The sequence below is a fragment of the bacterium genome, from assembly GCA_031082185.1.
Taxonomy (GTDB): Bacteria; Sysuimicrobiota; Sysuimicrobiia; order Sysuimicrobiales; family Humicultoraceae; genus VGFA01.
In genome coordinates, this window is record JAVHLI010000002.1 from 113,718 (window position 1) to 171,388 (window position 57,671).

Below are 57,671 nucleotides of genomic sequence, written 5' to 3' on the forward strand. Positions count from 1 at the left end.
AGCAGGCGCTGCTCCTGAAGGACAGGCACGGGGCGAGCGTTTCGGTCCTGGCACTGGACTACGGCGATGCCGACCAGGTGCTCTTCGCGGCCCTGGCCCGGGGCGCCGACGATGCCGTCAAGCTCACGGGGGTACCCGGGGTGGGGCTGGGCAAGCGCGCGGCCGCGGCCACGTTCCGGGAGGCGCTGGGGGGCATGCAGGCGGACCTAATCCTCACCGGCGTTCAGGCCATCGACGACCTGGATGCCCACGTCGCAGGTATGCTGGGCGGGATGATGGGACTCCCCTACGTCGGGGTCACGCGGTCGGTGGAGCCCTCTGGCGAAGGTAAGATCCTCGTTCAGAAGGAGTACCCAGGAGGGGTCGCCGCCGAGATCGAGGTCACGTTGCCGGCGGTCATCGGGGTGCTGTCGGCCCCGCAGCCCCCACGCTACGTTCCGGTGGCGCGGATCCGGGAGGTCAAGAAGACCAGGGCGCTGGATGAGAGGGAGGCGGCCGCGGTAACGGTCCCGGCCTCGATCTCAGTCACCCGCCTGTTCAAGCCCGAACCCGCGGAGCACGCGCAGATACTTGATGGATCTCCGGAGGAGCTGGCACAGCAGATAGTCAAGATCCTCGAGGATCGGGGGCTAGCGCCATGAGTCCAGCCGGTCATGACGTTTGGGTCCACGTTGAGCACCTGAAGGGAAAGGTCGCTGGTCATACCTACGAGCTCCTTGGCAAGGGGCGCGAGATCGCCGACGCGCTGGCCGGCCGGCTGGTCGCCGTGCTCGTCGGCAGCGGGGTCCAGCCGCTCGCGGAGACCCTGGGGGCGGACGGCGTACTGTACGTCGACGATGCCGGCCTGGCCGAGTACACGCCCGGCTCGCACGCCGCGGTCGTGAGGGCCCTGGTCGAGAAAGAGGCGCCGCGTGCCGTCCTCTTCGGCGCCACGTCGATGGGAATGGACCTCGCCTCAGTGCTCGCGGGGGCGCTCGAGAGGCCCTTGATCGTCAACTGCGTCAACCTCCAGGTAAGGGACGGGCGCACAATCGCCACCTGCCAGATGTGCGGCGGTAAACTGCTCTGCGAGGCGGAGGCGAGCGGGCCTGTCGTTGTGACTGTGATGCCTGGCTCGTTCCCCGCAGAGGCGGGCATTGCCAAAAGCCCTCCCCCGGTTGAGGTAGTACCAATGCCGACCACGCTCGAGACCGTTGGGATGAGGGCGGTCAGGCTTCTCGAGCCGGAGCCGGGCGATGTGGATATAACGAAGTCGGCCGTACTGGTGGCAGTTGGGCGCGGGATACAGAGGCAGGACAACATCCCGCTGGCGGAGGAGCTGGCCGGAGCGCTGGGCGGGACGGTGTGCGCCTCGCGCCCCGTGGTGGATCAAGGATGGCTTCCCCTGGGCCGGCAGGTCGGGAAGTCCGGCATGATCGTCAAGCCGAAGCTCTACCTGGCATTGGGAATCAGCGGCGCCCCGGAGCACACGGAGGGGATGAAGGACTCTGATCTGATCATCGCCGTCAACTCCGACTCCAAGGCGCCCATCTTCGACGTCGCGGACTACGGGATCGTCATCGACATGTACGATCTCCTACCCGCCCTCACGCAGGCGCTCCAGGCACGCAAGGCGTGAGGTAGAACCCATGGAGCCGATGCGCGAGCTGAACTGGAACATTGCCCAGCACAAGCTGATCTATGCGGTCTTCCTGCCGTTCCTGATCGTCTTCCTGTGGGGAGTGTTCGTGACCGTACGCCGCTGGCTACAAGGCCGGCCCGATCCTCGGTGGGATCGGCTCTGGGAGCGCTTAGTCGGGGTGGTGGCTCAGGCGGGGGTACAGTTCAGGATACTGAGGGAGACCTACGCCGGAGTGCTCCACGCTACCCTGTCGTGGGGGTTCTTCGTGATGCTGGCGGCGACAGGCTTCGTGATGCTCCAGGAGTACCTGGGCCTGCCGACGCTGCAGGGCCCATTCTACCTGTACTTCATGTCCCTCGTGGTGGATCTGTTCGGCATCCTGGCGCTGGTGGGCACCGGCATGGCGCTCCTCCGGAGGTGGGTGCTAAAACCCAAGCGCCTGGTGGAGCCCCGGGGGAGCGACGGCTACTCCGTCCTACTGGTCCTGATCTTCGTGATCCTGGCGAGCGGCTTCGTGGTGGAGGGTCTGCGGATCGTGGCCACACGCGACCCGTGGGGAGCTTGGTCTCCGGGCGGGTGGCTGTTCGCCCAAGCGTTCCTGGGCATGCCGCAGGAGGGGCTCGAGCGGCTCCACCGCATCTCCTGGTGGGGACACGCGGTGGTCGCCTTCGCGTTCATCGCCTACCTGCCATTCTCCCGGGCGATGCACATCTTCACCGCTCCCCTGAGCATCTTCTTCCGGTCTCTCGAACCGTTGGGTAGGCTTCCGGCGGGCGGGGGCCCTGGCGCCGAGGGCCCGGGGGCTTCCTTGCTCCGGCAACTCGCGTGGAAGCACCTGCTCGACCTCGACGCGTGCACCGAGTGCGGACGCTGCCAGGAGGCCTGTCCGGCATGGCACGCCGGCACCCCCCTCTCCCCGAAGGGGTTGATTCTCGACCTCCGGGACCACATGCGGGCGCTGCCGGCCAAGAACGGCGCCCAAAGGATCGCCGGGGAGGTCATCGGCGACGAGACCATCTGGGCGTGCTACACGTGCGGCGCCTGTCACGAGGCCTGCCCGGTGTACATAGAGCCGATCCCGAAGATCGTGGAGATGCGCCGGTTCCTGGTCGGCCAGGGAAGCGTGGACCCCAACCTGCAGGAGGCGCTGACGGCGTCGTCCCGATACGGCAACTCTCTCGGTCAATCACCGAAGATACGCGCCAAGTGGACGCAGGGGCTGGGCTTCAACATCAAGGACGTGCGCAAGGAGCCGGCGGAGATCCTCTGGTTCGTCGGGGACTACGCCTCGTACGATCCGGGCGCCCGGGAGGTCACGAGGTCGTTCGCCCGCCTGCTGCAGCGCGCCGGGGTGGACTTCGGGATCATGTATGATGGAGAGAGCGGCAGCGGCAATGACATGCGCCGTGTCGGAGAGGAAGGCCTCTTCGAGGAGCTCACGGAGAAGAACGTCAACGCCATGCGGAAGTGTGAGTTCAAGGAGATCGTGACGACCGATCCCCACACCTACAACACGCTGAGGAATGAGTACCCCTTGTTCGGGATGCAGTGGCCGGTTATTCACTACACCGAGCTCCTCGACCGCCTGATCCAGTCGGGCCGCCTCCAACCGTCCAGGAAGATGGACCGGCGGGTCACCTATCACGACCCGTGCTACCTGGGGAGGTTCAACGGCGTCTACGACCACCCGCGCAGGGTGCTGCGCGCGCTGGGCGCAAACATCGTGGAGATGCCGCGAAACCGGGGCAACTCGTTTTGCTGCGGGGCAGGGGGCGGTCGGATCTGGATGAAGGAGACGGAGGGGATCAGGGAGAGGCCGGCCGAGAGCCGCATCCGGGAAGCCTCCGCGCTGGACGGCGTTGGAACGCTGGTAGTGGCCTGCCCCAAGGAGATCACCATGTTCCGTGACGCACAGAAGACAACAGGACACGAGGAAGGGTTCGTAGTCAAGGATCTCGCCGAACTGGTCGAGGAAGCAACAACCCCGGAGGTGTCTGGTCATGCGTGAGGCCCTTTCCGCAAACGGCGGGCCGCGAGTCGGTGTCTACATCTGCCACTGCGGCAAGAATATCGCCGGGTTGGTTGACGTTCAACGCCTGACCGAGTACGCGGCCACCCTGCCCGGCGTCGCCGTGGCGCGAGACTACAAGTATATGTGCTCCGATCCCGGTCAGGTGCTCATCCAGAAGGACATAGCGGAGCACAAGCTGGATCGGATCGTCGTCGCGGCCTGCTCACCGCTGCTCCACGAGCGCACATTCCGGAGCGCCACCGAGGCAGGGGGGCTGAACCCCTTCTACTTCCAGATGGTGAGCATCCGGGAGCACGCCTCCTGGGTGCACACCGACAAGGAAGAGGCAACGCGCAAGGCTCAGGACTTGGTCCGCGCAGCGGTTCATCGGGTCATCTACCACGAGTCGCTGGAGCGGCGGCGGGTCCCGATAAACCCGGCAGTACTGGTGGTGGGAGGCGGGATCGCCGGCATCCATGCCGCGCTCACGATTGCCAACGGCGGCAAGCGCGTCTACCTGGTGGAGCGCGAGCCCACCATCGGCGGGCACATGGCCAAGTTCGACAAGACCTTCCCCACGCTCGACTGCGCGGCGTGCATCCTGACCCCCAAGATGACCGCGGTCCGAGCCCACCCCAACATTACGCTGTGGACGTACTCCGAGGTCTCACAGGTTGACGGGTACGTGGGAAACTACAAGGTCAAGGTCAAGCGCCGGCCGCGCTACATCAACGAGGAGTTGTGCCTGGGTTGCCTGGAGTGCATCCCGGCCTGCATCTACAAGGAAGCCAAAGTCCCGGACGAGTTCAACCTTGGGCTGAGCAAGCGCCGCCCGATCTACATCCCCTTCCCCCAGGCGGTCCCCCAGGTCGTCGTCATCGACCCGGAAACCTGCATCGAGTTCAAGTCGGGCAAGTGCAAGAAGACCTGCGTGGAAGCCTGCGGCGAGCGCAATGCCATAGACTTCCGCCAGACCGAGCGAATCGAAGAGATCGAGGTCGGCGCCATCGTCCTGGCAACCGGGTTCAAGACGTTCGATGCCGGCCGGGTACCCTACTACGGCTACGGCGTGTATCCGAACGTCTACTCGGCCCTGGAGATCGAGCGTCTGGTGAACGCCTCCGGTCCAACCGGCGGCGAGGTCGTCCTGCGCGACGGCCGCAAGCCGGAGCGGGTAGCGATTATCCACTGCGTCGGCTCGCGCGACGAGAACTACAACGTCTACTGCTCCCGCGTGTGCTGCATGTACTCAATCAAGCTGGCCCACCTGATCAAGGAGCGGACCGAGGCCGAGGTCTACAACTTCTACATTGACGTCCGCACCCCAGGGAAGGGCTTCGAGGAGTTCTACACCAAGACGCTGGCCGAGGGCGTGCACTTCGTCCGCGGCAAGGTGGGCCAGGTGTCCGACTGGGCAACCACGCCGGAGGAGCAGGGCAAGCTGGTAATCCAGGTGGAGGACACGCTGGCCGGCATGATCCGGCGCATTCCCGTGGACATGGTTGTGCTCAGTCCTGGGCTGGATCCGCAGCCGGACGCGCAGGAGGTGCGCAGGATGTTCAACATCTCCTGCTCGAACGAGGGCTGGTTCCTGGAGAGGCACCCGAAGCTGGCGCCGGTAAACACGTTCACCGACGGCATCTTCCTGGCCGGCGCCTGCCAGGGGCCAAAGGACATCCCGGACTCCGTGGCCCAGGCCGGCGCAGCGGCGGCCGAGGCGTTTGCGCTCATTGACGCCGGCTATTTCGAACTGGAGCCCACGACCGCGTACCTGCTCGCGGAAGAGTGCTCCGGGTGCAAGACGTGCATCCCCCTGTGCCCCTACAACGCCATTGCTTTCGATGCGGCTACCGCCAAGGCACAGATCAATGAGGCGCTGTGCAAGGGGTGCGGGGTCTGCGTGGCCGCCTGCCCATCGGGGTCCATCCAGCAGCACCTCTTTGACGACAGGCAGATATACGCCGAGATCCTGGGAGTGCTCGCGGGGGCGACGACGGCTTCCTGAGAACGATCTGATCCGCCAGTGAGGTGGGGAGTCTGATGGAAGAGCAGAGAGTCGGGAAGGCAAATGGGCAGGAGCCAACGATCGTGGCGTTCTTCTGCACGTGGTGCACCTACACCGCGGCGGACCTGGCCGGCACCTCGCGTATGAAGTACGCTCCCAACGTCCGCATCATCCGCGTGATGTGCTCGGGTCGGGTGGACCCGCAGTTCGTGGTCGAGGCGTTCGCGCAGGGCGCCGACGGGGTCCTCATCGGCGGCTGCCATCCTGGGGACTGCCACTACGTGGAGGGCAACTACAAGACGCTGCGCCGAATAGCGCTGTTGAAGCGTGTCCTCCGCGAAATGGGAATTGAGGACGAGCGTCTCCGGCTGGAATGGATCTCTGCCTCGGAAGGCGACAAAGTGGCCCGCGTGATCAACGACATGGTGGAGGCCGTGCGCCGGCTGGGCAGGCTCGATCTGCCCGGGAAGCGGAAGGGCTGGGACGCAGAGCTCTTGCACCATGACGGGCCCACCGAGGCCCTCGCGGCCGCCGCCGCATCCGACGGGAGGTGAACGAGATGTCAAACCCCACAAAGCCGCAGGTCGCCTTCTACTGGTGCGCATCTTGCGGAGGTTGCGAGGAGGCGGTCGTTGATCTGGCCGATGGCGTCCTGGCCGTCGTGGATGCCGTGGACATCATCTTCTGGCCGGTTGCCCTGGATTTCAAGCGCAGCGACGTGGAGGCGCGGCCGGACGGATCCATTGCGGTCGCGTTCGTCAACGGCGCCGTCCGCACCTCGGAGCAGGAGGAGATGGCGCACCTGATGCGGCGCAAAGCACAGGTCCTGATCGCCTTTGGCGCGTGCTCCCACCTGGGAGGAATCCCAGGGCTCGCCAACCTCTGGGACCGCAAGACCATCTTCCGCGGTAGCTACAGCGATCCGCCCTCGGTGGTCAACCCGGAAGGCACCCTGCCCCAGGAATCCTGGCAGGAAGACGGCCGCATGACCACGCTCCCGGCATTCCGCGACACCGTGCGGACCCTGGATCAGGTCGTGGAAGTTGACTACTACATCCCGGGCTGCCCTCCCACCCCGAAGCTTCTGATGGACGCGGTTCAGGCGATCCTTACCGGCGCCCTTCCACCGCGGGGAAGCGTGCTGGCTCCTGATATCGCGCTGTGCGACCAGTGCCATCTGAAGGCCACCAAGCCGGACCGGCTGCTCCTGACCAGCTTCAAGCGCCCTCACCAGGTGCTGATTGATCCCGAAACCTGCCTGCTGGCGCAGGGGCTGTTGTGCCTGGGGCCGGCCACGCGCGCCGGATGTGAGGCCCTGTGTCCTAGCGGTAACATGCCCTGCAGCGGGTGTTTTGGACCGACGTCGCGCGTGCACGACGTCGGCGCCAAGCTGATCTCCGCCGTGGGCTCGGCATTCGACGCCAGCAGCCCGGATGCCATCGAGGCAGTTCTCTCCACGATTCCCGATCCGGTGGGCACGTTCTACCGGTACTCGCTCCCGGCCTCACGCCTGCGGCGCAAGGTGTCGCAGGCCGCCCCGGCCGAGGCGGCACAGTAGAAGGCCGAGAAGGACTCGACACGTAAGACGCGATGTCCAGTGACCTGAGGGGGATCATCGGAAGGTACCTGCCCGGGTTCATCTCCGGCCGCAGGAACGGTGGAACGGTACCTGTAGCCACCAAGCTTATCGTCAGCTACCTGCTGATCATCGGGGTCACGATAGCCGTCTTCGCCTTCGTGGGGACCCACCTCATCGGCAGGATCATCATGTCTGAAGCCCAGGCGAGCGTGCGCAACAACCTCAACGCGGCACGCGAGATCCTGCACGGCAGGCTGGACCATGTCAACGACGTGGTCCGGCTCACAGCAGAAAGGTTCTTCCTAAGGGACGCGCTGCCGTCGGGGAGGACGGACCCGATCGCCAAGGAGCTTGGAAGAATCCGAGAAGGTGAGCGGTTGGACGTGCTCACGGTCACCGACCGGTCCGGCAATGTGCTCCTGCGCACCAGCAACCCTCAACTTGTCGGCGACAACGTAAGCCATGACGAGCTGGTGGCGGCCGTCCTGCACAGCAGGAAGCCCGCCGCGGGTATCTCACTGGTTCCTTCGGCCGCCCTGCGCAGGGAGTCGCCGTCCCTGGCCGAGCAGGCCCACTTCAAGATCATCGAGACGCCCAGGGCCGCGCCCAGGGAGGCCGCGGAGGAGACCGCGGGCATGATGCTCAAGGCGGCGGCCCCGATCCTGGACTCCCACGGCAACCTGCTCGGGGTGCTGTACGGCGGGGTTCTGCTGAACCGGAACTTCGAGATCGTGGACAAGATCAAGCAGACCGTGTTCCAGGACGTAGAGTACAAGGGACACGACATCGGAACCTCAACGATCTTCTTGAACGACGTGCGGATCTCAACGAACGTAAGGACCGCCGACGGCACGAGGGCAGTGGGAACGCGGATCGCGGAAGACGTCTACGACCAAGTTGTCGTGTCGGGTAACCCCTGGATCGGCCGTGCATACGTGGTCAACAACTGGTACATCACCGCCTACGAACCGATGAAGAGCCTCAACCACAAGATAATCGGGATACTGTACGTGGGGGTTCTGGAACGTAAGTACGTGGACCTTAGGAAACAGGCCGTGTCCGTGCTCCTGGCGCTGACGCTCACGGGCGCGCTGCTGTCCATGGGCGTGTCCTACTTCATCTCACGTAGGGTTTCCGCGTCCGTGCGGCAACTGGTCTCCGCCTCGAGGGAAGTGGCCCACGGCAACCTGGACGCAACCGTGGAGATCCGAACCAACGACGAGCTGCAGGATCTGGCCGACAGCTTCAACACCATGGCGTCCGCCTTGAAGCAGAGGGACGCCCAGTTGAAGGACTACACGCGAAAGAGGATCATGGAGTCTGAGAGACTCGCGATCACCGGACAGCTCGCCGCCGGCGTGGCCCACGAGCTGAACAACCCCCTCCAGGGAATCGTCGCCTTCACCCACCTGCTCCTGGAGAAGGCCCCGCCCGAAGGGCAACTGCGCGAAACCCTCGGTAAAGTCGTGGACCAGGCAGGCCGCTGCAGGGACATCGTACGGGGACTGCTGGACTATGCCCGGCCGGTGAAGCCTCACAAACGGCCTTCGGACGTCAATTCCCTCCTGCAGCAGTGCGTCTCGCTGGTCGAGAACCAGGCGCAGTTCCACAACATCCAGGTCGTCAAGGAGCTCCAGGAGGGACTGCCGCTGGCCGTCGTGGACCCCTCTCAGATCCAGCAGGTATTCATGAACGTGATAATCAATGCCGCCGAGGCGATGGGCGGCGTGGGGCGGCTGGCCCTGTCCACACGGACCGATCCAGACGGGGGGCACCTCGAGGTTACGATCACCGATACCGGGAACGGCATCCGCCCGGAGGACTTGGAGAGGATATTCGACCCCTTCTTCACCACCAAGGACCAGGGGCACGGCACCGGGCTGGGGCTGTCAATCAGCTTCGGAATCGTCAAGGAGCACGGCGGCACGATCTTGGTGGAGAGCGAGGTAGGAAAGGGAACGTCGTTCATGGTGAGGCTGCCCGTCAAGACTGTTGGGGAAGCGTAACAGATGAAGATCGAACCCCGGATACTCATCATAGACGACGAGGAGATCGTGCTGGATTCGTGCAGCCAGATCCTCGAGGGCAGCGGGTATACCACGAGGACGGCAACAGACGGCTGGGTTGGTCTGAAGCAGGTGGCGGAGTTCCAGCCGGACCTCGTGTATGTGGACCTCAAGATGCCCGGCATCTCGGGGTTCGAGGTGCTGGAAAGGATCCGCGCCCTTGACCCCTCAATCGTGGCAATCGTGATCACCGGGTATGCCACGTTGGCCTCCGCCGTGGAAGCCATGCAGAAAGGGGCCTATGACTTCCTCCCCAAGCCCTTCACCCCCGACGAGTTCCGCCTGATTACGAAGAGGGGCATCGAGAAGCGAGAGCTGGTCCTCGAGACGATCGCGCTTAGGCGCGAGAAGGAACTGCTGCAGCAGAACTTCGCGGCCATCATCTCTCACGAGCTCAAGGCCCCGCTCAGCGCCGTTCAGCAGAACCTGATCCGGCTGGTGCAGGAGCTGTCGGACCAGGTCAACGAAGCCCAGATGGCCCGCCTGGAGCGGATGAAATCCAGGATCAACGACCTCCTAACCATGATCCACACCTGGCTCAGGGCGATCTCCAGCGACATCGGGAGCATCAAGGAGGGCTTCGTTCCAACTTCCGTTGCCACCGCGATCTCCAGGGCGGTCGAGAACGTCTACCCCTACGCCGTGCGGAAGGACATCGACATAGACGTCTCCATAGGGGAGCCGCTAGACCTCGTGCACGGAGACGAAGGCACACTGGTTGAAGCGCTGGTCAACCTGATCGGCAACGCGATAAGGTACTCGCGATCAGAGAGCAGGGTGCACGTGAGCGCCGAGCAGCAGACGGATCACATACTGGTCGCGGTCCGAGACTGGGGCATCGGCATAGCCGAAGACGAGCTGCCTTACATCTTCGGGAACTTCTACAGGGGCCGGGCCGGCGCGGGAGACGAGGCCGGAGCAGGACTGGGTCTCGCCATCACCAGACGCATCGTCGAGGCCCACGGAGGGACGATCACGGTAACCAGCAGGCTGGGTGAAGGTAGCACATTTGTGATTGCCTTACCGGCACAGGGTTCTGGTACGGGAACGCATCCTACTCCGGAAGCCGGCGGACCGGAGAATCCGCAAGGGGGACGTGTGACATGAGCCAAGAAAAGCGACTGCTGATCATAGACGATGATCCCGACTTCGTGGAGGGGATCAAGTCCATACTGGAGTCCGCGGGCTACCAGGTCGATGCCGCTTATAACCCAAGAACCGGCCTCGAGGCGCTGAAAGCCAAGCCGTACGACCTGTTGCTGCTGGACATCATGATGGGACGGGGCGCAGAAGGGATCATGGTGGCACGCAAGATAAGAAAGGACCCCCTCCTCAACGAGATCCCGGTGCTGATAATCACGGGGCTGCGGGAACAGATCGCCTTTCTCTTCCCGGGCCAGCCCGTACACCCCCACCTCCTTCCGGTGGACGAGTTGGTGGAGAAACCGGTGGAGCCCGCGCTTCTACTGGACAAGGTTAGCACCCTGCTCGAACGCGCAGCAAAGCGCAAGTCAGAGAAGTAGTATAGTAGGAATAGGGAGATAATCCGATGCCAGCAAAACCCTCTTTTTCAAGAGAGATAGTCAACCTGCTGTACAACGCGGAAACGAATCCGGTGGAGAGCTGCATCCAGTGCGGCACCTGCTCCTCGACTTGTCCGGCGGTCGAATTCATGGACCACTCGCCGCGCAACATCATCGCACTGATCCGGGCAGATCTCAGAAAGCCCGTGCTGTCGAGTAACGCTTTCTGGTGCTGTGCCTCCTGCTACCAGTGCACCGTGAGATGCCCGGCGGGCATTGACATTGCGGGCATGATGTACGGTCTCAAGCGCTACTCCATGTGGAGAAGCCACTTCAAGAAAGGTTCGGTCGGGGCGGACTTCTCCAGGCGGTTCGCAAGGATGATCTTGAAGAACGGCAAGTCCTGGGAGCCTGCTCTGGCTACGCCGTACCTCTTCCACTACGGCCTGAGAGCTTTCCTGTACGACGCCCGCAACGGCCTGGCCCTCTTCATGAAGGGGCGCCTACCCCTCTTCCCCAAGAAACTCAAGAGGTCGGCCAGGTTCAAGAGGATCCTCAACCGGATCATCCCGATGGGGAGGGTGGCATGAAGGCCTACAGCTACTACCCTGGTTGCTCCCTCGAGAAGATGGCTGCATCCTACCACGTCTCCACCATGGAGGTTGCGCAGAAATTGGGGGTGGAGTTCAAGGAGCTGGAGGACTGGAACTGCTGCGGCGCCACCGCGTATTTCCACGTTGACGAGCTCCTCGCGCACACGCTGTCCGCTCGCAACCTGGCCATTGCCGAACGGGCGGGCCTGGACCTTGTGGCGCCCTGCAGCGGCTGCTACAAGAACATGTACTTCACCAACGCGCACCTCAAGGAAGACCCTGATCTGGCGGAGCACATCAACTACGCCCTGGAGGAAGACGACCTGCAGTTCTCGGGGAGCATCCAGGTGCGGCACCTGATGGAGGTCTTCGCGAAAGACGTGGGGCTAGACGAGATCCGGAAGCAGGTCTCCAACCCGTTGAACGGCCTTCGCGTTGCGCCCTACTATGGCTGCCAGGTGGTCAGGCCGCAGAAGGACCGGGAGGACGTCGAACATCCCCAGTTCTTCGAGGACCTGCTCTCCGCCGTAGGGGCAACCCCAATCGACTACCCGCTCAAACTGCGGTGCTGCGGCGGTTCCCTGATCGTGACCAACCGCAGGGCGGCGCTGACCATGGTCCGCGACCTACTCCAGAATGCCGTGGATCGCGGCGCCGAGGTGATCGCAACCGCCTGCCCGCTGTGCCAGCTCAACCTGGAGTGCTACCAGCGGCACGTGAATAGCGAGTTCGGCACGAATCTCTCCTTGCCGATCCTCTACTTCACGCAGTTGCTCGGGCTCGCGATGGGAATACCCGCGAAGCGGCTGGGTATAGGCTCGGAGTTGGTAACGCCTGCATTTGCGCTTGCGCGATAGATACCGCGAGAAAGGATCCGGTGAGGTACGATGACAAAGAAGATCTCAGAGGCCGCACAGCAGGCATGGGAAGCGGGCAAAGAGCGTGCAGACCAGGCCTACAGCCAGCGACGGCGGGTGGTGATTGATCCAATCACGCGCCTGGAAGGGCACGGCAAGATAGATATCTTCCTGGACGACGCGGGAGAGGTCGAGCGCGCCTACTTCCAGGTGCCTGAACTGCGCGGGTTTGAGACCTTCAGCCGGGGGCGCCCAGCCGAGGACATGCCGCAGATCACCTCCCGCATCTGCGGGGTCTGCCCGCTCGCCCACCATATGGCATCGGTCAAGGCGCTGGACGACCTCTACAAGGTGGAGCCCCCGCCCGCGGCCAAGAAGATCCGCGAACTGGACTACTCGCTCTTCATGGTCGAGGACCACGCGCTGCACTTCTACTTCCTGGGAGGCCCGGACTTCGTCGTAGGGCCTACCGCCCCCAAGGAGCAACGCAACGTCCTGGGGGTCATTGCCGCCGTCGGGATCGAGGTCGGCAAGCGGGTTATCGCGATGCGCCGCGAGCTCCGCGACCTGGAGACCTACCTCGGCGGAAAGACGATCCACCCCGTAATGGGGCTGCCCGGTGGTGTCGCCAAGGGCATCGCCCCCGGTGATCTTCCGCGCTTCCGGGAGGTAGCGGCCCGCGCGGTGGAGTTCGCGAAGTTCACGCTCGACGTCTTCCGCAAGGTGGTGCTGGCGAACCCCGACTACGTCCGCCTCATTACCTCCGACGCCTACACCCACCGGACCTACTACATGGGCATGGTGGACGCCAACAACAAGGTTAACTTCTACGACGGCATGATCCGCGTGGTGGATCCGTCCGGGGTGGAGTACGCCAAGTTCAAGTCCGGGGACTACCTGAACTACATCGCGGAGCGCGTGGAGCCGTGGAGTTACGTCAAGTTCTGCTACCTGAAGCCGGTCGGGTGGAAGGGCTTCGTTGACGGCCCGGAAAGCGGCGTCTACGCCGTGGCGCCGCTGGCGCGCCTGAACGCGTCGGACGGCATGGCAACGCCCCTGGCGCAGCAGGCCTACGAGGAGTTCTTCGCCACGCTGGGCGGCAAGCCGGTGCACCACACCCTGGCCAACCACTGGGCCCGGGTGATCGAGCTGCTCTACGCCGCCGAGCGCCTGGTGGAACTGACCGATGACCCAGAGATCACGAGCACCGCGCTGCGCGTGCTGCCCACCAAGCAGCCCTCGGTCGGCGTGGGCGTCGTGGAAGCCCCCCGGGGCACGCTGATTCACCACTACGAGACCGATGAGCAAGGGCTCATCACCCGGGCCAACCTCATAGTCGCCACCCAGAACAACGCGGCGCGTATCGCCATGTCCGTTGATAGTGCCGCCAAGGGCGTCATCCACAAGGGCCAAGTGGACGACGGCCTGCTCAACATGGTAGAGATGGCCTTCCGGGCCTACGATCCCTGCCACGGGTGCGCCACGCACTCGCTGCCGGGGGAAATGCCCCTGGTCGCCTCGGTCTACGACAGCGCGGGAGAGCTAGTGCGTCAGATCAGGCGATGAGCGGCAAGGACATTCTTGTCCTTGGCATCGGGAACGATCTGTTGGGTGACGACGCGATAGGCCTGCTGGTTGCAGAAGCTTTGCGTGAAGACGGCCTGTCGGTCCGGACGGGCGTGCGCTCGGGCCTGGCCCTGCTGGACGAGGTCGTCGGCGCCCGCCGCGTTTTGTTGATAGACAGCCAGACCACCGGGGGGCGGCCGGGAACGATATCCGAGTTCTCTCTGGAGCCCTCGGTGGTCCGCAGCCCGTCAGCGCACTACGTGGGATACGGCGAGGCCCTTGCCATAGGCGTCGCCGTGGGGCTGGAGATGCCGGAAGAGATCCGCGTGGTGGCGGTGGAGCGCACACCCGAAGTCTATCTTGGCGCGGACCTCTCCGAACCGGTGCGCGCTGCCTTGCCCGCCCTCGTGGAGCGGGCCAGGAACGTCATCCAGGAGTGGCTTTGCTGAAGGCCTTCTTCCCCTGCGCGTACAGGTCTCCCCCGAAGGCGTCGTTGACGACGATAACGGGAAAGTCGACCACCTCGAACCGAAAGAGGGCTTCTGGACCGAGGTCCTCGTAGGCTACAACATCAGCGCGGGTGAAGCACCGCGCCAGAAGCGCTCCCGCGCCGCCGGTCGCCGCCATGTAGACGGCTCGATGCCGCCGCATGGCTTCCAGCACGGGCTGGGACCGGTAGCCCTTGCCGATCATCCCCTTCAGTCCCTGGGCCAGGAGCGTGGGAGCGTAGGTGTCCATGCGGGTGCTGGTGGTCGGTCCGGCCGAGCCGATCACCTGGCCGGGCTTCGCCGGTGCCGGACCAACGTAGTAGACCAGCTGGCCGCGCAGATCAGCGGGCAGCGTTTCGCCACGCTCAAGTGCCTCCACCAGGCGCTTGTGCGCAGCGTCCCTTGCCCCGTAGATCACGCCACTGATTAGGACGAGATCCCCCGCGCGCAGTCCTTCCACGGTCGCATCGGACCAGGGCGTCGTCAGGCGTTTCGGGTTCATGGGCTCCATCTCCGGTATCTCAGAGTTCGGCGCGGGCCACACGCGCCGCGTGACACTGCAGGTTGACCGCCACCGGTAGGCTCACAATGTGGCAAGGGTGGACCTCAATGCGTACGTCCAGTGCGGTGGTCTCGCCACCGTACCCCATGGGACCCACGCCCAGCGCGTTGATGGCCGCCAGGAGATCCTCTTCCATGCGGGCGTAGAAGGGATCGGGGTGGCGCTCGCCAGCATGCCGGATCAGCGCCCGCTTGGCCAGGAATCCGACGGTATCGAAAGTCCCGCCGATCCCTACCCCAACAACGACGGGCGGGCAGGGGTTGGGGCCGGCCCGTTCCACGGTCTCAATCACGAAGGCCCGCACGCCCCCCTCGCCGTCGGCAGGGGTCAGCATGGTCATCCGGCTCATATTCTCGGCGCCGCCGCCCTTGGGCAGAAGGGTCATGCGCACGCGATCGCCCGGGACGAGCTCGACGTGCACAACGGCAGGCGTGTTGTCGCCGGTGTTCCGGCGCCGGAGCGGATCCGACACCATCGACTTCCGCAGATACCCCTCCGTGTACCCCCGGCGCACGCCCTCGTCCACGGCATCACACAACCCTCCGCCGGTGATGCGGACTTCTTCGCCCATCTCCACGAACAGGAAGGCCGTCCCGGTGTCCTGGCATATGGGCACGGTCTCGGCCACGGCTATCCGGTTGTTCTCCAAGATTTCGTCGAGCACACGTTGGCCGAGCGCCGAGGGTTCCCGTTCCCGGGCGGAGCGAATCAGACCGAGCACGTCCTCTCCCAGGTGGACGTTGGCATCAATACACATTCGCCTCGCGGTCTCTGCGACATCCTGGTAAGCGATTGTCCGCATGTCCCCCTCCGTCTCCTCAACGTGGCTGCCTAGCCGTCCGTCTCCACCAACCCCTTGCGGATGGCGTACATGATGAGCGCCGCGGGGCGGTGCAGGTCAAGCTTCTCCATGATGTGCCCGCGGTGCGCCTGCACCGTTTTGACGCTGATGTTCAGCAACTTGGCGATCTCGGGGTTGGTGTACCCCTCGGCGATGAGCTTGAGCACCTCGCGCTCGCGGTTGGTGAGGTCGCGGTAGGTCGTCTGCTCCTCGCCGGTGCGGACGCGCCGTAGGTAGTCCGACACCAGACCCTTTGCCATCGCCGGCGTCAGATAGGTCTCCTGACGCATCGCCGCCTCGATCGCGGTGAGCATCTCCGATGGATGCGCCTTCTTGAGCACGTAGCCGGCCGCGCCCGCCCGCAGCATCTGGAAGAGGTACTCCTCGTTGTCGTGAATCGTCAGCGCCACCACCTGCACCTCAGCCATCTCTTCCCGAATGTGCCTGGTGGCCTCCACCCCTGTCATCCGCGGCATGGCGATGTCCATCAGCACAACGTCCGGCCGAAGCCGGCGCGCCTCCTCGATCGCCGCGAACCCGTCCCCGGCTTCACCTATCACCTCTATCTCAGGGACGTCCTGCAGCAACGACTTGATGCCCTCGCGCACCAGCGCGTGGTCGTCCACGATCAGCACCCGTACCCGCTCAGCCATCACGTCTCGCCCTCCCGTATCCGTGCGGTCAGCTCCACGCGGGTCCCGTGCTGCGGAGCGGAGTCGATGCGCAGCTCGCCTCCGATCAGTGCGGCCCGCTCCTGCATGCCCAGGATGCCCATCCGCCGGTCATCTGGGCGGCCGACGGTGCCGGCCAAGTCAAACCCCACACCGTCATCTTCGACGACCAGGTTGAGTATCCCGCCCTTCAACGTCAACCGCACCACCGCCGAGCGCGCCCGCGCGTGGCGCGCAACGTTGGCGATCGCCTCCTGGGCTACGCGGAACACGGTGGTCTCCACCGCGGCGTTCAGGCGGCGGTGGCCGAATCCCGAGGCGTCGAATGCCAGCTTCACGCCCACGGTTTCCAACAGGTCCCGGGCGTGGGCCCTGACCGCCGAGACCAGACCCAGGTCGTCCAGGGCGGTCGGGCGCAGGTCGTAGATGAGCTTCCGAACTTCCTCAAGGGTGGCCTCGGTTGAGGCGTAGAGCGCGTCTAGACGCTGCCGCACCGCGGCTGGGTCCCGTAGACTCTCGGTCGCGGTGATGCCCATCAACAGACCGGTCAGCGACTGGCTCACCTCGTCGTGGAGCTCGCGCGCTATCCTGCGACGCTCGTCCTCGTGGGCGGTGATCAACTTGCTCAGCAGTTCTCCCCTGTGCGCTTCCTTTGCGCGCACCTCTTCGAAGAGCCGCACGTTCTCCATGGCAATAGCGAGCTGATTGGACAGGGTGGCCATCAGGTTGGCATCTGCTTCAACGAACGGCCACGCCGAGTGGCGCGCGACCACCAGGACCCCAAGTGCGCTGCCCTTTATCAGCAGCGGGACGGCCAGAACATCCCCTTGCTCAGCGCCGGGCTGCTGCAACGTACGGCGCAGCGCCACGGCGCCTCCTGCCGCTCCCCCCCGGAGAGCACCTGATGCGGCAAGAAGCCCTCGCCGGACCTGCAGGCCAGCCGAAGGCGGCCTTCCTCGTGCAGGTACACCGCGGCCAGGTCGGCCCGCAGCACATCCCTAAGACCCCGTGTCATATCGCCCATGGCCGCTGAGAGGTCCGAGGCTCCGGTCAAGGCGCGCCCACAGATCCCCAGGCTTGCCAGCCGTTCGGTTAGATCGCCGATCTGCATGTTCAAGGCCGCGGTGTAGTGGTCTATGCGCTCCGCCATCTCGTTCACCGACCCGGCAAGCACTCCAAGCTCGTCCCGCCCCCGCACCGCAACGCGGGCGCTGTACTGCCCGCCCGCCACCTGCCGCACCGCGGTGACCATCGCTGCCAGGGGGTCCAGCACGAGCCTGCCCAGAAGCAGGCTCAGGGTGCCCAGTGCCAGCAGGAAGGTGAAGGCCACCAGAGCGGCCAGCAGTTGAGCACTGCGTCGCAGCTGGCTGGCAATGGGCACCGTCCACAGAGAGACGCTGATCACACCCAGGACCGGCGGGTCGGCGGCGTGGCAGGCGTGGCACGCCTGTTTGTTGAAGACCGGCGTTAGCACAACCAGCTCGCCCGCGCCCTGGTCCTCTACGGTAAGGTGTGTATGTCCGCCGGCCGCCCTCTGAAACGCGTCGGCCTCCCGCGCAGGCACCCCGGTCCGCACTCCCGACGAGGCCCACACGCGGCCTTCGCGCGAGTAGATGGTCACGTCGCGGATCATCTCCTCGCGCTTGATGAGGCGTATGATCTCGCGCATCTCCTCCTGATTGTTGCGCACCATCGTGATCTCTAGGCTGTTGAGGATGGTCGTCTTGAGCGTGTGCGCCATCACCTCGAACTGCTGGATTGAGGCGCGGCGCTGGAAGGCGTAGAGGGCATAGACCGAGATCCCGCCCACCACCACAAGAATGGCGACCGTCCACAGGGAGATCTTCAGGTGTAGCCGCATGCGTTTGGCCTACTCAGGCGGCGGATGCGACCCCCCGGCAGCGCCCGAACGCTCGGCCCGCAGCCGTTCGAGGCGCACCGCCGCGAACTTGTACTCCGGCGTCTTGGCGCCGGCGTCCAGCCCGTCTGCATGGGTGAGCAGGTTGGCCGCGGCCTCGCGGAAATGGAACGGCACATAGATCATTCCCGGAGGCACAACATCCCCCACGCGGGCCTGGACGCGGATGCTGCCGCGCCTGCTGCTTATCAGGCACGCCTGGCCGTCGCGCACGCCGGCGCGCGCGGCATCGTCAGGGTGAATCTCAGCATAGGCCCTCGGCTCGCGCCAGTCCAAGGGCGCGGCCCTCCGCGTCATGGGCCCGCCGTTGTAGTGATACAGGATTCGACCGGTAGAGAGCGCCAGCGGGTAGGCGTCATCGGTGGGCTCGAACGGGGGCATCGGGGAGGTCGCGTGGAACCGCCCCCTGCCCCGCGAGAACTGCCCGGCGTGCAGGAACAGCGTCCCGGGGTGCTCGAGGGACGGGCACGGCCACTGCAGCCCCACGGTTTCCAACCGCTCGTGGGTGATGCCGCCGAAGATCGAGCATAGCGCGGCGACCTCGCGCATGACCTCGGCCGCCGAACCGTATGCCCAGCGCAGGGGGCGGCGGAGCCGCCGGCCCAGACGGCGGCCAACCTCGCATAGGATCGCCCAGTCGGGCCGTGCCTCACCCGGCGGAGGGGTGAAGGGGCGTACCAGTTGCACCCGCCTTTCGGTGTTGGTGAAGGTACCGCTCTTCTCCGCAAACGAGGCCGCTGGCAGCACCACGTGGGCCAGTTGGGCGGTCTCGGTCAGGAAGATCTCCTGGACCACCAGGAACTCAAGCGAGCGCATCGCCCGTTCCATCAGGGTGGCGTCGGGGTTGGTCATCATTAGGTTCTCGCCCATGATGTACATCGCCCGGATCCGCCCATCGGCGGCGCCCCGAATCATCTCGATGAAGGTCAGTCCGGGTGCCTCGGGCATGGTCAGCTCTCGGCCGGCCTTGGACTGGCGCTGCGCCCAGGCCCGCGCAAACTTGGCGCGCACCGCGGGGTCTGCGACCTGCTGGTAGCCGGGGTAGACATTGGGCAGCGAGCCCATGTCGCACCCTCCCTGCACGTTCACCTGCCCGCGCAGCGGGTTGACCCCGGTAGAGAGACGGCCGATCTGCCCGGTCACCATGGCCAGGTTGGCCAGCGTCTTGACCAGTTCGGTACCGTTGGAGCGCTCCGTGATTCCCATCCCGTAGAGAATGGTAGACGCACCGCGCGGCGGCGCGTTCTCGCCGCCCTCCGCAGCTGTCCGGCGCAGCCCCAGCGCGTAGAGCCGGGCCGCCTCGACGATCTGCTCGGCAGGCACGCCGCACGCCGCCGCCGCGACCTCCGGGGTCCAGGCCTCAAGGTGAACGGCGAGCGCCTCGAACCCCTCGGTGCGCTCGGCAACAAACTCCCTGTCGAGCCACCCGCGGGTCACGATCGCGTTCAGCATCCCCAGGTAGAGCGCGTGGTCGGTACCCTGCGTCGGCCGCAGGTGCAGCGTAGCGTGCCGGGTCAGGCTGATCTTCCTGGGATCAATCACGATCAGCGTCGCCCCGCGCCTCGTCGCCCTGACCACCTCGTAGGAGATGACCGGGTGCGCCTCGCCGGTGTTGGATCCGATAACCAGGATGCAGTCGGTGTCCCTGATCTCTCGGATGCTGTTGGTCATTGCTCCACTTCCGAAGGCGGCGGCCAGACCGGCCACCGAAGGAGCGTGTCAGACCCTGGCGCAGAGGTCCACGTTGTTGGTGCCTATCACCCCCCTCACCAGCTTCTGGAAGACGTAGTTGTCCTCGTTGGTGCACAGTGCCGAACCGATCCCGGCAAAGGCGTCAGGACCCGATTCCCCCACCACCGCGGCCAGGCGGTCGGCAACCAGGTCGAGGGCGATCTCCCAATCCACCTCGACATGCGTTTCCCCAGCCGTGGGCGGGCGGCCCAGCGGGGAGCGGCCCAGCGCCGCGGGCGGAGGCGTGTCAATCAGCCCCAGCGAGTAGGCCAGGTCGCGCCGGATCAGCGGCCGGCGGAGCCGGTCGGGGTGGCCCACGAACCCCAGGCCGAACCGACCCTTGGTGCAGAGGAACTCGCCGTTGGCGGGCGCACCGTAGCCGGACACCGACACGATCTCGCCACCCCGGGTGGCCACCTCGATCCCGCAGCCGGTGCCGCAGTATGGGCAGACCGTGCGGGTACGGGTGAGATCCCACTCACGCCCCTTGCCGATGCGATCCACCGGCACGAGCGCCGCGGTCGGGCAGACCTGGACGCAGTTGCCGCAGAAGGTGCACGGCGTCTCCACGAGCGGGGCATCAAACGGCGTGGCCACGAGCGCTTCAAACCCGCGCTGCGCCACCTCGATGGCGCTGGCGCCCACGACCTCTTCGCAGACGCGCACGCAACGCGTGCACAGGATGCAGTACTGGTGGTCCCGCACGAGAAACGCGTTCTCATCCTGGTACAGCTTACGCGCGATCTCCTTCTCGTGGCTGCTCTCTGAAATACCGAACTCATAGGCATAGCGCTGCAGGTCGCAGGCACCCGCCTTTTCGCAAATGACGCAATTTAGGGGATGGTCGGACAGCAGCAGATCTAGCACCTCGCGCCGCTGCATCGTAAGGCGATCGCTGTGCGTGGTAACCACCATGCCGTCTGCAACGGATAGCCCGCAGCTCGGCATGGACGCGGCATACCCTTCGACCTCCACCAAGCACAGCCGGCAGCCCCCCCAGGCGGTGAGTTCGGGATGATCGCAGAGGCGCGGGACGTCGAAGCCGGCCCCCAGAATTGCCTCTAACACTGTGGCCCCTTCCCTAGCCTCTACACTCTTCCCATTTATGGTCAGGATCGCCATCGCCATCACCTCAAGGCCTCGCACGCCCCGGCCGGACAGTGCCGGTCCTGAACGTGGGCATCATATTCGTCTCGGAAGTACCGAAGCGTTGTCATGACCGGGTTCGGTGCGGTCAGGCCCAGGCCGCACAGCGAAGAGGTACGCACGGTTGTGGCGACCTGCTCGAGCCGATCAACGTCGCCGGAGCGGGCCTCGCCCATTGTGATCCGGGTGAGAATCCCCAGCATCTTGCGGGTCCCGATCCGGCAGGGTATGCACTTGCCGCACGACTCGTCCTGCGTGAAGCTCAGGAAGTAGCGCGCCAGGTCCACCATGCAGGTGGTGTCATCTGCGACCACAAGCCCGCCCGAGCCCATGATGGCGCCGGTCGCCCCCAGGTCCTCGTAGTCCACCGGGGTGTCCAGCAGGGACGCCGGCAGGCACCCTCCGGAGGGGCCTCCGATCTGTACGGCCTTGATCCGGCGTCCGGGGCGCGCTCCACCCCCGATGTTCTCCACCACGTGCCGCAACGAGGTTCCCAACGGCACCTCGACCAGGCCGGTGTTCTGGATGGCGCCGGTCAGGGCGAAGACCTTGGTCCCTCCGCTGCGGGTCGTACCGAGACCGGCATACCAATCAGGGCCCCGCATCACGATCAGCGGAACGGTTGCAAGCGTTTCAACGTTGTTGATACAGGTGGGGTGCCCCCAGAGCCCTCGCTCGCTCGGGTACGGAGGCCGCATGTACGGCACCGCCCGCTCGCCCTGGATGGAACGGATCAGCGCGGTCTCCTCGCCGGATACGAAGGCACCGGCCCCTTCGCGCACGTGGATCTGGTACGCAAACCGGGTCCCCAACACCGACGGACCCAGCAGACCCCAGGAGGTCGCCTCCTCTACTGCCTTCTTGAGTCGCCCCACGGCCAGCGGGTACTCGTGTCGCACATAGATGTACCCTTCCGAAGCTCCCACGGCGTACCCTGCCAGGAGCATCCCCTCGATAACCGCGTGGGGATCGCCTTCCATGATGCTCCGATCCATGAAGGCGCCGGGGTCGCCCTCATCGCCGTTGCAGATGATGAACTTCCGGGCCCCGCTCTGGGTGCGGGTGAGCATCCACTTCCTGCCTGTTAGAAAACCGGCGCCGCCGCGCCCCCGCAGGCGCGACTCGGAAACCGCGCCGATTACCCCCTCCGGGCTCATCTCGAAAAGCGCACGGTCCAGGGCGGAATACCCGCCCCGCGCCAGGTAGGTCCTTATGTCCTCGGGATCCACGACGCCGCAGTTGCGCAGCGTTATCCGCTGCTGGTGGTGATAGAAGGGGATCTGGTGCTCCAAGAGATGGCTCTGGCCGGTGAGGGGATCGTGGTACAGCAGATCCTCGGATGGCTCCCCCCCGGTATCCAGCCGCTGGATCAGATCGGAAACGCCCTGAGGGCGAACCCCGGTAAGCAAGAACCCATGGGGTTCCACCCGTACGAGCGGACCCCGGGCACAGAAGCCGTGGCACCCGGTGATGCTCACGGGTGAGGAGGTCGTCTTGCCCAGAGCTTCGGCAACCTGAAGACTGCCGTTGGAGACGCAACCGGTCCCGGCGCATACCTGGAACCGCCGCGGCACCGCGGCCACCATCTCGGCAAACTGCCGTTCAGCCTGCAGAACGGCCCCTTCCCCGCGCAGTGGCAATGTTACGGTTGGGCCTCGACCTCCGGGCTCGTTCATTGCGATGCCTCCGCGTCTGGAGCCCTGTACCTGTCCAGAACCCCTCTGATGCGCTCCGGGCTTACCGTCCCGTGCACATCATGGTTGACCACAATCGCAGGCGCCAGGCTGCAGCATCCGATGCACGCGACGGTCTGAAGGCTGAACATCCCGTCAGGAGTGCTCTCATCTTCCGAGATCCTCAGGTCTTCCTTGATAGCCTTGATTATCGCCGACGAGCCGGCCACGTGACACGCCGTTCCGCGGCACACGTGGACCGAGTAGCGCGCCGGGGGGGTGAAACGAAACTGATTGTAGAACGTGGCCACCCCGTAGATACGCGCGAGCGGAACGCCCATCTCGCGGGCCGCGTACCGCATCGCGCGCTCCGGTAGATAGCCGTACCGCTCCTGAAGCGCCTGCAGCGCCGACACAACGGTGTCACGGCGCCCTCGATAGGGCTCCAGGAGGCACAGCAGCTCGGGCGGCGGCGGTTCGGCCAGGGGATCGCCAAGGTAGACTGTCTTGCGCGGCCGGGCCGTGGTGCCTGACACGGCAGAGGTCATTATCAAACCCTCCCCGCGGCTCGAAATGCGTTGCGCATGAGCAGCATGTTGGTGACCGATCCGACACCACCCGGTACGGGTGTAATGGCGCCCGCGACCTCCTGGACCTCGTCGAAGGCAACGTCGCCCACCGTCTTCTTCTTGGGACGGCCGCGGTCGTCCAGCACGGGCTGACCCGCGCCGTCCACAACCGGCTTCATGTTGATGCCCACGTCCACGACGATGGCGCCCGGTTTGACCATCGCAGCGGTTATGAACTCGGCCTTACCCATGGCGACGATCAGGATGTCGGCCCTGCGCGTGTGCGCGGGCAGGGTACCGGCCTTGGAAGTGAAGGAGTGCACGGTGGTGACCGTCGCGTTTCGCTCCAGCGCAAGGAAGTACGCTGGCTTGCCCACGATGTTGCTGCGTCCTACTATGACCAGCTCCTTGCCCTCGAAAGCCGTCTTCGGATCCAGCCCCTTGCGGGCGTAAAACCGCTCCAGCAGGACATAGCAGGCCCATGGGGTGGCGGGGTAGACCAAGGGCTGCCCCAGGGACAGGCGGCCGGCGTTGATCGCGTGCAGGCAATCAATGTCCTTGGCAGGGTCCATCGCATCGAGCACGGGCGCCTCAGGTATACCTTTGGGGAATGGCCGCAGCGGGAGGATACCGTGCACCGTTGGGTCCTGGTTGAGCGCGTGCATACCACCCAGAACGTCAGACGGCGTGGCCTCTGCCGGTAGCGAGACGTCCCTGTAGGCCAGCCCTATCTCTGCCGCGGTGCGCTCTACCTGGCGCCGGTACATCTTCGCGCCGTAGTCATCTCCGACCAGAAGCGTGGCCAGGCCCGGATTGCGCCCCCCCGCCTGCATCCGGGCGATCTCGACCTTGAGTTCGGACTTGATCTCCTCGGCGATAGCGTTGCCGTCAATGATCTCTGCCATCGGCGCTCACCCAAGCCTCTCGTAGGTGATCTTCAACACCTCGTCGCGCACCGCCCGTATGCCTTCCAGGCTGGCTTGGATCCCTGCCCACAGCGGACCGGTGAACGAGGGATCACCGATCGGCCCCAGGTTGATCTTGACGTTGAGGGCGGCGCTCTGCGCCCCTGAGTCGGCCAGCAGCGCCGCGATGGCGGCGTCGGTGATAAGCTGCACGTTGCCCTTCTCGGTCACGACTTTGCTCCAGCGGGCCACCTCTTCGCACAGGCGGATCACCCCGGCCGGAACCGCGGAGGCCTCGCGCAGGGCCTGCCGGATTGCCGCCTTGCGGGCAGCCTTCTGCTCATCGGTCTCGCGGGGCATCTTGTAGGCCTCCATCACCCGTCGGAACGACTCGGCGTCCTGATCAATGGCCGCCAAGAACTCCCCTCGCAGCGCGTCGGCCCGATCCCTGGCCTGCTCCATCTCCGCCTGGACCGCCGCGTACTTCTCCCTGCCTACGGTCAGGTTGGCCACCATGCTGATCAGCGCGGCGCCGGTGGCCGCGGTCAGCGCGGCCGCAGCCCCGCCTCCCGGCTCCGGGGCGGCCGAGGCCAGCTTGGCCAGAAACTCATCGATTGGCATGTCCGGGTACATGTCTACCTCCCTGTGATCAGATCTCGGCACCGCTGCCGGTGAGTCCCCTCATCTGGAGCAGCGGGCGCGGATCGGTCATCAGACCCTCAAGACCCGCAGCACGCTCCTGGAGGCCAAATGCAATTGCCATCAGTTGAGTGAAGTAGAAGGCCGGCATGGGTGGCAGACCGGCGGCGCGCGCCGCCTCTTCCTGCCGGGCGTCAAGGTTATTGTGACAGAGAGGGCAGGCTACCGCCAACGCCTCTGCGCCGGCGGCCTGAGCGTCCCGCAAGATGCGCCCCGTCAGTTCGATAACCAGTTCAGGGCGCACGACCGCGTGTCCCGCCCCGCAGCACTCGGTCTTGTACGACCAGGGGACCGGAACCCCGCCCAACGCCCGGATCAGATGATCCATCTCCATCGGATACTCGGGGCGCGCTGCGCCGGTGACCGCGGGCGGTCGCGTGAGCAGGCAGCCGTAATAGCAGGCCACCCGCATGCCCCGCAGCGGACGCTGGACCCTGGCACGGACCGACTCCACCCCGCCTTCCAGGAAGGTGTGCAGCAGGTGCTGCACGCGCAGCGCCTGCGGAGCCTGGTCCGCGGCCTCCACCTGGGCATGACGCAGCCGGGAGAAGCAGGCGGCGCAGGGCGCGGTTACGGCGGCGTGCCCTGCCCGGGCGGCAAGGCTCAGGTTGGCCAGCGGTAGCTCCAGGGCTAGCTCGGCAGAAGTCTGGTGCCCCGCGGTGGCCCCGCAGCACCGCCACCCGCTGATCTCTCGCAGCTTCACCCCGAGCTTGGCGGCCACCGCGCGCGTGGAGGTGTCGTACTCCCTCGCGCTGCCGTGCAGCGCGCACCCGGGGTAGTATGCGATCTCGCCCGTTTCCGCCTGTTTGTCCGAGGGGCGACCGGGTAGGTCGGGCACCAGTCGAAGCTTGCCCGCCTTGAGCATGCGGAGCGCGAACTTCATCTGGCGGAGCGGCTGGCGCATCCGGAGATTGACCTCTGCTCCCACGCCCGCTTCAAACAGCCGCCCGAACAGGCGGATGCTGCGAACCGCTGCCTGCGTGAAGATCAGCGCCTCGGGCACGCGCGCGGGAATGCGCCGTCGCGCGGCGACGATCCGCAGCGCATCCATAACGCGGGCCACGTCAATCCCCTGGGGGCAGCGCGCTGTGCACGACTGGCAGGAAGCGCACAGCCAGAAGGTGTTGCTCCGCAGCAGCCGTTCGTCAACCCCAAGCTGCAGCGCGCGCATCGCGGCGTGCGGCGCCAGGTCCATCTCCGCGGCCAGCGGGCATCCGCTCGTGCACACCTTACACTGGAAGCAGAGTGGGATATCCTGGCCGCTCTCCTGCCGGACCTCGTGGGCAAGCGTAGAACGGGTCATGGAACGGGTTGCGGTTGGCATCGTCACAGATCTGCTCCGGTCCGCGCCCGCTTAATCGGCGTCGGGCCCAGCGCGGTTATGCGCTCGGTCATCTCTCGGGCTATCTCGGCAAACCGCGGGCCCTCGGCCGAGGAGAGATTGAACATCTCCAGGCGCTGCCCACCGATGCCAACCGCGTCGAGGCGCTCCTTGAGGTACCGCACCCGTGCCTTGGCGTGGTAGTTGCCTACCTGGTAGTGGCACTGCCCTTCTAGGCACCCTGCCACGAACACCCCGTCGGCCCCGGCCTCAAAGGCGCGCAGGATGTAGATGGGGTCAATTCCGCCGGTGCACGGCAGCAGAACCACCTTCACATTGGGGGGATAGGCCAGACGCATTACGCCCGCCAGGTCGGCGGCGGCGTAGGCGCAGTAGAAGCAGCAGAAGGCCACGACCTCCACCCCGGCCGGGGCGGCCTCGGCCTCCGTTGGGGCCTGGGCAACGTCAGTTGACACGAACGACCTCCATCTCGCCCAGCAGCGCGGTAATCTTGGCGAGCATCTGGTCTCGCGAGTAATGCCCCAGGCTGAGCGCGCTACCCGGACATACCGTCACGCACAGGCCGCAGCCCTGGCAGCGGGTGGGTTCAATGACGGCGATGCCGTCGGCATCAAACGATATTGCGTCGTAGGCGCACACCCGGAGGCAGGTGAGGCAGGTTGTGCAGCGGTCGCGGTCTACCGCGGTCACAACGCCGCCGACCTCCAGGCTGTCGCGCCACAACAGGGTACTGGCCCGGGCGGCCGCGGCCAGGGCCTGGGCGATCGCCTCGTCCAGCGGCTTGGGGTAGTGAGCGCCTCCGCAGAGGAACAGCCCCTCGCTGGCGAACTCCGCCGGCCGCAGCTTCACATGGGCCTCCAGGAAGAAGCCGTCCGCGGACGCCGGCACCTTGAATATCGTGGTTAGGTCGGACGCGCCGTCCGAAGGCACTTGAGCCGGCGCCACCACCAGCAGGCCGGCGTCCAGGGTTATCTCCTCGCCGAGCGCCTGGTCTCGCACGGTGACGGTTGTGGCCTCGGGAGTGCGCGTGATCTGCGGGGGCTCCTCGGCCGAGTGGCGGAAGACCACGACCCCGGCCTCCCGCGCCTGGGTGAACAGCTCCTCGGAAAACCCGTAGGTCCGGATCTCGCGGGCGATGATCGTGACAGGAACCTCGGGGTTCGCCCGCTTGAACGCCAGTGCGGCGGCAAGGGACTGGGCGCAGCAGGTGCGGCTGCAGTAGAAGGGCATGCGGTCCCAGGGGCCGGCGCACAACAGCATGACCACCGATGCCGGAGTCTCCGGAGGCGACCCGCCACCGATCATGAGGCGCGCCTCAAACTCCGAGAGCGTCACCACGCGTGCGTCCTCACCGGCCCCGTAGACCGCGGGCTTCCACTCCTGCAGGCCGGTGGCGATGACGGTCACCCCGTGCCCGAAGCTGTGATCTCCATCCGGGCCTGCCACGGTGGTTTCGAAGTTGCCGACCGTGCCGTGGGATGAGACAACCCTGCATCCGGTCAGAACCCTCACGCGCGGATGGCCGGTCACCCGCTCGACCAGTTCCCGCAGCGAATCAGCGGCCGGCACGCCGCCCCAGGTAAGGAGCGGTGCGCGCAGGCGGCCGCCCAGCTCCTGCGACCGCTCCACCAGCACCACCGGGAATCCCTGCTCGGCCAGGTTGAGACTGGCGGTCAGACCTGCCACACCACCGCCGATCACCAGCGCCTCATCTCGCATCGGCACCAGCACCTTGTGCAGCGGGGCCAGGCGGCCGGCCCGGGCGACCGCACCTGTAATCAGCGCGCGCGCCTTCTCCGTGGCGCCGGAGGGATCGTCGCGGTGCACCCAGCTGCACTGGTCGCGGATGTTGGCCATCTCGAACAGGTAGGGGTTGAGCCCGGCCTCGCGCAGCGTCTCTCGGAAAATGGGCTCGTGCGTACGCGGGGTGCAGCTCGCCACCACCACCCGGTTGAGGTGCTCCTCGATTACTGCCTCCTTGATGCGGATCAGGGTGTCGGCCGAGCAGGTATAGAGCGACGTCTCGGCCAGGACCACGCCCGGCAGCGTCCTGGCGTGGGCGGCCAGGCCGACCACGTCCACCACGCCGGCGATGTTCGACCCGCAGTGGCATACGAAGACGCCGACCCGCGGCTCCGGATCCAGCAACATCTCGGGAGGATAGACCTTGGGAACGATCTGGGTCCCCCGGGCCGATCCGATGACGGCCATCGCAGCGGCGGCCGCGCCGCTGCCGTCCACAACGGAGTCCGGGATGTCCCTGGGCCCGCGGAATCCGCCGGCCACGAACACACCGCTCCGGCTGGTCTCCATCGGCGCGGAGGGCACCGTGGCGGCGAATCCGTGCTCGTTGAGCGCTACTCCCGCGGCACGGGCCAGCGCGTCGGCGCCCTTGGGCGGGGTCAAACCCACCGCCAGCACGACCAGGTCGGCCTGTTCTTCGCGCACAACCCCGTTCTCCTCTACCCTGAAGACCAGCGACCGGGTGTGCGGATCCTCACGAATGGACGCCACGCGCGTGCGCACGTAGCGGACGCCGTTACGCTTGGCCCGTTCGAGGTAGGCGTCGAAACCCTTGCCGAAGGCGCGCATGTCCGCGTAGTAGATCGTGCACTCTGCCTCGGGAAGGTGCTCTCGGGCCAGGATCGCCTCCTTGGTGGCGTACATGCAGCACACCGAGGAGCAGTAACGGTTTTGCTGGTCGCGCGATCCCACGCACTGCAGGAAGGCGATCCTGCGGGGTTCCGCGCCGTCAGAGGGTCGGGTGACGTGGCCCTGCGTCGGTCCCGACGCGGAGAGGAGCCGCTCGAACTGCGGCCCGGTCAGGACATTCGGGAAACGGCCCACGCCGTAGGCATCTGCGTGCGCTGCGTCGAACGGCTCGATACCAGGCGCCAGTACCACGGCACCGATGCGCAGCGTCTCCACGCGTTCGGTTTCGGCATGGTTGATCGCCTCGCGGCGGCACGCCTGCACGCACGCCAGGCACTCGGCGCACACGCCGCAGGCCAGGCAGCGCGCTGCTTCCTGGCGCGCCTCCTCCTCGGTCAACCCTTCGTCCACCTCGACGCATGAGGCGCGCCGCACCCCCGGAGGGAGCTCGTGGACGCCGGAGCGAGGCTGCAACCGTATCTGCCCACGCAGCAACCGATCCTCGACCTCGTCCAGGGTGAGCTTGGCCACCGTAGTCTGAGGGTCGGCTTCCAGGGCCGTCCCGCGCAGGTAGGCGTGGATACCGCGCGCCGCCCGCGCTCCGGCTGCGATCGCGTCCACCACGAACGCGGTGCCGGTGACCAGGTCCCCGCCCGCGAACAGACCGGGGTAGCCCGCGGACTGGGAGTCCGCTTCCACCTGCAACGATCCCCACGGCGTGATGGCGATGCCGGGCAGGCCGGAGGTGAGCTCGGTCTGTGGCGCCAGGCCGATCGCGAAGATGACCGTGTCCGCCTCCAGCACATGCTCGCTGCCCTCGGCGAGGTCGAGGTGCAGGCGCCGCGCCTCGTCAAAGCGCATGGAACGTACCTTGCGGCACTCCATGCCCGCCGCGCGGCCGTCCTGTTCCAGCACTCGGACGAAAGACGTGGACGGGTGGACGCGAATGCCTTCTTCCTCGGCCGCGGCGATCTCCCAAGCATGGGCCGGCATCGCCTCGCGCGCCTCGGGGCAGGCCACGTGCACCTCGGCGCCCAGCCGCACGCACGTCCTGGCAACGTCGAAGCCCACGTTGCCTCCTCCCAGAACAAGCACCCGCCGGCCCAGTGAAACGGGCTGGCCCAGGCGGGCGTTCTGCAGTACGTCGGTGCTGACCAGCACGCCCGGCAGGTCTGCCCCGGGGATGGGAAGCTTCCGGGCCCGGTGGGCGCCGGTGGCCAGGAAGATGGCGTTGAACCCTTCGGCAAACAGGTCGCGCACGTGCTCCAGGCGGCTGTTGCACCGGATATCAACGCCCAGCCCGGCTATGTCGGCGATCTCCCGCTCGATGATCGGCGTGGGCAGGCGGTGCTCCGGGATTCCAACCCGCATCATCCCGCCGGCTGCGGGCAGGGCCTCGAACACGGTCACCCGATATCCTTTTACGGCAAGATCGCGGGCAGCGGTGAGACCGGCAGGACCTGAGCCTACAACGGCCACGCGCTCGGGGTGCACCGGTTCGACCTGGGCCTCGGGCTCGCGCGGCCGGGCATACGCCCAATCGGCGACGAATCGCTTCAGCGCCGCGAGGTTCACGGCTCCGTCCACCTGGCTGCGGGAGCAGGCGTCCTCGCACCGGTGGTTGCAGACGCGGCCGCAGATCCCAGGGAAGGGGTTCTCCATCCGGATTACCCGGAATGCCTCTTCATAGCGCCCCTGAGCCACCAGCGCCACGTACCCCTGCGCCCGCTGATGAATGGGGCAGGCGTCGCGGCAGGGTGCGGAACCCCGCTTGTCAATCGCGTAGGCGCCCGGGACGGCTTGGGCGTAGGAGCGGTAGATCGCGGTACGCGGGGCCAGTCCGGCGTTGAACTCGCTGGGCACGCCTATCGGACACGCCGTGGCGCAGTCGCCGCACGCCGTGCAGCGAAGCGGGTCCACGAAGCGCGGGCGATGCCGGATGGTCGCGCGGAGATCGCCTGCGCTTCCCTCCAGACCCTCCATCTCTGAGAGGGTGTGGAGCTCGATGTTGGGATGAAGCCTGACGCCGGAAAGCTTGGGCGACAGGATGCACATCGCGCAGTCGTTCGTGGGGAAAGTCTTGTCGAGCGTGGCCATGCGGCCGCCGATGGCCGGACCGCGCTCCACCAGGTGCACCTTGATGCCGGCGTCGGCCAGATCCAGCGCGGCCTGGATCCCGGCGATCCCGCCGCCGACCACCATCGCCGCGCCCACAACGGCGTCGGGGCCCTCCGTGGCGACCTCGGCCTCGCCGCCGCGCTCCTCAGGCACGGGTGGGGAGATGCGCACCAGGCTGTCCAGCAACTCGATCTGGTCCGCCAGCCGCTGGCGGCACCGTTCAAGAATGTGCCGCTGATCCTCGGTCAGGTCGCCGGCCGTTCCTGCCAGCATGGCCTCCAGGTAGCTGGTCACCCTGGCAGCGGGAGAGCGCAGATCATGGGTGGCCACTGCCTGCATCTGTGTGAGGCGGGTGCGGATGTTCGCCATACGGTACTCTACGAGATCCACCAGCCCGGCCATGATGGGATAGCCGATCTCCCAGTCCAGAGACATCAACCTGCGCAGTACAGAACCGCTGAAGGCGACCAAGACGGTGGGCTCCACGCACACCGCGGACATCGTCAACACGAACGGCGGCACCAGAGCGGACCAGCCAAGGCTCTCGCCTGCTCCCAGCACGGACACGACCACCGACCTGGGCAGTTCCTCTCCCTGCTCAGGGGCCCGCATCTCCAGAGCCACCCTGCCCTGATGGATAACACAGAAGTCGCGCGCCTCCCCACCCTCGGAGAAGACGCGCTCACCGGCCTGAAAGGAGACAACGGTCCCCAGCGAGGCCACCAGGTCGCGGGCCGACGGCCCAAGCCCTCCGAACAGGGCGCACCGGTCCAGAGCATCGCGTTGGATCATCTCAGGCCGCATCCCCCTACCCCACCGGCGGCCTATCAGCAGTTGAAACCAGACCGGTCAAGGCCTTGGGCAGCGTAAAGGCAAACACCGTACCGCACGCCTCTCCCGGCGGGGGGCTCTCCACCCAGATCTGACCCTGGTGGGCCTCGACGATCTTCTTGACGAGGGACAGGCCCAGTCCCAGCCCCTTAGATTGGGCCTTCTGCCCCCGGTAGAACTCGTCGAAGATCCGGGGGAGTTCGGATGCAGGAATCCCGATCCCGGTGTCGCGCACCCGCACCTGAATGTGGCGCCCCTGATCGCAAACAAGCACGACGACCTCTCCGCCGGCGGGTGTGAACTTGACCGAGTTGTCCAGAAGGTTGGTGAAGACCTCCTGGATTCTAATCGGCGCCAGGTGGAGCAGAGACAGGTCTGAGGGCATCTCCACACGCACACGCACGCCCTTCTCCTGCGCAGCGCCACTCACGTTCTCCAAGGCCTTCTCGATCACGACCTGCACGGACGTCGGGGTGATCTCCGCGGAGAAGTCGCCAGTCTCGATCCGGGAGACCCTGAGCAGGCCGTTGATGAGTTCAATCAGCTCCTGCACACGGATGCTGCACCGGCCGAGCATCTCCCGCTGCTTGTCCGGGACATCACCCGCGTAGCCGCACAGAATCACTTGTAGATAGCTCTCCACGGCCGCCAGGGGTGCCTTCAGCTCGTGGGACACCAGCGCGATCACGAAGCTCAACTTGGACCTGGCCTCCATCAGGCGGTTCCCCACGAGCTGTGCCAGCCCGCGCAGCAGCAGGGTCCCGGCCCGAGGGTCATCCGCGATCAGGCGCTCCAGCGCCTCGCGCTCGAACGCCACGACCGTCGTGGCTTGAATCGCCACGGCCGACATGGTGCGGGTATGGGGAGGCACAATCGCGGACCAGCCAAAACAGTCAGGGGGACTCAGCACCGCGGCAAAGGTGCGCCGCTCGCCGGCTTCGGTCCTGCCGATCTGAAGGTCCATCTCAAGGGCTACGCGCCCCTCCTTGATGACGCACAGGTGCGTGGCACCCTCCCCTTCCTGGAAGATCCGCTGTCCAGGCGCGTAGGACCGCTCCTCGCCCAGCGCGGCCAGACGGCGCAGCAGCGCCGCGGGTAGATCCCTGAACAGGAACGCGCGTTCCAGTGCTTCCAGGTTGACCATGCTACACCACTCCCTGAGCTGCCAGGCCGCCGGCCTCCAACACCCGCGGAAGGAGGTGATCCCATCCCATGGCCATCAGGTGGATACCCTGGCACAGCGGCCGGAGCTGCCGGGTCAGCTCCGCGGCAACGCCCACGCTAGCTCCCTGGCGATCCTTGGCGGTTTCCATAACCTCGATCAGGCGGTCGGGAACGTGCACGCCCGGAACGTTCCGGTTCATAAACCGGGCCATGCCGGCGGACTTAAGCATGATGATCCCGGCAAAGACCGGCTTGCCCATGGGACCGGCCGCTTCCATGAAGCGGGCGAACGCGTCCGGGTCGAAGATGGCCTGAGTCTGGAAGAACTCGGCGCCGGCCTGCGCCTTCTTCTCCATCTTGAGCAGCTGGGGCTCCACCGGATCCGCGCCGGGGCTGACGACCGCGCCCAGGAAGAAGTTGGGCGCACCGTCCAGCTTCTTGCCCGCCATGTCCTGACCCGCCACCAGCCCGGCCGCAGCCCGCAGCAGGGAAACCGAGTCCAGGTCAAAAACAGGCTTGGCCTGCGGGTGATCACCCAGCTTAACGTGGTCACCGGTCAGGCAGAGAACGTTCTCAATACCCAGCGCCGCCGCGCTTAAAAGATCTGACTGCAGGGCGATCCGGTTCCGGTCGCGGCAGGTGACCTGGAAGATGGGCTCGAGGCCCCGCTCTTTGAGCAGGTAGCAGAGCGCCAGGGATCCCAGGCGCATCACCGAGCTCTGCTGGTCGGTAACGTTGAACGCCTGCACACGCCCCCGCAGGTGCTCGGCCTCTGCGATGGCTCCTGCCACATTTGTGCCCTTGGGCGGGGAGGCCTCGGCCGTCACCACGAACTGGCCTTGAGCCAGGGCCGCTCGCAGGGTCATGGTGTCCCCGTCCCTCCTTCCGCCCGGCCGTGACGCGAGAGCAGCCGTTCCACCCGGGCGAGAAGCACGCCTGGAGGAGCCGGCTTGTCAAGGTAATCCTCTGCCTCCAGGCCGAACCCGGCGCTGACCGGAAGGTCGGTGTCCCCACGCCGATCGGCGAACGACGTAAGCATCAGAACCGGAACCGCGGCCAGCGCCGGATCCCGCTTGATCTCCTCGCAGACCGTAAAACCGTCTTTGAACGGCATGATCACATCCAGGATGATCAGGTCGGGCGGATCCTGGCGTGCCAGGCGCAGCCCTTCCACACCGTCGAGGGCCGCGGTCACTTTGTAGGCACTGCTCTCCAGCACCGTACGGGTAGCCTCCACAAGATCGGCATCGTCGTCAATCAACAGGATGTGTTTGGGGTCTCCGGCCAAGGCCCTACACCTCTCCCGGGTTGCCGGCCCGCTTGCCGCGCCGCTCCAGCACCTTGCCGACGCGGTGCAGCAGTTCCACCGGCTTCACCGGCTTCTCGACATAGTCGTCCACGTCCATGGCCAGCCCGGTTTCCAGCTCGTACCTCCGCCGGCTGGCTTCTTCACCGACTGCCGTGAAGATAACTATCGGAATGGACGCCCAGCGGGGCTTCTCCTTCAGCGCCCGCACCACGCCGTATCCGTCCAGCCTGGGCATCAGCATGTCCAGGATTATCAGGTCGGGCACTTCCCGGCGGACCCTCTCGAGCCCCTCCTCGCCGTCGGGCGCTGTCTCCACTTGATAGCCCGCGGCCTCCAGTACCATCCGGACAACCACCGTGATGTCCGGGTCGTCATCCACCACCAAGATCCGATGTTGCATTCAGCCCAGCCCCCCTTCCCACGCCTCCGGGGATGTCGTCATATCAGCGGCCGCGGCAGGAGCCCGGCCCGCTCCGTCAGGATCGGGACGACGTCCTCCCACCCCACCGCCATAATGTGCACGCCCCGAACGCCCGGTATCTCGCGCGCGGCGTCGATTAGTTCCACGGCGATGGCCATCCCTTCGGCCTTGGGATCCGCGGCGTCCTCCATCCGAGCGATGATGGCATCGGGCACAGTTATACCCGATACGTAGTCCCGCATGTAGCGGGCCGTGCCGACCGACTTCAAGGGTACGATTCCGGCCATGATGGCGGTCTGCTCGTGGAGCCCCCGCGCCCTCACCTGGGCCATCCAGCGTCCGAAGATTTCGAGGTCGAAGACGGCCTGTGTCTGGATGAAATTGGCGCCTGCGCGCACCTTCTTCGCCAGGCGGACGACCCGATACGGCAGCGGGTCGGCGAATGGGTTGGCCGCGGCCCCGATGAACATCGGGATGTCTCCGGTGAACTCGTCGCCGCCCTGGAACCTGCGCGTGTCCCGCATGCCGGCCAGCACCTGGATGAGCTGGATGGAGTCGAGATCGAAAACGTTCTTGGCGCCTGGGTGGTTGCCGAACTGCTGGTGGTCTCCGCTCAAACACAGGAAGTTGCGCACGCCCGCACCCGCGGCGCCCAGGACGTCCGACTGCAGGGCCAGACGGTTCCGGTCGCGGCACGTCATCTGCATCACCGGGTCCAAACCCATCCGGCGCAGGTGGATCGCGCACGCCAGGCTGGACATGCGCACGATGGCGGTCTGATTGTCGGTCAGGTTCACGGCGTCGCAACAGTGCCTGAGGATCTCTGCCTTGCGCTCCACCACGCCCAGGTTGGTGCCTTTGGGCGGACCCAACTCGGCGGTCACGGCGAACCGCCCGGCAGACAGCACCGCTTCCAAATTGCTGCCGGCGGGCATGGTTCCTACACCTCCTCCTCGACCATCTCGCGCAGGTCGGGCCGCACGATCCGGCGCGGTCCGCCCGAGTGGCTCGCCTTCCAATCCCGGACCGGAATGATCTCCTCCAGTTGCTCCACGCGGCCCTGCTGCATCAGGCGATCGTAGATCAACACCCAGGCACAGGGGTTCTCCGGGGAAATCTCGCAGTGCCCGTCCTGGGGGCCCCCGCAGGGGCCGTTCAGGAGGCTCTTGGCGCACCGGGCCACCGGACAGATCCCGCCCGTCCGGTGCAATAGGCAGTCGCCGCAGGCCATGCAGCGCTCTTCCCAGATCCCCGGAGCCTCGGTGAGCCCCATAAAGGTGGTGTTGAGCCCTGGGAGCACCACCACTCCCGGGTAGCGTTCCCCGATTCCCTGCACGCCCACGCCGCACCCCAGCGACAGCACCGCCTCGGCCCGGCCTACAGCTTCGCCGACCTGGTCCAGGAACTCCCACTCGCACTGCCGTTGAACCACGGCTTCCTCGATTTCGATCTCCTGCCCCAGCGCCGACCGCAGCGAGGTGGCGAGGAGCCCTACTTCCTTCTCTCCGCCCGCAAAGCAGACGGTGGTGCACGTCCCGCAGCCGAGCACCAACAGGCGGCGGAACCCGCGCGCCATCTGGCGGATATCCTCCAAGGGTTTCTGCTGTGCAACGATCACGGCTGAACCACCATCCTCATCGGGCCAGCGCCTCCATCATCGGTCGGACTGCCACCAGGTGTTTCCCGAACCCCAGGCGGCGCGGGCTGGCTCCCAGCGCCAGCGCGGTCAGCTGAGTGAAGAACACCACGGGTAGCAGCCTATCGAATCCCGCCCGCTCGGCCGCGGCACCCTGGAGCAGGTCCAGGTTGAGCTGGCACAGCGGACACGCGGTGGCGATGCAGTCGGCGCCAGCGCGATGCGCCTGCACCAGGATCCGTTGAACGAGGTCCCCTGCCAGTTCGGGGGCGGTGGCGGCCAGGCTGGCACCGCAGCACCAGGTCTTTCCCTGCCAGTCGGCCACTTCGGCGCCGCAGGCCCTGAGCACGCGCTCCATGATACCCGGGTTCTCCGGGTCGTCTATGCCGCCGGACCTGGGTATCCGCACGAGCAGGCAGCCGTAGTAGCATGCCACCCTGAGCCCGGCCAGGGGACGGCGGATCCGCCCTGAGAGGTCGGTCTCATCCAGAACCGAGAGCAGGTGACGCACCCTGACCCCACCGTGGTAGACCACGCCCTGCTCCGCGGCGGCTCGCGTCATGGCTTCCGAGGTGCTCATCTCGTGCTCTGCCTGCACCAGCCGGTGGTGACAGGCGGCGCACGCGGTCAGCACGTCGGCCCCCAGGGCCTCGGCGATCGCGAGGTTGCGGGCAGGAAGCAGGACCGCCAACTCCGGGTCAACGAAGTGGGCCGAGCTGGCCCCGCAGCAGTTCCAGTCGGTCAGTTCCTTCACCTGGAGCCCCAGGGCGCGCAGCGTCTCGTGCACGGAAGCCAGGTAGGCGGCTCCGGTGCTGAGCAGCGAGCACCCCGGGTACAGCGCGAGCGGTCTCTCCCCTTCCACCTGCATCACCGTCCACCCCGTTGCCCAATGGCCCGGAACAGGCGGCGCACCTCACGGCGCCGCCGGATAAAGTGAGGCCACAGGGCCAGCCTGCCGTGCCGCATGAGGGCCAGACCGGTGGGCAGATCCTCTCGCAGCTTTCCCTGCTGCAGGCTGAAACCGGCCGAGAGCAGTCCCTCGTGGGCTCGGCCGAACAGCCTCACTGTGCGCAGGAACCACTGGTGAAACCGTTGGATGTCCACCCTGGGAACCGGCCCACCCCTGGCCAGGCCCGCCTGGCGCACCGCGTCCATCACCCGCGATACATCTATCCCGTTCGGGCACCGCACAGCACAAGTTACGCAGCCGACGCAGAGGTATGGCGCGGTGGCCCCAAGCACCCGCTCCTGGAGCCCGAGCTGAACCGCCTTAATCAGACGGCTCGGCAGCATGTCCATCGCCGGAGCCAGGGGGCAGCTACCGGTGCAGATGCCACAACCGAAGCAGAGCCCAACGCGCTCTCCGCTGGCTGCCTCAACTACCGACGCCCAGGCAGGGTCCATCCTGTAGGGTAGCGCCCGCGCCTCAGGCGGTTGCATGCGCCGTCACCTTCGATGCTTCCCCGCTCTCCTGGGCCACGTCATCGCAACTTGCGCGCAGGAGCCGACCGAGCTTGTGCCAATCAACCGGGGCCAGCGACGCCACATGGATGGCATTGGGATCCAAACCCAGCGTGCCCGCCAGTGCGCAGGCACGCTCTACCATCCTGCGGGCCGTGGCAGGCCCGACCAGGTGCTCGCAGCTACGGTCGTAGCAGCCGCAGAGGAGGACCTGCCGGGCCCCGGCCGCCAGCGGCCGTACGCAGTGAACCGCCTCCAGGCGGCCCAGACAGGGCACCGGCACCACCAGGACCTGAGCCGGGTATGACAGGCGCAGCCTGCCCATAGCCTGGAGTGCAGGGACGGCCGAGTTCGCGCAGGCGAAAACGACCACGGGGCGGCCGTCCAAGGGGGGTCCGTTCATCAGGGCGTCCAGCTCCGCCAGGAGCTTGCGGTTGGGGCTCTCCGTGATCTGGATCGCGCCCGAAGGACAGGCCGCCGCGCAGACACCGCACCCCTGGCAGGCAGCGGGCAGCACGCGCATGGTCTGGCCCAAGGCGGTGGTCACCGCCTGGTGGGGACAGACGCGCAGACAAGTAAGGCAAAAGGCGCACCGGTCCGTGTCCACTGATGCCCGAGCTGATAACGCTATCACACCCGGTGCGGCGACCGAGAGCGCGGCCATCGCCGCGGCCTCCCCCTGGCGAACTGCTTGATCGGTGGTGTACGGGCCGCGGGCCGGTCCGATAAGGAAGACACCGTTGCGTTCGGTCGCAACGGGCTCCAGAAGAACGCGCTCCCTAGGCGCCCAGCCACCCTTGCGGGGAGCCACGCCGAGTACCTCTGCCAAACCCCGCGCCCCCTGCAGCGCAGCGGTAGTACCACTGACGAGCACGTCAACGGTCTCGGTGACGGGTCCCAGGCCGGGCACCTCGAGCGTAACAACCCATTCACCGCCCACTTCAACTATCTGGGGAGGCCCTTCGTCCATCCGGATGAACGTGACTCCGGAACCGCGCGCCTCCCTGTAGAGTTCCTCCAGCCCGCGCCCGGCGACTCCGATGTCGCGAAAGAGCACCAGCACGCGGCACCCGCAGTCCCGTGCCAGGTGCAGGGCTGCCGAAAGCGTTGACTCGGCAACCGAAGGCCAGGGATCGCCCTCCAGCAGGAAGGCCACCCTCTGACCGGCCTGGGCCTCGGGCGGACCCGCGGAAGCATCGCCTGCCGCGATCACGGCGCCGACCGCTTGACACTCGACGCCCTGATCAGTTCGGATCCTGGCCCTGAACTCACCGGCCTGCCCCTCAAACCGCTCCAGAGTTCCACTGACTAGGATCGGCTCGCAGCCCAGTTCCCTGAGGCGGGCGGCCGCAGCCAGGGAACCCGGGCCGGTTCCCACGACGAGCACCCGCCCGGAGGGCCTCACCTCAACATCAGGTACCGGAGGCATGCTCTCTCTGATACCGGCCGCGGCCGCAGCCACCATCCTGAGGGCCTTGGCAGTGGCCTGATCAGGTCGGTTATGAACCCAGGCACATCCTTCCCGCAGATCCACCAGGCCCATCCGGTGCCCTGCGATTCCAGCGGCCTTGGACACCTCGGCGACCGCCTCCACCGCCGCAGGAATCCCGCACGCCGCCACTACCAAGCTGTCGGATGCGGTCTCGCGAAGCCAGGACGCGGCCTGCACGCGGCCCGCAGGCAGGCAGAGATCGTGGCTGACCAGCGCCGACGCAAAGTCCGGCGCCGCGGCGATGCGCGCCGTGTCGAGGCGGCCGCAAAGCGTGCCGCCGCAATCGCAGACCACCAGGGCCGTCCCAGAACCGTTCATGGCAGGCTCTCCAGGACCCGCAGGGCGGCACCCGCGGCCCTCAGACCCTCCCCCACTGCCTCTGGGATGCTGACCGGGCCTCCAGCGGCGCCCGCCGCCACAATCCCCGCCGGGAGGTCGCATAGGAAGCCTTCAGCGGCCGCCGGCATGCCGGCGGCTGCGCCGGGCGAATCCATGCCGACCGCCAGCACCACCAGGTCGAAGAGCTCCTGGCGTCTGGTGGCCGTGGCGACGTCCTCGAACGTCAGAAGCAGCCCCCCGGGCTCCGAAAGCACATCCGCAGGGATGCCGCGCACCAGACGGATCTCCGGCGGCAGGTCGTTGAAAAGGCGCGCGATCCCTGGAGCGCACCGCTGCAGGTCCATGAAGAAGAGGGTGGCCTCCAGACGCGGGAGTTCGCGTACCATGCGGCCGGCCAGGCGCAACGCGGTGGGGCAGCAGACCTGCGAGCACCAGCCCCTGCCGGCGGCCAGGTCCCGGGAGCCGACACAGTGCACGAACGCCACCCGCCGGCTGCCGGGCATCAGATGCGACAGGTATTCCGGTCCATGCTGCCACAGGCCCCTCTCGAGATCCATGGTGGTAATTACACCCGGAAGGCGACCGTAGCCGAACTGGCCCTTGCGCTCCGCCGGAAACGGCGCAAATCCGGTGGCTAGGACCACCACATCCGCCTGCACCGACTCCTCGAACGAGGCGTCATCCAAGAGGACTGCACCAAATGGGCACGCATCACGGCAGATCACGCAGTCCTCGCCCCGGGCGCGCAGGCACGCCTCCTGGTCCAGAACGTAGGCCAGGGGCAGCGCCTGGGGGTGGGGCTGGGCAATCGCGGCAACCGGACACACATCGGCACACCGGCCGCACCCGGTACAGTGCGATATGTCCACGCCCCGTGGCCGGTAGGCCAGGCGAACGGCGAAGCTGCCCGGCCCACCTTCGATCCTCAGAACCTGCGTGTCCACCCGCAGCGTTACGCCGGTGCCGGGTTGCATCGTCCGGCCGGACCGGGCTGCCAGGCAAACCCCGCACAGGTTACAGTCGGTTGCTGCCTTGCAGGCATAGCAGGCCGCCCATCCGCCGATCACCGGCCCTTGTTCGGCCAGCAGCACAGGAATCCCCCTGGCGGCCAGGGCCTGCGCCGCGGTCAGACCGGCGGGTCCGGCCCCCACCACCAACGCGGTGCGGGCATGGGTTAGAACAGCCCCACCACCTTCCCCGTCTTCGGGTCTATGTCCACCTTGGTGGCCGCCGGGGCCTTGGGCAGTCCGGGCATGGTGCGCATCTGTCCGCACAACGGATAGAGGAATCCGGCGCCTACCGAGGCACGGATGTCTCGCACCGTCACACGGAAGCCCCGGGGCCGGTTCTTGAGTGCCGGGTTGTCCGAGAGCGATAGGTGCGACTTGGCCATGCAGATGGGCAGCTTGTCGTAGCCAAACTTGGTGTAAAGCTTGATCTTGGCCTCCGCGGCCGGTTCGAAGTCCACCCCGTCGGCACCGTAGATCTTGGTGGCGATGGTCTCGATCTTCTCGCGGATCGGCATCTCCAGCGGGTAGAGGAACTGCATGTGGCTGGGCTGCCCGGTGGCCTTCACCACTGCCTTGGCCAGCTCCAGCGCGCCTTCGCCGCCCCGGGCGTGGTGATCGCTGGTAACGGCGTCCACAGCGCCGGCGGCCAGAGAGGCCTCGCGGACGGCGGCGATCTCGCGCTCGGTGTCGGTGGGGAACAGGTTGATGGCCACGACCACCGGCAGGCCGTGCAGCCGCATGTTCTCGATGTGCTTCTGGAGGTTCTCACACCCGCGTGTGACCGCCTCGACATTCTCGCTGACCAGCTCGGGCGGAAGCGGCCGGCCGGGGACAACGCGGCCCACGCCTCCGTGCATCTTCAGAGCCCGGATGGTCGCCACCACCACGGCCGCGTCCAACTTGAGACCCGAGTACCGGCACTTGACGTTGAGCATCTTCTCGGCGCCGATATCCGCCCCGAACCCGCTCTCCGTGACCACGTAGTCGGCCAGCTTGACGGCGATCTTGTCCGCCACGATTGAGTTATTGCCGTGGGCGATGTTGGCGAACGGCCCGGCGTGGACGATGACCGGCGTGTTCTCCAAGGTCTGGATCAACGTCGGCATCATGGCGTCCTTGAGCAGCACCGCCATGGCGCCGGCTGCCTTGAGGTCCTCGGCCGTCACCGGGTTGCCTTCTTCGTTGGTTCCAATGACGATCCGGCTCAGGCGGGCCCGCAGATCGCGCATGTCGCTGGCCAGCGCCAGGATCGCCATGACCTCGGAGGCCACGGTGATGTCGAACCCGGTCGCGCGGGGCCGGCCGTCGTCCTTGGTGCCCAGGCCGATGACGATGTGGCGCAGCGCCCGGTCGCTGATGTCCATCACCCGCGGCCAGGTGATCGAGTACGGGTCAATCTTGAGATCGTTGCCCTGCATGATGTGATTGTCAATCATCGCCGCCAGCAGGTTGTGGGCGACGCCGACCGCGTGGATGTCGCCGGTGAAGTGCAGGTTGAAGTCCTCCATAGGAATCGCCTGCGAGTGGCCGCCACCGGCGGCGCCGCCCTTGATGCCGAAGGTGGGCCCCATCGAGGGCTGTCGGAGGGCGTTGATGGTCTTGTGGCCCAGCTTGTTCAGGGCCATCCCCAGACCGACCGCGGTCGTCGTCTTCCCCTCGCCCAGCGGAGTCGGGGTGATGGCGGTAACCATGATGTACTTGCCGCTGGGCCGGTCGGCCAGGCGTTCCATCACGTCGAGGTGGATCTTGGCCTTGTACTTCCCGTACATGTCGAGGTCGTCCTCGGTCAGTCCAAGGCGCCCGGCGATCTCCAACACTGGCAGGAGCTTGGCCTCCTGGGCAATCTCGAGGTCGCTCTTGATCTTGCTGCTCATGCGGTTACCTCCTCGATGGGTGTTCTTACGTCCTCTCGCACGACCTGCCGCGGCCTGCCGACCGCGGCTTCCGACCAGTCCTTGGGTTCCATTATGGCGCGGAGGGTCTCCATCTCCCCCAATGCCTGAAGTCGGTTGAAGATGAGCAGCCACGCGCAGTCCACGGCGGCATCCACCTCGCACTTCCCGTCGCGGTATCCTCCGCAGGGCCCATTGAGCAACCCCTTCGAGCAGCGCGCGATCGGGCAGATGCCGCCGGTGCGGTCGAGGACGCAATCGCCGCACCCGCGGCACCGCTCGGCCCACACCCCGGGCTGGAGGGTGATCCCCATGAACTTGGTGTCCAGCAGCGGGAACACGCGGCGGTGGGGGAATGTCTCCGCCATCAACTGCACCCCACACCCGCACCCCAGCGAGAAGACCGCCTCGGCCGCTTCCACCTGGGAGGCCAGCGGCAGGAGGAACTCCTGGTCGCACTGACGGTGCACGGTGGCCTCGGCTATCTCGATGGACGCACCGTGCGTGCCGCGGGCCAGCCGTGCCAGCGAGCTGAGGACGGCCACCTCACGCTCTCCGCCGGCGAGGCATACCGACACACAGCTCGCGCAACCGACCACCAGCACCCGCTGGTACGGCGCCATCATCTTGAGAACGGCCTCCAGGGGCTTCTGCTCGGCTACGATCATGGCGCCCTCCTATCTCGCCTGGAGCGCAGGAGCGGCAGCCAGGTGGGCGAGCACCGGGCCGGCCACATGGAACGAGCCAGTCACGCAGACAACGTCCTCAGGGGAGGCGGCCTCGAGCGCAAACTCGAGAGCATCCACCGGGTCCTCGACGATGCGGATGTCGGTAACCCACGGACAGAACGCGATCGCCACCTCGGCCGGCGGCAGCGCACGGTCGTCGTCGGCCCTGGTCGCAACGACAACCGAGGCCCGGGGGGCGATGATGCGGGCGATGCCAGCCAGGTCCTTGTTGCCCAGCACCCCGATCACCAACGCGATGCGGCGCCCGGGGAAGACCTCGTCCAGCACGTTGCGCAGCGCCTGGAACGAGACGGCGTTGTGGGCCACGTCCACGATCAGGGTGGGGCAGCATTGACGAACCACCTCGATCCGGGCAGGCCAGCGCAGGCCGGCAAGGCCTGCGCGCACCGCCGCCTCAGGCACCGCAAACCCCGCGGCTTCCAGCGCCTCAACCGCGCCGATGGCGGTAGCGGCGTTGAGGGACTGATGCCGCCCCAGCAGGGGCACCGCCAGGTCCCTGTAAGAGCGCCGTTGCCCGCACACGGTGACGCGGATCCCTCCCAGGCCGGACCGCAGCGTCCGGTAGCGAATCTCACGGCCCACCCGGATCAGCGTGGCACCCTTGGATACCGCTGCCGCCTCGATCACCTCGGATGCCACTGCCGGCTGGGGCACGGTGACAACCCTACCGGCCGGCCGGATGATGCCGGTGTCTTCCTCCGCGATGCGCCGAAGGCTGTTGCCCAGCAGGTCGGTGTGGTCGTACCCCACGGTGGCGATGACCGAGACGACCGGATTCACCACGTTGGTGGCATCTAGGCGCCCCCCTATGCCGACCTCTACGACGGCGAGATCCACCGCCCCTCGGGCGAAGTACATGAACGCGACCGCGGCCGAAACCTCAAAGTAGGTCGGGGGCCAGCCCGGCCCGCCCTCTCCCCGGACGACCGCATCGCGCGCCTCGCCCACAAGTAGGGACAGTTCCTCCGGCGAGATCAGCTCCCAGTTGATTCGCATCCGCTCGCGAAAGTCCACAAGGTGCGGCTTGGTGTAGAGACCCACCCGGTAGCCGGCGGATTGCACCATCGAGGCGATCATCGCCGCGGTGGATCCCTTGCCCTTCGTCCCCGCGACAAGCACCGCCGGGAATCTCCCCTCGGGGTTGCCGAGCAGACCGCAGAGATGCCGCATGCGGTCCATCTTGATGGGCAAATACGGCGCCGGTTGAGAAGGCCGGCCGGCGATCAGCCCGTTGAGGTAGGCGAGCGACTCCTCGTTGTTCATCCCAACACCCTACAGCTAGGCCGTCCTCACTTGAAGGTAGTTGTCGCAGTAGATCTCTCTATTGAGGAGCACGCTGGCCGTCCGCAACGCGTCCATCAGCTCCTGGTCCAACGGATCCAGGATGGCTCCGTCCAGACCCATGGCCATGGCCATCGCCAGAAACGTGCGGTTGATCAGCCCGCGGTTGGGCGCACCCTGGGAGACGTTGCTCAACCCCACCATGATGTGCGGCCTGGGCTCGCATAGGGAAAGGAACGCCGGGATTGCCCCCAGAGCCTCGGGCCCCTGCGCCTGCGCGGCGCTTACCGGCAGCACGATGGGATCAAGGTACAGCCGGTCGGTAGGCAGGCCGGCCTCCATGGCGCGGGCTACGATCGTCAGTGCGATCTCGGCCCGCGCATCGGCGTTGCGCGGGATGCCGCGCTCGTCAATGGTCAGCCCAATCAACCCAGCGTTGAACTCCACCGCCAGCGGAAGCAGTGCGTCGAGCTTCTCCGCGGCGCCCGTCGTGGAGTTGATTACCGCGTAGCCCCGGCAGGCGCGCAGCCCCGCGGCGATCACCGCCGGCTTGGGGCTATCCAGGGACAGCGGCACGTCCACCGCGTCCTGGACGGTCTGCACCAACCAGGTCATCACCTCGGCCGGGTCGTCCCCGGTCGGACCGGTGTTGAGGTCCAGGGCGCTGGCCCCGGCGCTCACCTGCCTCCTGGCCAGATCGGCTATCGCGGCCGCATCACGCTCCCGTATCGCGCGGGCTACCGACCGGAACATTCCATTGATACGCTCGCCAATAATGAACATCTGCTTCCTCCTATGCGGTGGCCACGGCCGCGCTCAGGTCGGCGATCGCCCGCCTGGCGGCAGCCGCCGCCTCAGGATGCATCATAACCAGGATGTCGGCCCCGGCGTGCAGGAAGGAGGTTGCGGTGATCGCCTCCCAGGCCGGCCCGCGCCGCGACTCCGAACCCCACACCGGCTGCGCGGCCTCGGGCAGCTTCGCCTCCTTGGCCTTCCAGGATTCCTCGGCCGAGAGGGTAAGCATCGGCTGTGCCAGCATCTTGTCGCCCTGCAGGCCGGCTATGCGGATCCGCTCCATGATCGAGTACTCGTACTCCATGCCGTAGCCCAGCGATGCGTTCCCTGGATGAAGCACGATCCGACCGGGGGAGATTCCCATCTCCGTGATGAGGATGCTGAGCTGCTTCTGAATGTTGACGTCAATCGGCGATTCGGCCAAGACCGAGTGTCCGTCTGCCAGGCAGGAGACCACAAGCGTCTTGTAGTTCTCAGGGGTTGCCACGCCGATCAGGCAACGCTCTCCCTTGGTTGCCTCCGTGACGCGCGGCCAGACCTCGTTGTCCTTGTCGGCGTGACCGCAGCCCAGGATGATCAGCGGCACGGGCACGGCTTCCAGTACCGATCGCACGGTGGCGACCGCCGCGTCCGGCGAGGCGTCCATCCAGTCGGGATGAGGGCTGTTGAGGCGCAGGCAGATCAGTTCCGCCCCGTAGGCCTCGACGCACTTGCGCGCCCAATCCGCGGGCGAGCCCATTACGTCACCCAGTTGCTCCTTGAGTGCCTCGGGCCAGTCCTGGGGCACCGCGTCCATGACCTCCATCGCCACCACGGGGCGGTTGGGGCTGGGAGCATCCCCCGGAAGGAACGGCAGCGCGGCGTGCCCACCCACGGTCACGGTGCGGGCGCGCGTTCCACCCTCCGAGGCCGTGGCGCCGATTGTGACGGCGAAGATCTTGCCGGGCCAGGTTTCTCGCACCAACTCAACGGTCACTTGATCACCCCTCCTTGCGTATGCGATTGGCGGCGGCCACCAGCCGCCGGGTCGTAAGCTCTGCCAGCGCGGTGACCACCTCGGCATCCAGGTATCCCCGAACCGAGGCGTCGAACACCACCGAGACAGTAGGCGCGAACTCCTCATCGCCTTTCCACATCAGGTAGGCCACCGGAACCCGCGGGAGTGCCGGGATGCACACCGAGACGTCGCCCTGGTCTAGCGGCTCGCCATCCAGAGATCTACCTGCCTCTAGCAGAAGCGACGGCTCCTGACCGAAGACCTTCAGGATCGGTGCGGCGACCCGGCCGCGAAACGAGGCCAGGTATCCCGGACCGCCGGGAAGCTGCTCGAACGAGATCCAGAGGCCTTCGTGAGGACTTCCGGTGGACTCCAGCAGGTAGAGCAGCAGCAGGATGGCCACGCTCACCTCGGCGGGCTGGCCATCGGCGTCCAGTACCACCCCCTCCGGGTACGCAACCGTGTAGTCGCGCCCGACGCAGCGCAGCCCGATCCGGTTCTGACCGAGCACTGTCGCGCCGCTGCGGGCTGCGAGCAGATCTAGAGCGTGCGCGCCGATCTTCGTGCGCAGCCCGTCGTAGGTTCCCCGATAGACGCTCACGCCCGCACCGCCGCCAGCGGCCCCACCGACGTCAGGATCTCCGTCACCGCGCGCGCCGCCGGGGAGTCGTCGGGAAGGTCCAGCAGGGACCGTCCTTCCAGTTCGTAGGCGGCCACCAGCGGATCCTCGGGCACCACCCCGGCCACGCGTATCCCGTCCTCGCCGAAGACGCGATCCACGGCCGCGGGCACAGCGGACGCCCGGTTGACCACCAACGCGATCTCCCCGACTGAAACGCTAAGTCCCCGCACGAGGTCCTGAATCCGCCGCGCCGCCTTGATCCCTGCCATGCTGGGGTCGCTCACGATCAGCAGCAGCCCGACGTCGCGCGTGGTCCGCCGGCTGATATGCTCCATTCCTGCTTCGTTGTCCATCACAACGAATGGGTAGCTGCCCATCAGGCGGTCAAGGTGATCGCGCAGCAGGTGGTTGGCCGCGCAGTAGCAGCCTGCTCCTTCCGGCCTACCCATTACGATCAGGTCAACGCCCTGACCCTCGGCCAGGCAGTCCTCTAGGTGGTATTCCAGATACGTCGCCCGCGGGAGGTTGTCGGGCACGTCGCGCATTCCCCGCGTCTCCTGCAGGACGTCGGATATGGCCCGGTCCGGCCGCAGCCCCAACGCCGCGTCCAGGTTCGTGTTGGGATCCGCGTCCACGGCCAGGATAGGAGTCTTCCCCAGACGCCGCAGGGAACGAACGATGAGCCCGGCCATGGTGGTCTTACCCGTTCCACCCTTGCCGGCCACCGCCACCACAAACGGCATCTTCACGCCCCCCTCAGTCCTGCCTGCCCAGTTGCGCGCACGCGCGGGGGAACCGGGCGCAGTCGGTATGCGGGAGAAACGTGGCGGAGACGTACTCCTCCATGAAGCCCGTGTCGGTGCTGAGCTCCCGATAGGTCATCTTCTGCGCCACCTCAGCGGCCCTGCGCCATGCTTCATGGGAGAGCAGGGCCATCTTGGCACCCGAGGCGGATCCGTTGCCGATGAAGGTCACCCGCTCGACCGGCACATCGGGGAGGAGGCCGATCAGGATGGCCTTTTGGATGTCCAGGTAGGTACCGAAGCCGCCGGCGACGTAGATGCGCTGGACGTCGCGGATATCAATGCCCAGCCGCCGGGTAAGAATGGCACCGCCGGCGTACACCGCTGCCTTTGCCCTCAAGAGGTTCTCGATGTCCGCCGAGGTCAAGACGATGTCGCGGCCCGCGGCGCTGTCTCCGGAGGGCACGATCACCGCCTCGAGGCCGTCCGGACCCTGGCGGACCACAGGCGCGTCGGGCCGCAGCTGGCCCGCGCGATCCAAGTATCCGGCCAGCAGTAGTTCCGCCAGGATGTCAACCATGCCCGAACCGCAGATGCCTCGAGGCCTGCCGCCTCCAATGGTGGACCAGGAGAGCCCTCCGTCAGGGGTGATCTTGACACGCTGCACCGCCCCCAGGGCCGCGCGCATCCCCCAGGTGATGCCGCCTCCCTCGAACGCCGGGCCGGCCGAGCAGGCGCAGCACACCAGGAAGTCGCGGTTCCCGACCACCGTCTCGCCGTTGGTACCCACGTCTATGAGCATGGAAAGCTCGTCGGTCCTGTCCATGCCCGCGGCCAGCACGTCCGCGGTGATATCCCCTCCGACATAGCTACTGACCCCAGGCATCCAGGCCAGCGTTGCGTTGTGGTTCACGCGCAGCCCCACCTCTCCTGCGCGGTAGGCCGGAGGCATGGAGATCACCGGGATGTAGGGCTCCCGGCGTATCTCCGCCGGAGGAAGCCCAAAGAAGAGGTGCAGCATGGTGGTGTTGCCCGCCAGTACCGCGCCGACGATCTCGTCCCTGGCGACACCGTGCGCCTGCGCGAGTCCGCCGATCAAGACGTTGGTGACGCCCAGCGCCGCGTCCCGCATTCTTTCCAGTCCCCCGGGCTCGCCGGCGTGAATTATGCGCGAGATCACGTCGTCCCCGTAGGTCGCCTGCCGGTTGAGCGCGGCCGCCGCGCCCAGGGTGGCCCCGCCCGCCAGGTCCACCAGGTGCACCACGATCGTCGTGGTGCCCACGTCCACCGCCACCCCGTATAGCCCGGACCCGGCGGTACCGGGCCAGAGCGCGACGAGATCGTGCGCGCCGTTTGTGCGCGCGAGCACCGCGGTGACCTCCCAGTTGGCGTCGCGCAGTACCTGCGGCGCCGTGCGGAGAACGTCCAGAGGAACCACTAGGTCCTGGATGCCGCCCGCCCGGCGTAGCTCACGGGTCAGGCGGCTGAAGTCACTCAGGCAGTCGTGAATGGTCGGCTGCGGCAGCTGCAGGGGAAGGGCAAACACGAGAGGATCCAGAGGGGCCGGGACGGCAGCGCCGGGGCGCTCGTCTGCGGCCTCCTTGGGAATCGGCATGAACGGGCCGTTTCGCTCCGCTCCTATCAGGATCTGCTCGCCTTCGAGCCGGGAGAGCTCGGAGACGTCCACGGTGACATCGCCGGTCACGCGGCTCAGACAGGCCAGGATCTCCTGCCCTCCCGGGACCCTGCCACCCTCGTCCACCTCCGCCTCGCCGGCAACGATCCGAACCAGACACCTCCCACAGATGCCGCGGCCGCCGCAGACGCTGCTCAGCGGGATCCCAGCCGCGAAGGCCGCGTCCAGGAGGGTCTGCCCCGCCTCGGCCGCGACGGTCCGCGCATCCGGTTGGAACTTGACGGTTGGTCCGGCCACTACTCCACCATTTCCTCACAGGTCCTCAACTGCTGGCCGCGGCGCTCGCCTGCTTCCACTGCGTGCGCATGAAGGCCGGAATTCCCGCGGACTCGCGCGGCCCCACCATTACCTGCCAGCCGCAGAGCTCCTCCAGCTTCCCGCTGAGGGCGGCGATCCCGCCCGGAATCACCACGCGGCGGTGGCCGACGCGCTCGGCAATCTGCGACTCCCCGATCGCCTTGGTTATGGTCTCCGCGTTGAACTTGTCCGCGGCCCAGGCGGTCATCACGGACATGCCTTCGGTGTTCACCACGACCACCCAGGCCGGGGTCCGGCTGGTTTCAGTATCGGCCTCCACGGTGAAGTAGGTCAGCGAGAAGTTGGTGGTCACCAGCACCGGCGAGGCTTCGTCGGGCGCCCCGATGGTGTGGATCCCGGACTCCACCTGGATCGGCTTCTGAGGATCAGTGTAGATGTTCTGGCGGGCGGTAACCAGCGCCAGCGCCTGCCAGGGCTCCAGCTCGTCGGTCACCACCAGGGCCGCGTACTTGCAGATGTACGCGGCCGCCTGCACCGTTTGATCCAGCGGATCGTCGGATGTAGCGAACGCCATCGCCGGATAGCCAAACGGTCGGAAGGTCTTGCGCAGCGCCAAGCGCCGGATCTGCGTCAGGTCCTGCAGCGTTGCGGCGGGCGTCCTCGCACCGCTGTCAACGACCAGGTCTGTGACGCCTGAGGCGGCTATGCGCGCCGTCAGGTCGGCCAGTTCATCGAGATCCTTCCCCCGCACCGCGAGCGGGCAGCCGCAACTCTTGGCGAGCTGCGCCATCGCCTCCCAGTTCTCGGCGGTCGCGGCGTAGAGCAACGGACGGTGCTGCTTGACGGCGGAGGCCGCCGCGCTCAAGACGTCGGGCGAGGAGCTCATGAGGACCAGCGCGAGGCCCATCTCGGACGCCAACGCCGCAGCGGACGCGAACCGCGCGGGCTCTCCGGTGGCGTCCTCAAGCGCCACAAGCTCGACGCGCACGTCCTGACCGACACGGTCGAACCGGAGCGCCTTGACCCGCTCGAAGGCCGCACGCAGCTCCTCCGGAGAACGGTCGGTCTTGATCCGCACGGCAACGGCCGTCGGATGGTAGAACGTCTCCTCGTGCCGAAACAGCACCGTCTCCTTCCCCATGACGATGCACTGCTCCGTGGGCCCGACGCTGACCAGCCGGATGGGCGGCGCCGCCGCGCCTGCCAGCGTGGCCTTAGTATCGTCGCTGGCATAGGGGCAGGCGTCAATGGCCACCTTCTTGGTGGCAAGCTGCATGGCGAACGCCAGGCAGGTGGGAAATGCGCACTCCCCGCAGTTCGTCTTGGGCAAGAGCTTGTAGATGTCAAGCGCTGTGAGTGGCATGATCTCTCATCCCCCTAGAGCAACGCCGGCATCCGAAGTGCCGGGTGGCCCACTCGCTCCAGATAAGCCACGAGCTCCTCGGCCGTTGTGGCCACGGTTTCATCGGCAATCTTGTCCACGAAACCTTCTTCGCCGATCTCCTTAGCACGAACCGCGAGCTTCTCGCGAAGGGCGTCCTTCATCTCCTTGGGCATCCACACCAGGCGCTGCAGCCCGCCGTCGGCAGGGATGAACTTGCGGCTGGCCATGTACAGGCGCCCCACCCCCAGGAAGCCGGGGGTCTGAATGCCTCCGCCGACCATCCCTGCCAGCGTGCTGAAGGTCATGCCCAGCGGGGTCATCCCGCTGAACTCCCGGTTGACGACCATGACCCCGTTCGCCTCAGGCACCATGCCCATAATGCACTCAAAACACCCGCACGACGTCATCGGCGAGTGGATCATCGAATAGAGGCTAACCTGGTCAACGGTCTTGTTGGTCTTGTTGTAGACAAAAGCGTTGATGCCCTCGAATATCCCAAGGCCGGCATCCAGACAGGCACCCTTCTCGATCGGCTGGTTGGGACCCGCGGAGTTGATCTCGTAGCTGGCCTTCCCGTCGAGCCAGTTGTAGGCCCCGCACAGCCCCAGCCGCTCAGGCGAGATGACGCAGACGTGGTTGGGCGCGTAGGACTGGCACAGGGTACAGGAGTAGAAGACGTCCACCGTCTCGTCGGTCATGCCGGCAACGCGCGCATCGCGCTCGTCCCAGACCTTACGGGCCTCTTCGATGATCCGTGTGACCTGGTCGGCCTCCGAGTAGATCGTGACCGCGACCTTGTCCACCAGCGCCGGGAACTCCTCCAGGTACTTGGCGTGGAGGATCTCGCCGAAGTGCCGGAGCCGGAATCCGGCCGCCACCGCATCCTTGCTGACCCGGATCCAGGGCATGTCGCGCTGGCCGATGTGCATCACGCCCATCGCGCCGTTGATGAGCCGGTGAATCTGCCGCTCCAGAATCGGCTCGAAGTCCTTCTGGAGTTTGCGGCCGGCGACGTCAATCAGGATACCCAGAGGCATGGTCCCTCCGGGCTCGACCGTGTCCAGGTCGGGTCCGATCACATCGATCCGTCCGTCCTCGACCTCGTTCAGCTCCCGCCCGCGCAGGAATTCGAACGCAGGCGAGAGCTGGCGGCCAAACTCCACGTGGAGCTGCTCCTTGCGCACGCGTTCGCCCTCGAACGCCGCGCTGTAGGAGACCGGAATCGGAATCTTGGTGATCTTGAGCTTCAGCCCCCGCACCTCCACCGCCTTGGCCACCATTCTGTCGTGGGGGATGTTGCTCACCACGTGCTCGTATGTGCATATCCCGGTGGGAAGTATCTGGGGGATGTCGGTGTCCGCTATCACGGGAAAGCCGAAATTGATGGCACCCGCGGCGGTAGCGTACTTCTCATCGTTGACCTCGCCCAGGGCGAGCACAAAGGCAAACACCCGCTCCTTGTTGTAGAGCAGGATCTTGCGACCCCGGTTGAAGTCACCGGGAGCCAGGCCCCCGAACGTCATCGCTGCCCGGGCCGCGAAGTTCAGGGCGTAGATCGCGGTGCTGGTCTCCCTGCCGTAGGGAACCAGGTAGGTGTCCCACGACATCTCTACGCCTTCCTCGGCGAGCTGCTCTGCCATGCTACGCCCGCCGGTGGTGCCGAACAGGAACACCAGGATGTTGCGCTCCTGCAGCTCGCGCGCAAGCTTCACGGCGGCCTCGTTGGTGGGCAGTGCCCCGGCGCATGCGGCGAACCCGGGCATGCGGCCGTCCACGAGCTTGATGCCCTGGGTGCGCAGGATCGCGTCGTCGGTGAACCCCAGGAAGACCCCGTTGGGCTGCGTTCCGTTCGCATAGCGCAGGGCCTCTATGATCTCCTGAGACATCAGCGTCGCAATCCCAGCGTCAAGCGTGCCTCCCAGGTAGGGGAGCCACGTGTTGTCGGTGGGAACCGGAGGGAGCAGGTTTCGAGCGATGCGCAGCGGCTCCCATGCGTCCTCGAACGTCTTCACCTTGATCCCGGTCAGTGCCAGGATCAGCGGCAGGTTGAAAGCGGTGTTCGGAAACTCCAGGCGATGGCCGGCGCCCTTGGACTCGATGGCCTCCACGAGTTTGGCCTCGGCCTCGGCTACGTACCGGTGCGCCCCTTTGATCGCTGCGGTGGCAATGATGCGCGACATCGTCTATTCCCTCCTACCTATGTTTGGACCAGCGGCCCAGTCTCACCGGAACAGGGCTACGCCCCGACCGCAACGACCTCGTACATCATCGGACGCAGCTTCAGGGCCTCGCGCTTCTTGTTCAGGTGGGCAATGATGAGCTGCGCCCCCTTGACCGGATCGGACTCAAACGCGAACCGGCCGCCGGTTACTCCCTCGATCTCCTGTGTCACGAAGCGGGTTACCGCATCGCTTCCTAGGATGTTCAGCGACGAGCCGAGCACGGTGAGGATGCCGGAGGCAACGGCGTAGAACCCGATCGTTATCGCCTTCTCCGACCACCAGCCGGGCGCGGCGGCGGCCACGGGCAACTCGGAGAAATCGCGGCCGATGCCGCCCTCCTTGACCATTTCGATGCAGGCGGTGAGGATCCGGCTGTTGTCCACGCACGATCCCGCGTGCAGGACCGGAGGGATGCCCACGGTCTCGCAAATCTCCCGCAGTCCCTTTCCGGCGTACTCGAAGGCGGCCTCCGGCTGCATGAGCCCAAACTTGCCGCAGGCAATGGCAGAGCACCCGGTCTGCACCACCAGAACGTCGTGCCGCAGCAGCTCGGCGACCAGGTCAATATGGCACTGGTCCTGAATCTGCTTGGGGCTGTCGCAGCCGACTACGCCGACGACGCCCCGTATCCGGCCGGAGATGATCGCGTCGTTCAGCGGGCGCCAGCCCCCGCGGAAGGTGCCTCCCAGCATGTGGGTGATGGACTCCGTGGTGAATCCCGCGATCACTTCCATCTTGTGGTCGGGGATAACGACCCGGGACCGATCCCTGCGGGCGAAGTTCTCCACCGCGCGTCCGACTATCTCGCGCGCGGAGGCCGCGGCCCGATCCTCGTGGAACGGCATGTGCTTGGTGCCTGGGATGCGGGCCTTTTCCGAGGTCGCGATGATCTCTGTGTGGAAGCAGGAGGCCGCATCGGTCAGCCCGGGCATGATGCACTGGACGTCCACCAGGAAAACGTCCGCCGCGCCTGTGATCAACGCCAACTCCTGCTGCAGGAAGCTGCCGGCTATCGGGACGCCACGGCGCATCAGCACCTCGTTGGCCGTGCAGCAAATACCGGCCACGTTGATCCCTGAGGCGCCCAACTCCTTGGCCCGGGCGAGCAGCGCCGGGTCGGCGGCGGCATCCACGATGGCCTCTGCCAGCATCGGCTCGTGGCCGTGCACCAGAACATTCACCTGGTCGGCCCGCAGCACGCCCAGGTTCACCTGGGCCCGCACCGGCTTGGGGGTCCCGAAGAGGACGTCTTGGAGGTCGGTGGCAACCATCGAGCCTCCCCAGCCGTCTGCCAGCGAGCTGCGTATCCCGCCGAAGATGAGACTCTGGTAGTCGGTGTCCACTCCCATGTTGGTGCGGTGCATGACGTCCACGATCTCACGATCCACACCCCGCGGTGCCACCCCGAGCTTGCGCCAGGTTTCCTGCTGCTTCGCCGGCGCCCGCTGGAGGAAGGCCAGCTCACCGTCCTGCTGACCGAACTGCGAGAGGCAGACCTGGGCCACGCCCTCGGCGATCTCGGCCACGCTGCGGCCATCCAGCGCGACCCCGAGTTCGACGGCCAGCGCGCGCAGCTTGCCCTCATCTTTGATGCTGTACCCCGGCGCCTGCCCGCGGGCCGTCATCAGTAACAACTGGGCCACCGACCGTCCGTGGTCGGAGTGGGCGGCCGATCCCGCGGCCATGTCGCGGGCCAGCCGCCGCGCCGCCACGGTATCAATGTTGGCTCCACAAACCCCTATCTGGGGCCGCTTGCTGCCGGGCAGTCCCAGGTTGCACGGGCCGAGATGGCAAATGGTGCAGCAGATACCCAACTCGCCCACGCGACATTGGGAGCCCAGAGCCGCGTAGCGATCCCAGATCGTGGCGATGTTCTCGGTCTTGGCGCGCGCCCGCATCTCCACGCTGGCAGGATCCGTCCGGTCCCGCTGCTGGACAGTATCACTCATTCCCTGACCCTCCCCTTGAATCTGGTTTCCAGTGCGTCTACGAGCCGGGCCACCGCTCCGGACGCGGCGGCATCGACTTCAGCCGCCTGCCCACCTGCGCGTTCGGCTTCAGCAAGAGCTTCGCTGTAGGGAATCGCCCCGATCAGTTCGAGGCCGTCCAGGTGGGCGGCCAGGTAGGCCTCGTCGGCAGAGCCCCGGACCCGGTTGGCCACGCCCAGCACTTGTCCTATCCCGATCTCCGCTGCCAAGCGCTTGATGCGGACCGCGGTCTCCAGGCTGGCCCGGCTGGGGTCCACGACCACCAGCAGGGCGTCGGCCGCGTGCGCGCTGCGCCGGCCCAGGTGCTCCAGGCCGGCTTCCATATCAACGAGGAGCGCCTGGTCGCGCTCCAAAGCCAGAAACTCTATGACCCTGCGCAGCAGCACGCTCTGGGGGCAGGCGCACCCGGCGCCGCCGCGGGTGATGGCCCCTGCCACCACAAGCCGAATGCCACGGTGAACCACGGCGACCCGATCCACGAGATCGTCCACCTGCGGGTTCAACCGCACGAGGCCACCTGTGCCGCCGATCCGCTGCTCGATCTCCTCCCTCAACTCCAGCAGGGGAGTGATGGGTTGGGAGGGAAGCCCCAGGGCTGCCGCCAGGGTAGGGTTCGGGTCGGCGTCAATGGCGGTCACGCGGTAGCCCCGGTCCACCATGGAAACGGCCAACAGGGCAGTCAGGGTCGTCTTACCGACCCCGCCCTTCCCTGAGACAGCAAGCTTCATGGGTGCAGTAGGCGCCATCTTCTCCTGCATTATCCCCCTACCCCCCACCGGCGAGGCATCGGGTGTGGAGTGGATTCTTGACCCCGGCGGGCTTGAAGCGGCACGCCTCCCGGTCTCGCATATCAGGGGAACACCGTATTGCACCCAGGTTTCCCGTCGTATATCCTCGGGAGCAAGTCCGTATGTCACATCGGGTACCCGATGGAGGGGTTCTAGTGCGAGCGCGCAGAGGAGCGATATGGATCGGCGTGGCGGCAATGCTGGTCGTGGGTGTCTCCGTCTGGGCGAGTGCCAAGGCCCCTGACACGGTTCTGTTCAAACAGACCTACGCCCCCAAGGAGGGCACCGACCTGGCCAAGGCCCTGCCTTGCCTGGTCTGCCACTCCAAGATGCCGGCGACCAAGACCGATCTCAATCCCTACGGGGCGGACCTGGCCAAGGCCTCGGCCGGCAAAGCCGTGGACGCCAAGATCCTGCTCGCCATCGAGAAGCTCGACTCGGACAAGGACGGCGCCAGCAACATAGTCGAGATCAAGGCAGGCACGCATCCGGGCGACCCGAAGTCCAAGCCCAAGTAACGGCAGGCGTCGCAAGGGGCGGCCACCGCCTGGCAAGAAGCCACGCGCAGGAGAATGCTTAAGCGGATTCGTCTGCCGGCACTGTTCGCACTGGCCTTTGCCTTCGCGGCAGTTCCCCAGCCAGGCGACATTGCGCCCCAAGACACCGGATAGGTACCTCTGCCTGCAATAGGCAGCCGCGCGGTGCCCTATCGCCCACACAGGACGACGAAGGCCGCGTATGCGCCGGCGCCGACAATGGCTATACCGAGCAGCACGGCCACCCCGCTGACCATGGCCTGGAACCCACCGCGGCCAGCGACCATAACAACAGGAACGCCAGCACAAGCCCGACCGGATGCATCGCACTCCCCCTAATCCCAGGCTTCCTAGGTCATCGGCACCCGCAGAATCAGCCGCCCTTCGATGCGGCCGAGGATGTCGGCCAGACTCGGGCCCGTGATGGTCAGGCCGTGATTGCGCAGGCCGATCACCGCGCGGTGGGGATCCGGACTGTCCCGTACGAGCTCGGCCACGGCCTGGGCGAGCTGCAGGGTGCCGCACGGGTACTGTACCTGCGTCGATGTGACCCCCTCCATCCACGAGTGGACATGGATGATGGCGCCCACCCCGGGGTGGGCTGTGTAGATCATCCAGTGCTCGATGGCATCCACCGAAACGCGGCGGGGCTCGATCCCAAGCGGCACGCTGAGCAGGATAAGGTTGCGCTCCGGGTCGTACCCCTTGACCATGAGCATGTCGCGGCCCACGACGCGCATCGCACCCTTGTTGACGCCGCTGGCGCTCATCCAGTAGCGGCGTGCATCCTTGCGCACGCTGAGGTTCCCGTAGGACAGCCCACCTATGCCGAACAGCCGCCGGACGTGCTCAAGATCGCGCGGAGACAGCAGCTCCTCGAGGGGAAAGGCCGCCGGAAGCAGGTTGAGCGCGTCCAGGCGC

50 protein-coding genes (2 of these 50 cut by a window edge) are annotated in these 57,671 nt (G+C 66.5%); 14 read left to right on the forward strand and 36 right to left on the reverse strand.

Annotated elements, in window-relative coordinates; all coding sequences use genetic code 11:
• The 13 genes in view from RDU83_02930 to RDU83_02990 are tightly spaced (at most 35 nt apart) and all read left to right on the forward strand, a layout consistent with a single transcriptional unit that may run on beyond the window.
• Positions 1-641: the 3' portion of an electron transfer flavoprotein subunit beta gene (locus tag RDU83_02930; protein MDQ7839965.1), read on the forward strand. 130 nt of this gene lie to the left of the window's left edge; 641 of the gene's 771 nt are visible here — the last part of the coding sequence; its start codon lies beyond the left edge, outside the window; it ends in the stop codon at positions 639-641.
• The gene (locus RDU83_02935; GenBank protein ID MDQ7839966.1) at positions 638-1,618 is read left to right on the forward strand and encodes an electron transfer flavoprotein subunit alpha/FixB family protein; all 981 of its coding nucleotides are present in this window, start codon (positions 638-640) and stop codon (positions 1,616-1,618) included. Before RDU83_02930 ends, RDU83_02935 begins: the two co-directional genes overlap by 4 nt.
• A 10-nt stretch (positions 1,619-1,628) precedes the next feature.
• Positions 1,629-3,629: a heterodisulfide reductase-related iron-sulfur binding cluster gene (locus tag RDU83_02940; GenBank protein ID MDQ7839967.1), complete on the forward strand. Its 2,001-nt coding sequence runs from the start codon at positions 1,629-1,631 to the stop codon at positions 3,627-3,629.
• The gene (locus RDU83_02945; GenBank protein MDQ7839968.1) at positions 3,622-5,637 is read left to right on the forward strand and encodes a CoB--CoM heterodisulfide reductase iron-sulfur subunit A family protein; all 2,016 of its coding nucleotides are present in this window, start codon (positions 3,622-3,624) and stop codon (positions 5,635-5,637) included. The genes RDU83_02940 and RDU83_02945 overlap by 8 nt, the downstream gene beginning before the upstream one ends.
• 35 nt (positions 5,638-5,672) lie before the next feature.
• Positions 5,673-6,191: a hydrogenase iron-sulfur subunit gene (locus RDU83_02950; protein MDQ7839969.1), complete on the forward strand. Its 519-nt coding sequence runs from the start codon at positions 5,673-5,675 to the stop codon at positions 6,189-6,191.
• 5 nt (positions 6,192-6,196) lie between these two features.
• Positions 6,197-7,195 carry an oxidoreductase gene (locus tag RDU83_02955; GenBank protein MDQ7839970.1) on the forward strand — a complete coding sequence of 333 codons (999 nt, stop codon included), beginning with the start codon at positions 6,197-6,199 and terminating at the stop codon, positions 7,193-7,195.
• Positions 7,196-7,227: 32 nt separating this feature from the next.
• Positions 7,228-9,222 carry a cache domain-containing protein gene (locus tag RDU83_02960; protein MDQ7839971.1) on the forward strand — a complete coding sequence of 665 codons (1,995 nt, stop codon included), beginning with the start codon at positions 7,228-7,230 and terminating at the stop codon, positions 9,220-9,222.
• A gap of 3 nt (positions 9,223-9,225) precedes the next feature.
• Positions 9,226-10,389, forward strand: coding sequence for a hybrid sensor histidine kinase/response regulator (locus tag RDU83_02965; protein MDQ7839972.1), 1,164 nt, complete (start codon positions 9,226-9,228; stop codon positions 10,387-10,389).
• On the forward strand, positions 10,386-10,805 hold the full coding sequence (locus tag RDU83_02970) for a response regulator (GenBank protein MDQ7839973.1): 420 nt from the start codon (positions 10,386-10,388) through the stop codon (positions 10,803-10,805). The genes RDU83_02965 and RDU83_02970 overlap by 4 nt, the downstream gene beginning before the upstream one ends.
• Before the next feature lie 26 nt (positions 10,806-10,831).
• Positions 10,832-11,395, forward strand: a complete 564-nt coding sequence (locus tag RDU83_02975; protein MDQ7839974.1) for a 4Fe-4S dicluster domain-containing protein — start codon at positions 10,832-10,834, stop codon at positions 11,393-11,395.
• Entirely contained in the window at positions 11,392-12,255 is an 864-nt protein-coding gene (locus RDU83_02980; protein MDQ7839975.1) for a CoB--CoM heterodisulfide reductase iron-sulfur subunit B family protein, read from the forward strand. The genes RDU83_02975 and RDU83_02980 overlap by 4 nt, the downstream gene beginning before the upstream one ends.
• A 30-nt stretch (positions 12,256-12,285) precedes the next feature.
• Positions 12,286-13,821, forward strand: a complete 1,536-nt coding sequence (locus RDU83_02985) for a Ni/Fe hydrogenase subunit alpha (GenBank protein MDQ7839976.1) — start codon at positions 12,286-12,288, stop codon at positions 13,819-13,821.
• Positions 13,818-14,270, forward strand: a complete 453-nt coding sequence (locus tag RDU83_02990) for a hydrogenase maturation protease (GenBank protein MDQ7839977.1) — start codon at positions 13,818-13,820, stop codon at positions 14,268-14,270. The genes RDU83_02985 and RDU83_02990 overlap by 4 nt, the downstream gene beginning before the upstream one ends.
• Here the strand turns inward: RDU83_02990 and RDU83_02995 are convergent.
• From RDU83_02995 to RDU83_03165, 35 genes are read right to left on the reverse strand one after another with little or no spacing between them, the layout of a single operon-like run.
• Positions 14,248-14,811 (reverse strand): Fe-S-containing hydro-lyase, encoded by a 564-nt coding sequence (locus tag RDU83_02995; protein ID MDQ7839978.1) that lies wholly within the window; start codon positions 14,809-14,811, stop codon positions 14,248-14,250. The two genes, RDU83_02990 and RDU83_02995, sit on opposite strands and share 23 nt — an antisense overlap.
• Positions 14,812-14,830: 19 nt before the next feature.
• Positions 14,831-15,673, reverse strand: coding sequence for a fumarate hydratase (locus tag RDU83_03000; GenBank protein MDQ7839979.1), 843 nt, complete (start codon positions 15,671-15,673; stop codon positions 14,831-14,833).
• Positions 15,674-15,702: 29 nt separating this feature from the next.
• Entirely contained in the window at positions 15,703-16,365 is a 663-nt protein-coding gene (locus tag RDU83_03005; protein MDQ7839980.1) for a response regulator transcription factor, read from the reverse strand.
• Positions 16,365-17,252 (reverse strand): GAF domain-containing sensor histidine kinase, encoded by an 888-nt coding sequence (locus RDU83_03010; GenBank protein ID MDQ7839981.1) that lies wholly within the window; start codon positions 17,250-17,252, stop codon positions 16,365-16,367. The genes RDU83_03005 and RDU83_03010 overlap by 1 nt, the downstream gene beginning before the upstream one ends.
• Positions 17,183-18,244: a HAMP domain-containing protein gene (locus RDU83_03015; protein ID MDQ7839982.1), complete on the reverse strand. Its 1,062-nt coding sequence runs from the start codon at positions 18,242-18,244 to the stop codon at positions 17,183-17,185. Before RDU83_03015 ends, RDU83_03010 begins: the two co-directional genes overlap by 70 nt.
• A gap of 9 nt (positions 18,245-18,253) precedes the next feature.
• Positions 18,254-21,160, reverse strand: coding sequence for a formate dehydrogenase subunit alpha (fdhF, locus tag RDU83_03020; protein MDQ7839983.1), 2,907 nt, complete (start codon positions 21,158-21,160; stop codon positions 18,254-18,256).
• Entirely contained in the window at positions 21,160-22,854 is a 1,695-nt protein-coding gene (locus tag RDU83_03025) for a NuoF family protein (protein ID MDQ7839984.1), read from the reverse strand. The genes fdhF and RDU83_03025 overlap by 1 nt, the downstream gene beginning before the upstream one ends.
• Positions 22,851-23,399: an NADH-quinone oxidoreductase subunit NuoE gene (gene nuoE, locus RDU83_03030; protein MDQ7839985.1), complete on the reverse strand. Its 549-nt coding sequence runs from the start codon at positions 23,397-23,399 to the stop codon at positions 22,851-22,853. Before nuoE ends, RDU83_03025 begins: the two co-directional genes overlap by 4 nt.
• A gap of 2 nt (positions 23,400-23,401) precedes the next feature.
• Positions 23,402-24,325, reverse strand: a complete 924-nt coding sequence (locus RDU83_03035; GenBank protein ID MDQ7839986.1) for a bifunctional 5,10-methylenetetrahydrofolate dehydrogenase/5,10-methenyltetrahydrofolate cyclohydrolase — start codon at positions 24,323-24,325, stop codon at positions 23,402-23,404.
• Positions 24,326-24,331: 6 nt separating this feature from the next.
• On the reverse strand, positions 24,332-24,958 hold the full coding sequence (locus RDU83_03040; GenBank protein ID MDQ7839987.1) for a cyclodeaminase/cyclohydrolase family protein: 627 nt from the start codon (positions 24,956-24,958) through the stop codon (positions 24,332-24,334).
• A 16-nt stretch (positions 24,959-24,974) separates the two neighbouring features.
• Positions 24,975-26,348: a heterodisulfide reductase-related iron-sulfur binding cluster gene (locus RDU83_03045; protein MDQ7839988.1), complete on the reverse strand. Its 1,374-nt coding sequence runs from the start codon at positions 26,346-26,348 to the stop codon at positions 24,975-24,977.
• A gap of 2 nt (positions 26,349-26,350) precedes the next feature.
• Positions 26,351-26,767 (reverse strand): hydrogenase iron-sulfur subunit, encoded by a 417-nt coding sequence (locus tag RDU83_03050; protein MDQ7839989.1) that lies wholly within the window; start codon positions 26,765-26,767, stop codon positions 26,351-26,353.
• A gap of 43 nt (positions 26,768-26,810) precedes the next feature.
• On the reverse strand, positions 26,811-31,928 hold the full coding sequence (locus tag RDU83_03055) for an FAD-dependent oxidoreductase (GenBank protein ID MDQ7839990.1): 5,118 nt from the start codon (positions 31,926-31,928) through the stop codon (positions 26,811-26,813).
• Positions 31,929-31,944: 16 nt separating this feature from the next.
• Positions 31,945-33,111, reverse strand: coding sequence for an ATP-binding protein (locus RDU83_03060; protein MDQ7839991.1), 1,167 nt, complete (start codon positions 33,109-33,111; stop codon positions 31,945-31,947).
• A gap of 1 nt (position 33,112) precedes the next feature.
• Positions 33,113-33,997, reverse strand: a complete 885-nt coding sequence (locus tag RDU83_03065; protein ID MDQ7839992.1) for a methylenetetrahydrofolate reductase — start codon at positions 33,995-33,997, stop codon at positions 33,113-33,115.
• Positions 33,994-34,419 (reverse strand): response regulator, encoded by a 426-nt coding sequence (locus RDU83_03070; GenBank protein ID MDQ7839993.1) that lies wholly within the window; start codon positions 34,417-34,419, stop codon positions 33,994-33,996. The genes RDU83_03065 and RDU83_03070 overlap by 4 nt, the downstream gene beginning before the upstream one ends.
• A 4-nt stretch (positions 34,420-34,423) precedes the next feature.
• Positions 34,424-34,840 (reverse strand): response regulator, encoded by a 417-nt coding sequence (locus RDU83_03075; GenBank protein MDQ7839994.1) that lies wholly within the window; start codon positions 34,838-34,840, stop codon positions 34,424-34,426.
• Positions 34,841-34,878: 38 nt separating this feature from the next.
• Complete coding sequence (locus RDU83_03080; protein ID MDQ7839995.1) at positions 34,879-35,796, reverse strand: methylenetetrahydrofolate reductase; 918 nt, start codon at positions 35,794-35,796, stop codon at positions 34,879-34,881.
• 5 nt (positions 35,797-35,801) lie between these two features.
• On the reverse strand, positions 35,802-36,479 hold the full coding sequence (locus tag RDU83_03085; protein ID MDQ7839996.1) for a methylenetetrahydrofolate reductase C-terminal domain-containing protein: 678 nt from the start codon (positions 36,477-36,479) through the stop codon (positions 35,802-35,804).
• Positions 36,480-36,495: 16 nt separating this feature from the next.
• A complete protein-coding gene (locus RDU83_03090; protein MDQ7839997.1) occupies positions 36,496-37,365 on the reverse strand; it encodes a CoB--CoM heterodisulfide reductase iron-sulfur subunit B family protein in 870 nt (289 codons plus the stop codon).
• Entirely contained in the window at positions 37,365-37,937 is a 573-nt protein-coding gene (locus RDU83_03095; GenBank protein ID MDQ7839998.1) for a 4Fe-4S dicluster domain-containing protein, read from the reverse strand. The genes RDU83_03090 and RDU83_03095 overlap by 1 nt, the downstream gene beginning before the upstream one ends.
• Entirely contained in the window at positions 37,924-39,768 is a 1,845-nt protein-coding gene (locus RDU83_03100) for a hydrogenase iron-sulfur subunit (protein ID MDQ7839999.1), read from the reverse strand. The genes RDU83_03095 and RDU83_03100 overlap by 14 nt, the downstream gene beginning before the upstream one ends.
• Entirely contained in the window at positions 39,765-40,940 is a 1,176-nt protein-coding gene (locus tag RDU83_03105) for an NAD(P)-binding protein (protein ID MDQ7840000.1), read from the reverse strand. The genes RDU83_03100 and RDU83_03105 overlap by 4 nt, the downstream gene beginning before the upstream one ends.
• Before the next feature lie 23 nt (positions 40,941-40,963).
• Positions 40,964-42,673, reverse strand: coding sequence for a formate--tetrahydrofolate ligase (locus RDU83_03110; GenBank protein ID MDQ7840001.1), 1,710 nt, complete (start codon positions 42,671-42,673; stop codon positions 40,964-40,966).
• Positions 42,670-43,359, reverse strand: a complete 690-nt coding sequence (locus RDU83_03115; protein ID MDQ7840002.1) for a methylenetetrahydrofolate reductase C-terminal domain-containing protein — start codon at positions 43,357-43,359, stop codon at positions 42,670-42,672. The genes RDU83_03110 and RDU83_03115 overlap by 4 nt, the downstream gene beginning before the upstream one ends.
• A 9-nt stretch (positions 43,360-43,368) precedes the next feature.
• Positions 43,369-44,703, reverse strand: a complete 1,335-nt coding sequence (locus tag RDU83_03120) for a folylpolyglutamate synthase/dihydrofolate synthase family protein (protein ID MDQ7840003.1) — start codon at positions 44,701-44,703, stop codon at positions 43,369-43,371.
• 15 nt (positions 44,704-44,718) lie between these two features.
• Entirely contained in the window at positions 44,719-45,504 is a 786-nt protein-coding gene (locus RDU83_03125; protein MDQ7840004.1) for a dihydropteroate synthase, read from the reverse strand.
• A 10-nt stretch (positions 45,505-45,514) separates the two neighbouring features.
• Entirely contained in the window at positions 45,515-46,492 is a 978-nt protein-coding gene (gene cdhD, locus RDU83_03130; protein ID MDQ7840005.1) for a CO dehydrogenase/acetyl-CoA synthase subunit delta, read from the reverse strand.
• Between the two features lie 4 nt (positions 46,493-46,496).
• Positions 46,497-47,114, reverse strand: coding sequence for a DUF3786 domain-containing protein (locus tag RDU83_03135; protein ID MDQ7840006.1), 618 nt, complete (start codon positions 47,112-47,114; stop codon positions 46,497-46,499).
• Positions 47,111-47,878: an AAA family ATPase gene (locus RDU83_03140; GenBank protein ID MDQ7840007.1), complete on the reverse strand. Its 768-nt coding sequence runs from the start codon at positions 47,876-47,878 to the stop codon at positions 47,111-47,113. The genes RDU83_03135 and RDU83_03140 overlap by 4 nt, the downstream gene beginning before the upstream one ends.
• 13 nt (positions 47,879-47,891) lie before the next feature.
• A complete protein-coding gene (locus RDU83_03145; GenBank protein MDQ7840008.1) occupies positions 47,892-49,811 on the reverse strand; it encodes an ASKHA domain-containing protein in 1,920 nt (639 codons plus the stop codon).
• A 25-nt stretch (positions 49,812-49,836) separates the two neighbouring features.
• Complete coding sequence (gene acsC, locus RDU83_03150) at positions 49,837-51,195, reverse strand: acetyl-CoA decarbonylase/synthase complex subunit gamma (protein ID MDQ7840009.1); 1,359 nt, start codon at positions 51,193-51,195, stop codon at positions 49,837-49,839.
• A gap of 14 nt (positions 51,196-51,209) precedes the next feature.
• Complete coding sequence (gene acsB, locus RDU83_03155; GenBank protein MDQ7840010.1) at positions 51,210-53,396, reverse strand: acetyl-CoA decarbonylase/synthase complex subunit alpha/beta; 2,187 nt, start codon at positions 53,394-53,396, stop codon at positions 51,210-51,212.
• Positions 53,397-53,452: 56 nt separating this feature from the next.
• Complete coding sequence (gene cooS, locus RDU83_03160) at positions 53,453-55,387, reverse strand: anaerobic carbon-monoxide dehydrogenase catalytic subunit (GenBank protein MDQ7840011.1); 1,935 nt, start codon at positions 55,385-55,387, stop codon at positions 53,453-53,455.
• Complete coding sequence (locus RDU83_03165) at positions 55,384-56,172, reverse strand: AAA family ATPase (GenBank protein ID MDQ7840012.1); 789 nt, start codon at positions 56,170-56,172, stop codon at positions 55,384-55,386. The genes cooS and RDU83_03165 overlap by 4 nt, the downstream gene beginning before the upstream one ends.
• Positions 56,173-56,369: 197 nt before the next feature.
• On the opposite strand from RDU83_03165, the gene RDU83_03170 reads away from it, so the two are divergent.
• Entirely contained in the window at positions 56,370-56,732 is a 363-nt protein-coding gene (locus RDU83_03170; protein MDQ7840013.1) for a hypothetical protein, read from the forward strand.
• Positions 56,733-57,100: 368 nt separating this feature from the next.
• Here RDU83_03170 and RDU83_03175 read toward each other — a convergent pair whose 3' ends face one another.
• Positions 57,101-57,671, reverse strand: partial view of a class II aldolase/adducin family protein gene (locus tag RDU83_03175; protein ID MDQ7840014.1) — the 3' portion only. It continues 506 nt past the right edge of the window; the window shows 571 of its 1,077 coding nt (coding positions 507-1,077); the start codon falls outside the window, past its right edge — the gene reads right to left on this strand; the stop codon is at positions 57,101-57,103.

Excerpts from the sequence above, each read along its gene's own strand:
- RDU83_03045 (MDQ7839988.1), bottom strand. The coding sequence starts at position 26,348 with ATGCCAACCGCAACCCGTTCCATGACCCGTTCTACGCTTGCCCACGAG.
- RDU83_02935 (MDQ7839966.1), top strand. The coding sequence starts at position 638 with ATGAGTCCAGCCGGTCATGACGTTTGGGTCCACGTTGAGCACCTGAAG.
- RDU83_03140 (MDQ7840007.1), bottom strand. The coding sequence starts at position 47,878 with ATGCCGTTTGTGGTGGCGGTGGCCGGCAAGGGTGGAACGGGTAAGACC.
- RDU83_02950 (MDQ7839969.1), top strand. The coding sequence starts at position 5,673 with ATGGAAGAGCAGAGAGTCGGGAAGGCAAATGGGCAGGAGCCAACGATC.
- RDU83_03040 (MDQ7839987.1), bottom strand. The coding sequence starts at position 24,958 with ATGTACCCGGACATGCCAATCGATGAGTTTCTGGCCAAGCTGGCCTCG.
- RDU83_03100 (MDQ7839999.1), bottom strand. The coding sequence starts at position 39,768 with ATGAACGGTTCTGGGACGGCCCTGGTGGTCTGCGATTGCGGCGGCACG.
- RDU83_03005 (MDQ7839980.1), bottom strand. The coding sequence starts at position 16,365 with ATGGCTGAGCGGGTACGGGTGCTGATCGTGGACGACCACGCGCTGGTG.
- RDU83_02955 (MDQ7839970.1), top strand. The coding sequence starts at position 6,197 with ATGTCAAACCCCACAAAGCCGCAGGTCGCCTTCTACTGGTGCGCATCT.
- RDU83_03025 (MDQ7839984.1), bottom strand. The coding sequence starts at position 22,854 with ATGAACGAGCCCGGAGGTCGAGGCCCAACCGTAACATTGCCACTGCGC.
- RDU83_03110 (MDQ7840001.1), bottom strand. The coding sequence starts at position 42,673 with ATGAGCAGCAAGATCAAGAGCGACCTCGAGATTGCCCAGGAGGCCAAG.
- RDU83_02945 (MDQ7839968.1), top strand. The coding sequence starts at position 3,622 with ATGCGTGAGGCCCTTTCCGCAAACGGCGGGCCGCGAGTCGGTGTCTAC.
- RDU83_02965 (MDQ7839972.1), top strand. The coding sequence starts at position 9,226 with ATGAAGATCGAACCCCGGATACTCATCATAGACGACGAGGAGATCGTG.
- RDU83_02940 (MDQ7839967.1), top strand. The coding sequence starts at position 1,629 with ATGGAGCCGATGCGCGAGCTGAACTGGAACATTGCCCAGCACAAGCTG.
- RDU83_03080 (MDQ7839995.1), bottom strand. The coding sequence starts at position 35,796 with ATGCCCGCCGGCAGCAATTTGGAAGCGGTGCTGTCTGCCGGGCGGTTC.
- RDU83_03120 (MDQ7840003.1), bottom strand. The coding sequence starts at position 44,703 with ATGAACAACGAGGAGTCGCTCGCCTACCTCAACGGGCTGATCGCCGGC.
- nuoE (MDQ7839985.1), bottom strand. The coding sequence starts at position 23,399 with ATGACCTCTGCCGTGTCAGGCACCACGGCCCGGCCGCGCAAGACAGTC.
- RDU83_03095 (MDQ7839998.1), bottom strand. The coding sequence starts at position 37,937 with ATGCAACCGCCTGAGGCGCGGGCGCTACCCTACAGGATGGACCCTGCC.
- RDU83_03035 (MDQ7839986.1), bottom strand. The coding sequence starts at position 24,325 with ATGGCAGAGATCATTGACGGCAACGCTATCGCCGAGGAGATCAAGTCC.
- RDU83_03065 (MDQ7839992.1), bottom strand. The coding sequence starts at position 33,997 with ATGACCCTGCGAGCGGCCCTGGCTCAAGGCCAGTTCGTGGTGACGGCC.
- cooS (MDQ7840011.1), bottom strand. The coding sequence starts at position 55,387 with ATGAGTGATACTGTCCAGCAGCGGGACCGGACGGATCCTGCCAGCGTG.
- RDU83_03090 (MDQ7839997.1), bottom strand. The coding sequence starts at position 37,365 with ATGCAGGTGGAAGGGGAGAGACCGCTCGCGCTGTACCCGGGGTGCTCG.
- RDU83_03060 (MDQ7839991.1), bottom strand. The coding sequence starts at position 33,111 with ATGGTCAACCTGGAAGCACTGGAACGCGCGTTCCTGTTCAGGGATCTA.
- RDU83_02995 (MDQ7839978.1), bottom strand. The coding sequence starts at position 14,811 with ATGAACCCGAAACGCCTGACGACGCCCTGGTCCGATGCGACCGTGGAA.
- RDU83_03125 (MDQ7840004.1), bottom strand. The coding sequence starts at position 45,504 with ATGTTCATTATTGGCGAGCGTATCAATGGAATGTTCCGGTCGGTAGCC.
- RDU83_03015 (MDQ7839982.1), bottom strand. The coding sequence starts at position 18,244 with ATGCGGCTACACCTGAAGATCTCCCTGTGGACGGTCGCCATTCTTGTG.
- RDU83_02980 (MDQ7839975.1), top strand. The coding sequence starts at position 11,392 with ATGAAGGCCTACAGCTACTACCCTGGTTGCTCCCTCGAGAAGATGGCT.
- RDU83_02975 (MDQ7839974.1), top strand. The coding sequence starts at position 10,832 with ATGCCAGCAAAACCCTCTTTTTCAAGAGAGATAGTCAACCTGCTGTAC.
- RDU83_03000 (MDQ7839979.1), bottom strand. The coding sequence starts at position 15,673 with ATGCGGACAATCGCTTACCAGGATGTCGCAGAGACCGCGAGGCGAATG.
- RDU83_02970 (MDQ7839973.1), top strand. The coding sequence starts at position 10,386 with ATGAGCCAAGAAAAGCGACTGCTGATCATAGACGATGATCCCGACTTC.
- RDU83_02990 (MDQ7839977.1), top strand. The coding sequence starts at position 13,818 with ATGAGCGGCAAGGACATTCTTGTCCTTGGCATCGGGAACGATCTGTTG.
- RDU83_02960 (MDQ7839971.1), top strand. The coding sequence starts at position 7,228 with ATGTCCAGTGACCTGAGGGGGATCATCGGAAGGTACCTGCCCGGGTTC.
- acsB (MDQ7840010.1), bottom strand. The coding sequence starts at position 53,396 with ATGTCGCGCATCATTGCCACCGCAGCGATCAAAGGGGCGCACCGGTAC.
- RDU83_03115 (MDQ7840002.1), bottom strand. The coding sequence starts at position 43,359 with ATGATCGTAGCCGAGCAGAAGCCCCTGGAGGCCGTTCTCAAGATGATG.
- RDU83_03055 (MDQ7839990.1), bottom strand. The coding sequence starts at position 31,928 with ATGATCCAACGCGATGCTCTGGACCGGTGCGCCCTGTTCGGAGGGCTT.
- RDU83_02985 (MDQ7839976.1), top strand. The coding sequence starts at position 12,286 with ATGACAAAGAAGATCTCAGAGGCCGCACAGCAGGCATGGGAAGCGGGC.
- RDU83_03165 (MDQ7840012.1), bottom strand. The coding sequence starts at position 56,172 with ATGGCGCCTACTGCACCCATGAAGCTTGCTGTCTCAGGGAAGGGCGGG.
- RDU83_03075 (MDQ7839994.1), bottom strand. The coding sequence starts at position 34,840 with ATGCAACATCGGATCTTGGTGGTGGATGACGACCCGGACATCACGGTG.
- acsC (MDQ7840009.1), bottom strand. The coding sequence starts at position 51,195 with ATGCCACTCACAGCGCTTGACATCTACAAGCTCTTGCCCAAGACGAAC.